The organism is Microbispora corallina, from assembly GCF_016863035.1.
Lineage (GTDB): Bacteria > Actinomycetota > Actinomycetes > Streptosporangiales > Streptosporangiaceae > Microbispora > Microbispora corallina.
The window spans coordinates 682,941-740,611 of the sequence record NZ_BOOC01000003.1 but is presented as its reverse complement, the minus strand read 5'-3'; the positions used below and the strand labels follow the sequence as shown (position 1 = coordinate 740,611).

49 protein-coding genes and 2 pseudogenes (1 of these 51 only partly in view) are annotated in these 57,671 nt (G+C 73.7%); 15 read left to right on the top strand and 36 right to left on the bottom strand.

Going from position 1 to position 57,671, the window contains the following annotated elements; genetic code table 11:
- Positions 1–113 precede the first annotated feature (113 nt).
- From Mco01_RS07370 to Mco01_RS07360, 3 genes are all read left to right on the top strand, one after another.
- Positions 114–3,032: an ATP-binding protein gene (locus tag Mco01_RS07370; protein WP_204056074.1), complete on the top strand. Its 2,919-nt coding sequence runs from the start codon at positions 114–116 to the stop codon at positions 3,030–3,032.
- Between the two features lie 202 nt (positions 3,033–3,234).
- Positions 3,235–4,347 (top strand): alpha/beta fold hydrolase, encoded by a 1,113-nt coding sequence (locus Mco01_RS07365; RefSeq protein ID WP_204056073.1) that lies wholly within the window; start codon positions 3,235–3,237, stop codon positions 4,345–4,347.
- 30 nt (positions 4,348–4,377) lie between these two features.
- The gene (locus Mco01_RS07360; RefSeq protein WP_204056072.1) at positions 4,378–6,723 is read left to right on the top strand and encodes a GMC oxidoreductase; all 2,346 of its coding nucleotides are present in this window, start codon (positions 4,378–4,380) and stop codon (positions 6,721–6,723) included.
- On the opposite strand, the gene Mco01_RS07355 is transcribed toward Mco01_RS07360, so the two are convergent.
- Positions 6,699–7,877, bottom strand: a complete 1,179-nt coding sequence (locus Mco01_RS07355; protein WP_204056071.1) for a DNA polymerase domain-containing protein — start codon at positions 7,875–7,877, stop codon at positions 6,699–6,701. The two genes, Mco01_RS07360 and Mco01_RS07355, sit on opposite strands and share 25 nt — an antisense overlap.
- 221 nt (positions 7,878–8,098) lie before the next feature.
- On the opposite strand from Mco01_RS07355, the gene Mco01_RS07350 reads away from it, so the two are divergent.
- A complete protein-coding gene (locus tag Mco01_RS07350; protein ID WP_204056070.1) occupies positions 8,099–9,601 on the top strand; it encodes a glycoside hydrolase family 28 protein in 1,503 nt (500 codons plus the stop codon).
- Positions 9,602–9,684: 83 nt separating this feature from the next.
- On the opposite strand, the gene Mco01_RS07345 is transcribed toward Mco01_RS07350, so the two are convergent.
- The 14 genes from Mco01_RS07345 to Mco01_RS07280 all read right to left on the bottom strand — a co-directional run bounded on the left by Mco01_RS07345 (position 9,685) and on the right by Mco01_RS07280 (position 25,332).
- A complete protein-coding gene (locus tag Mco01_RS07345; protein ID WP_204056069.1) occupies positions 9,685–10,989 on the bottom strand; it encodes an MFS transporter in 1,305 nt (434 codons plus the stop codon).
- 202 nt (positions 10,990–11,191) lie between these two features.
- Positions 11,192–12,280 (bottom strand): TIM barrel protein, encoded by a 1,089-nt coding sequence (locus tag Mco01_RS07340; protein ID WP_239103402.1) that lies wholly within the window; start codon positions 12,278–12,280, stop codon positions 11,192–11,194.
- 162 nt (positions 12,281–12,442) lie between these two features.
- Positions 12,443–13,444 carry a phosphotransferase enzyme family protein gene (locus Mco01_RS07335; RefSeq protein WP_204056068.1) on the bottom strand — a complete coding sequence of 334 codons (1,002 nt, stop codon included), beginning with the start codon at positions 13,442–13,444 and terminating at the stop codon, positions 12,443–12,445.
- A gap of 99 nt (positions 13,445–13,543) precedes the next feature.
- A complete protein-coding gene (locus Mco01_RS07330) occupies positions 13,544–14,353 on the bottom strand; it encodes an HpcH/HpaI aldolase/citrate lyase family protein (protein WP_204056067.1) in 810 nt (269 codons plus the stop codon).
- An 80-nt stretch (positions 14,354–14,433) separates the two neighbouring features.
- A complete protein-coding gene (locus Mco01_RS07325; RefSeq protein ID WP_204056066.1) occupies positions 14,434–15,609 on the bottom strand; it encodes a CaiB/BaiF CoA transferase family protein in 1,176 nt (391 codons plus the stop codon).
- Positions 15,606–16,496 carry a ribokinase gene (locus tag Mco01_RS07320; RefSeq protein WP_204056065.1) on the bottom strand — a complete coding sequence of 297 codons (891 nt, stop codon included), beginning with the start codon at positions 16,494–16,496 and terminating at the stop codon, positions 15,606–15,608. The genes Mco01_RS07325 and Mco01_RS07320 overlap by 4 nt, the downstream gene beginning before the upstream one ends.
- The gene (locus tag Mco01_RS07315) at positions 16,493–17,857 is read right to left on the bottom strand and encodes an ADP-ribosylglycohydrolase family protein (RefSeq protein WP_204056064.1); all 1,365 of its coding nucleotides are present in this window, start codon (positions 17,855–17,857) and stop codon (positions 16,493–16,495) included. Before Mco01_RS07315 ends, Mco01_RS07320 begins: the two co-directional genes overlap by 4 nt.
- Before the next feature lie 103 nt (positions 17,858–17,960).
- The gene (locus Mco01_RS07310; RefSeq protein ID WP_204056063.1) at positions 17,961–19,145 is read right to left on the bottom strand and encodes an ADP-ribosylglycohydrolase family protein; all 1,185 of its coding nucleotides are present in this window, start codon (positions 19,143–19,145) and stop codon (positions 17,961–17,963) included.
- A gap of 70 nt (positions 19,146–19,215) precedes the next feature.
- Entirely contained in the window at positions 19,216–20,223 is a 1,008-nt protein-coding gene (locus Mco01_RS07305) for an ADP-ribosylglycohydrolase family protein (protein ID WP_204056062.1), read from the bottom strand.
- A 3-nt stretch (positions 20,224–20,226) separates the two neighbouring features.
- Entirely contained in the window at positions 20,227–21,198 is a 972-nt protein-coding gene (locus tag Mco01_RS07300; RefSeq protein ID WP_204056061.1) for an ADP-ribosylglycohydrolase family protein, read from the bottom strand.
- Entirely contained in the window at positions 21,195–22,502 is a 1,308-nt protein-coding gene (locus Mco01_RS07295) for an ABC transporter substrate-binding protein (RefSeq protein WP_204056060.1), read from the bottom strand. Before Mco01_RS07295 ends, Mco01_RS07300 begins: the two co-directional genes overlap by 4 nt.
- Before the next feature lie 85 nt (positions 22,503–22,587).
- Positions 22,588–23,406, bottom strand: a complete 819-nt coding sequence (locus Mco01_RS07290) for a carbohydrate ABC transporter permease (protein WP_036329947.1) — start codon at positions 23,404–23,406, stop codon at positions 22,588–22,590.
- A 1-nt stretch (position 23,407) separates the two neighbouring features.
- A complete protein-coding gene (locus Mco01_RS07285; RefSeq protein ID WP_204056059.1) occupies positions 23,408–24,319 on the bottom strand; it encodes a carbohydrate ABC transporter permease in 912 nt (303 codons plus the stop codon).
- Positions 24,316–25,332, bottom strand: a complete 1,017-nt coding sequence (locus Mco01_RS07280; protein ID WP_204056058.1) for a LacI family DNA-binding transcriptional regulator — start codon at positions 25,330–25,332, stop codon at positions 24,316–24,318. The genes Mco01_RS07285 and Mco01_RS07280 overlap by 4 nt, the downstream gene beginning before the upstream one ends.
- Before the next feature lie 336 nt (positions 25,333–25,668).
- On the opposite strand from Mco01_RS07280, the gene Mco01_RS07275 reads away from it, so the two are divergent.
- Positions 25,669–26,415, top strand: a complete 747-nt coding sequence (locus Mco01_RS07275) for a sirohydrochlorin chelatase (protein WP_204056057.1) — start codon at positions 25,669–25,671, stop codon at positions 26,413–26,415.
- Between the two features lie 19 nt (positions 26,416–26,434).
- Here Mco01_RS07275 and Mco01_RS07270 read toward each other — a convergent pair whose 3' ends face one another.
- Together Mco01_RS07270 and Mco01_RS07265 are read right to left on the bottom strand one after the other, a co-directional pair.
- Positions 26,435–26,797, bottom strand: coding sequence for a DUF2203 domain-containing protein (locus Mco01_RS07270; protein WP_239103401.1), 363 nt, complete (start codon positions 26,795–26,797; stop codon positions 26,435–26,437).
- A 188-nt stretch (positions 26,798–26,985) separates the two neighbouring features.
- Positions 26,986–27,870, bottom strand: a complete 885-nt coding sequence (locus Mco01_RS07265) for a helix-turn-helix transcriptional regulator (RefSeq protein WP_204056055.1) — start codon at positions 27,868–27,870, stop codon at positions 26,986–26,988.
- 102 nt (positions 27,871–27,972) lie between these two features.
- Here Mco01_RS07265 and Mco01_RS07260 point away from each other — a divergent pair, with 102 nt between their 5' ends.
- Positions 27,973–29,367, top strand: a complete 1,395-nt coding sequence (locus Mco01_RS07260) for an MFS transporter (protein WP_239103400.1) — start codon at positions 27,973–27,975, stop codon at positions 29,365–29,367.
- Here the strand turns inward: Mco01_RS07260 and Mco01_RS40165 are convergent.
- The 3 genes and pseudogenes from Mco01_RS40165 to Mco01_RS07250 all read right to left on the bottom strand — a co-directional run.
- Positions 29,364–30,200 (bottom strand): annotated as a pseudogene (locus Mco01_RS40165) (tyrosine-type recombinase/integrase); the annotation flags it as partial. The gene Mco01_RS07260 and the pseudogene Mco01_RS40165 sit on opposite strands and share 4 nt — an antisense overlap.
- A 201-nt stretch (positions 30,201–30,401) precedes the next feature.
- A pseudogene (locus Mco01_RS40160) lies at positions 30,402–31,661 on the bottom strand (RNA polymerase sigma factor); the annotation flags it as partial.
- 44 nt (positions 31,662–31,705) lie between these two features.
- Positions 31,706–32,047, bottom strand: coding sequence for a YciI family protein (locus Mco01_RS07250; protein WP_204056053.1), 342 nt, complete (start codon positions 32,045–32,047; stop codon positions 31,706–31,708).
- A gap of 356 nt (positions 32,048–32,403) precedes the next feature.
- Here Mco01_RS07250 and Mco01_RS07245 point away from each other — a divergent pair, with 356 nt between their 5' ends.
- On the top strand, positions 32,404–33,090 hold the full coding sequence (locus tag Mco01_RS07245; RefSeq protein WP_204056052.1) for a DUF998 domain-containing protein: 687 nt from the start codon (positions 32,404–32,406) through the stop codon (positions 33,088–33,090).
- Positions 33,091–33,192: 102 nt separating this feature from the next.
- On the opposite strand, the gene Mco01_RS07240 is transcribed toward Mco01_RS07245, so the two are convergent.
- Positions 33,193–34,125 carry a GNAT family N-acetyltransferase gene (locus Mco01_RS07240; RefSeq protein WP_204056051.1) on the bottom strand — a complete coding sequence of 311 codons (933 nt, stop codon included), beginning with the start codon at positions 34,123–34,125 and terminating at the stop codon, positions 33,193–33,195.
- Positions 34,126–34,179: 54 nt separating this feature from the next.
- Here Mco01_RS07240 and Mco01_RS07235 point away from each other — a divergent pair, with 54 nt between their 5' ends.
- Both Mco01_RS07235 and Mco01_RS07230 read left to right on the top strand, forming a co-directional pair.
- Positions 34,180–34,596, top strand: a complete 417-nt coding sequence (locus Mco01_RS07235) for a hypothetical protein (RefSeq protein WP_204056050.1) — start codon at positions 34,180–34,182, stop codon at positions 34,594–34,596.
- Positions 34,597–34,763: 167 nt separating this feature from the next.
- Positions 34,764–35,738 carry an aldo/keto reductase gene (locus Mco01_RS07230; protein ID WP_204056049.1) on the top strand — a complete coding sequence of 325 codons (975 nt, stop codon included), beginning with the start codon at positions 34,764–34,766 and terminating at the stop codon, positions 35,736–35,738.
- Between the two features lie 127 nt (positions 35,739–35,865).
- Here Mco01_RS07230 and Mco01_RS07225 read toward each other — a convergent pair whose 3' ends face one another.
- Positions 35,866–36,309, bottom strand: a complete 444-nt coding sequence (locus Mco01_RS07225; protein ID WP_204056048.1) for a GNAT family N-acetyltransferase — start codon at positions 36,307–36,309, stop codon at positions 35,866–35,868.
- Positions 36,310–36,396: 87 nt separating this feature from the next.
- Here Mco01_RS07225 and Mco01_RS07220 point away from each other — a divergent pair, with 87 nt between their 5' ends.
- The 4 genes from Mco01_RS07220 to Mco01_RS07205 all read left to right on the top strand — a co-directional run bounded on the left by Mco01_RS07220 (position 36,397) and on the right by Mco01_RS07205 (position 41,886).
- Complete coding sequence (locus Mco01_RS07220) at positions 36,397–37,191, top strand: SAM-dependent methyltransferase (protein ID WP_204056047.1); 795 nt, start codon at positions 36,397–36,399, stop codon at positions 37,189–37,191.
- A 76-nt stretch (positions 37,192–37,267) separates the two neighbouring features.
- A complete protein-coding gene (polX, locus tag Mco01_RS07215; RefSeq protein ID WP_204056046.1) occupies positions 37,268–38,956 on the top strand; it encodes a DNA polymerase/3'-5' exonuclease PolX in 1,689 nt (562 codons plus the stop codon).
- A gap of 89 nt (positions 38,957–39,045) precedes the next feature.
- Positions 39,046–40,191: a sulfite oxidase gene (locus tag Mco01_RS07210; protein ID WP_204056045.1), complete on the top strand. Its 1,146-nt coding sequence runs from the start codon at positions 39,046–39,048 to the stop codon at positions 40,189–40,191.
- A 156-nt stretch (positions 40,192–40,347) separates the two neighbouring features.
- On the top strand, positions 40,348–41,886 hold the full coding sequence (locus Mco01_RS07205) for a wax ester/triacylglycerol synthase family O-acyltransferase (RefSeq protein ID WP_204056044.1): 1,539 nt from the start codon (positions 40,348–40,350) through the stop codon (positions 41,884–41,886).
- Positions 41,887–42,013: 127 nt separating this feature from the next.
- On the opposite strand, the gene Mco01_RS07200 is transcribed toward Mco01_RS07205, so the two are convergent.
- The 14 genes from Mco01_RS07200 to Mco01_RS07135 all read right to left on the bottom strand — a co-directional run bounded on the left by Mco01_RS07200 (position 42,014) and on the right by Mco01_RS07135 (position 54,653).
- The gene (locus tag Mco01_RS07200) at positions 42,014–42,613 is read right to left on the bottom strand and encodes a TetR/AcrR family transcriptional regulator (protein WP_204056043.1); all 600 of its coding nucleotides are present in this window, start codon (positions 42,611–42,613) and stop codon (positions 42,014–42,016) included.
- Positions 42,614–42,728: 115 nt separating this feature from the next.
- A complete protein-coding gene (locus Mco01_RS07195; RefSeq protein WP_204056042.1) occupies positions 42,729–44,330 on the bottom strand; it encodes a monocarboxylic acid transporter in 1,602 nt (533 codons plus the stop codon).
- The gene (locus Mco01_RS07190) at positions 44,327–44,653 is read right to left on the bottom strand and encodes a DUF485 domain-containing protein (protein WP_204056041.1); all 327 of its coding nucleotides are present in this window, start codon (positions 44,651–44,653) and stop codon (positions 44,327–44,329) included. The genes Mco01_RS07195 and Mco01_RS07190 overlap by 4 nt, the downstream gene beginning before the upstream one ends.
- Before the next feature lie 188 nt (positions 44,654–44,841).
- Positions 44,842–46,317, bottom strand: a complete 1,476-nt coding sequence (locus Mco01_RS07185; protein ID WP_204056040.1) for a sodium/solute symporter — start codon at positions 46,315–46,317, stop codon at positions 44,842–44,844.
- A 13-nt stretch (positions 46,318–46,330) separates the two neighbouring features.
- On the bottom strand, positions 46,331–46,702 hold the full coding sequence (locus Mco01_RS07180; protein ID WP_036329984.1) for a membrane protein: 372 nt from the start codon (positions 46,700–46,702) through the stop codon (positions 46,331–46,333).
- A complete protein-coding gene (locus Mco01_RS07175; RefSeq protein ID WP_204056150.1) occupies positions 46,699–47,454 on the bottom strand; it encodes a LytR/AlgR family response regulator transcription factor in 756 nt (251 codons plus the stop codon). Before Mco01_RS07175 ends, Mco01_RS07180 begins: the two co-directional genes overlap by 4 nt.
- A gap of 104 nt (positions 47,455–47,558) precedes the next feature.
- Positions 47,559–48,740, bottom strand: a complete 1,182-nt coding sequence (locus Mco01_RS07170; RefSeq protein ID WP_036329986.1) for a sensor histidine kinase — start codon at positions 48,738–48,740, stop codon at positions 47,559–47,561.
- 111 nt (positions 48,741–48,851) lie between these two features.
- Positions 48,852–49,757, bottom strand: coding sequence for a haloalkane dehalogenase (locus Mco01_RS07165; RefSeq protein ID WP_204056039.1), 906 nt, complete (start codon positions 49,755–49,757; stop codon positions 48,852–48,854).
- Positions 49,758–49,809: 52 nt separating this feature from the next.
- Positions 49,810–50,247: an HIT family protein gene (locus tag Mco01_RS07160; protein ID WP_204056038.1), complete on the bottom strand. Its 438-nt coding sequence runs from the start codon at positions 50,245–50,247 to the stop codon at positions 49,810–49,812.
- A 1-nt stretch (position 50,248) separates the two neighbouring features.
- Positions 50,249–51,409, bottom strand: coding sequence for an acyl-CoA dehydrogenase family protein (locus Mco01_RS07155; protein ID WP_204056037.1), 1,161 nt, complete (start codon positions 51,407–51,409; stop codon positions 50,249–50,251).
- A 79-nt stretch (positions 51,410–51,488) separates the two neighbouring features.
- Positions 51,489–51,986: a MaoC family dehydratase gene (locus Mco01_RS07150; protein WP_204056036.1), complete on the bottom strand. Its 498-nt coding sequence runs from the start codon at positions 51,984–51,986 to the stop codon at positions 51,489–51,491.
- A gap of 83 nt (positions 51,987–52,069) precedes the next feature.
- Positions 52,070–53,113: a YihY/virulence factor BrkB family protein gene (locus Mco01_RS07145; RefSeq protein WP_204056035.1), complete on the bottom strand. Its 1,044-nt coding sequence runs from the start codon at positions 53,111–53,113 to the stop codon at positions 52,070–52,072.
- Positions 53,113–54,258 carry a DUF3618 domain-containing protein gene (locus Mco01_RS07140; RefSeq protein ID WP_204056034.1) on the bottom strand — a complete coding sequence of 382 codons (1,146 nt, stop codon included), beginning with the start codon at positions 54,256–54,258 and terminating at the stop codon, positions 53,113–53,115. Before Mco01_RS07140 ends, Mco01_RS07145 begins: the two co-directional genes overlap by 1 nt.
- Entirely contained in the window at positions 54,255–54,653 is a 399-nt protein-coding gene (locus Mco01_RS07135; RefSeq protein WP_036329990.1) for a phage holin family protein, read from the bottom strand. The genes Mco01_RS07140 and Mco01_RS07135 overlap by 4 nt, the downstream gene beginning before the upstream one ends.
- 364 nt (positions 54,654–55,017) lie before the next feature.
- On the opposite strand from Mco01_RS07135, the gene Mco01_RS07130 reads away from it, so the two are divergent.
- Together Mco01_RS07130 and Mco01_RS07125 are read left to right on the top strand one after the other, a co-directional pair.
- Complete coding sequence (locus Mco01_RS07130; protein ID WP_204056033.1) at positions 55,018–57,510, top strand: glycoside hydrolase family 48 protein; 2,493 nt, start codon at positions 55,018–55,020, stop codon at positions 57,508–57,510.
- 122 nt (positions 57,511–57,632) lie between these two features.
- Positions 57,633–57,671, top strand: the 5' portion of a protein-coding gene (locus Mco01_RS07125) for a glycoside hydrolase family 9 protein (RefSeq protein WP_307825559.1). 2,349 nt of this gene lie beyond the right edge of the window; the window shows 39 of its 2,388 coding nt (coding positions 1–39); the start codon lies at positions 57,633–57,635; its stop codon lies beyond the right edge, outside the window.

Below are 57,671 nucleotides of genomic sequence, written 5' to 3'. Positions count from 1 at the left end.
TGCCGAAGTGTGTCCCCTCTGTGGCCGGACGATCTGTAAAGTGCATTTACTGGTGAATGTCGGCGCGGCTCAACAGAAGGCAGGGCGGTCCGCGCATCACTGTGGGGTGGGGGATGGACGGACGTACGGCCCAACCGGTCGTATCGGGCGTACCCACGCCACTGGTCGGGCGCGACGACGCCGTGACGGCGCTGAGCGGGGCGCTCGACGCGGCCGCCCGCGACGGGTTCCGCTTCCTCGCGCTGGCGGGTGAGCCGGGCGCGGGCAAGACGCGGCTGCTCGGCGAGCTGGTGACGATGGCGGCCCAGCGGGGATGCACCCCGTTGTGGGGACGCGCGGCCGAGTTCGAGCAGATGATGCCGTTCAGCGCGCTGGTGGACGCGCTCGACGACCACCTCGACGCGCAGGGCCCCGACGTCGCGGAGGCGCTGGGCCCGGCTCAGACCGTGCTGCTGGCCAGCGTGTTCCCCGCGCTCGCGACCGGGCTGGCGGCGGGACTCGCGGCCGGGGACGACGCCGGCCTCGCCCTGGCCCTGGACGACGACCGCAGCGGCCTGGCCCGCTACCGCCTCTACCGCGCGCTGCGCCACCTGGTGGACGCCGTGGCCGGGACGTCGGGGCTCGTGCTGGTCCTCGACGACGTCCACTGGGCCGACGACAGCACCCTGGAGTTCCTCGACCACATCGTGCGCCACCCGCCGGCCGGGCCGGTGCTGATGGCGGTCGCCTACCGTCCCGCGCAGGCCGCCCCCCGCCTGGCCACGCTCGCCAGGGCCGCCGGGCCGCGGGGGCAGGAGACCGCGGTCGGCCCGCTCAGCCTCACCGAGGTCGAGCAGTTCCTCGGCCCCGGCGTCAGCCGCGGCCGGGGCCGGGCCCTGTACGAGGCCAGCGGCGGAAACCCGTTCTACCTGGAGGCCCTGGCCCGGATGGCCGACACCGAGGTGGCCTCGCTGCCGCCGACCGTGCGGGCCGCGATCCAGGTCGAGCTCGCCCGGCTGTCGGCCGACGCGCTGCGGGTGGCGCAGGCCGCCGCCGTGACGGCCGACGAGTTCGAGCCGTCGATCGCCGCCGTGGCGGCGCAGGTGCCCCCGGCCGCGGCCCTGGCCGCGCTCGACGAGCTCGTGGAGCGGGACATCGTGCGGTCGGCCGGCGCCCGGTTCCGCTTCCGGCACCCGCTGGTGCGGCAGGCCGCCTACGAGTCGGCCGCGGCGGGGTGGCGGCTCGGCGCGCACGCCCGCATCGCGGCCCACCTGGCCGAGCTGGGCGCCCCGGCGACCGTCCAGGCCCACCACGTGCAGCACTCCGGCTCCTTCGGCGACCAGAGGGCCGTGAGCGTGCTCGTGACCGCCGCCCGCGCGGTCACCACCCACGCCCCCGCCACGTCCGCCCACTGGCTGCAGGCGGCGCTCGGCCTGATGCCGGACGACGGCGCCACCCGCGAGGACCGTATGGCGCTGATGATGGAGCTGAGCTGGGCGCAGGGGGTGAGCGGGCGCCTCGCCGAGGGCCGGGACACCGCCCGCGAACTGCTGCGCATGCTCCCCGACGACGACTGGTCCCGGCGGGGCCGGGCGGCACGGCTGTGCGCCCTCATGGAGCGCCAGCTCGACCGGCCGCACGAGGCGAGGGCGCTGCTGCTCGACGAGCTGAGCCGCATGCCGAACCCCCGGGCCGCCGCCGCCGTCCCGCTCCGCATGCGGCTGGTGGCCGAGAGCATGATGCGGGTCGACTTCCTCGCCGCCCAGGCCGTGCTCGACCTCATGCCGGACGACGCCGACGGCTGGGAGCCCGGCCTCGCGGTCGCGGTGGCCGCCCTGCGGCCGATGCCGGCGTTCGCCGCGGGGCGCACCGGGGACGCGCTGCGCTACGCCGACCTGGCCGACCGGCTGCTGGCCGCCGCCCCGGACGAGCACCTGTCGGAGTGGCTCGACGCCATCGCGTGGCTGTGCTGGGCGGAGTCCAGCCTCGGCCGGTACGGCGACGCCCTGCGGCACTTCGACCGGGCGGCGGCCGTCGCCCGCGCGACCGGCCAGAGCTACATCCTGACGAACCTGCTCGCCGGGCGGGCCAAGACCCTGGTGGCGATGGGCCGCCTCCCCGAGGCCACGGCCACGGCGGAGGAGTCGGTCGAGGGCGCCCGGCTGCTCGATTCGGGCCAGCAGCTCGTGTTCGCGCTCACCCAGGTGTGCCTGGCCGCGTCGTGGACCGGGGACGACGAGGCGGCCGTCCTGGCGGGCGACGAGGCCGTCCAGCGCGGGGTCGGCGGCGGGGAGGTCTGGGAGGCCACCGCCCGATACGCCCGCGGCCAGGCCCTCGTCAACGCCGGACGGTACGCGGAGGGCGCGGAGGCCGTCCTCGACGCGTGCGCCGGGTTCGACCAGCCGCAGCTCGACCGCGGGACGCTGCTGCAGGCGTGCGAGGCGCTGGCCCAGGCCGCGGCCTGCCTCGGGAACGACGAGGGGGCGGCGGCGTGGGCCGCCAGGGCCGCCCAGATCGACGATCCGAGCCTGCCGGCATTCTCCGGGTTCGCCCCGCTCGCGCGGGCGCACGCTTTACGCAGGGACGCGCCGGCCGCCTCCGCGCGGGCGGCCGAGCAGGCGGCCGCGCTGCTCGCCTCCAGCGAGCGGCGGCTCGACAGCGGGCGCGCCCTGCTCGCCGCGGGCCAGGCCCACCTGGAGGCGTCCGACCGGACCAGGGCGCGGGAGAGCCTCAAGGCCGCGGCCGAGGCGTTTGAGGCGTGCGGCGCCCGGGCGCTCAAGACGCAGACCGACCGCGAGCTGCGCCGCCTCGGCGTCCGCGTCGGGAGCGGCCCGGCGGCCGGGGCCGACAGGGGAAGGGACGGCACGCTCGGGCTGTCGCCCCGGGAGCTGGAGGTCGCGCTGCTCGTCGCCGACGGCCTCACCAACCAGCAGATCGCCGCGCGCCTGTTCCTCAGCGTCCGGACGGTCGAGACCCACCTGTCGCGGATCTTCGCCAAGCTCGAGGTCACCTCGCGGGTCGGCGTCGCCACCGCCCTGAACCGGCGGAACTGATCGGTCGCGACGGGCCCCCGGACCCCGGAGACCGGCCCGTCCGGGATGAGTACGGGTTTTCCACGATGCCGCCGTACGGGGGACGCTGAGAAGGTTGCCTCGGGCCAGGGAAGCGCCTCGGGGGAGGCGCGACCCGGGGTGTCCCACGGAACCGTGCCGGCCCGGTGGGGATCGGGCGGCACGACCAGAGGAGGGCGATCAGATGGAGCACCGGATACCGCGGTTCACGCTCGACGGCGTGCGGGACGCCGAGGTGACGGTCCATCCGTTCTCCACGGAGGACGAACTGGGACTCCAGCTGACCCGGTTCCGCCGGCACGGCGAGCCTGGGCCGGAGGCGCAGGACGACGTCGTCCTGCTCGTGCACGGCCTGACCTCGTCGAGTGACATGTTCATCATGCCGGAGCACACCAACCTGGTCGGGTTCCTGCACGACAACGGGTACGGCGACGTGTGGGCGCTGGACTTCAGGATGAGCAACCGCTTCCCGTACAACGTGGAGACGCGCAGGCACACCCTGGACGACATCGCGCACTACGACTTCCCGGCAGCGCTGCGTGAACTCCGCCGCCACGTGGGGGCGCGGCGGATACACGTGGTGGCCCACTGCCTGGGGTCGGTGTCGTTCCACATGAGCCTGTTCTCCGGCGCCGTCGACGGGATCGCCAGTCTCGTCGCCAACAGCGTCGGCCTGACCCCGCGGGTGCACCCGTGGGCGCGGGTCAAGCTCACCTTCGGGCCCGCCCTCCTCGAGTACGGCACGGGGCTGCCGTACCTCGACCCGCGGTTCGCGGACGCGCCGCCGCTGACCCGCAGGAAGCTGCTGGCGCAGGCGGTCTCCCTGCTCCATCCGGAGTGCCGGGAGCCCGCCTGCCACATGCAGAGCTTCATGTGGGGCAGCGGCAGACCGGCGATGTACCGGCACCGCAACCTGCGTCCCGAGACGCACGTCCACGAGCGGCTCGCCGACCTGAACGGCGCCTGCGACCTGCACTACTACCGGCACGTGCGAAAGATGGTGGCGGCCGGCCACGCGGTGAAGTTCGACCCGGCCGACCGGCGGCACGCCGCCCTGCCCGACGACTACCTGGTGAACATCGCCGACGTCGACACCCCGATCCTCTACCTGACCGGCGACCACAACGACGTCTTCACCGACTCCAACATCGTGTGCCACCGGCTGCTGTCGAAGGCCGCGCCCGGCCGGCACGAGTTGCGGATCCTGCCGGGCTACGGGCACATCGACACGCTCATCGGCAGGAACGCCCACCAGGACGTCTTCCCGCACATCCTCGACTTCGTCAAGCGGCACTGAGCCGGCCCGAATAGCGCACAGAGAGCACCCATGGAACACGTCGACGCTGTTGTGGTCGGATCGGGCTTCGGCGGGGCGGTCGCCGCCTACCGGCTCGCCGACGCGGGGCTGTCGGTGGTGGTCCTGGAGCGGGGCAGGCCATACCCGCCCGGTGACTTCCCCCGCGGCCCCGCCCAGCTCGCCCGGGCCTTCTGGGACCCGTCCGAGAGCCTGTACGGGATGTACGACGTCTGGAGCTTCCGCGACTGCGACTCGGTCGTGTCGAGCGGGCTCGGCGGCGGATCCCTCATCTACGCCAACGTGCTGCTGCGCAAGGACGAGGACTGGTTCGTCCACGAGGAGCCACTGCCGAAGGGCGGCTACGAGTCCTGGCCGGTGAGCCGCGCGGAGCTGGACGCGCACTACGACGCGGCCGAGCAGATGATCGGCGTCTCGCCGTACCCGCTGGGCCACCCCGCCTTCGGCGACACGCTCAAGACGCTCGCCATGCGCGACGCGGCGGCCGAGCTGGGGCTCGACTGGCGGCTGCCGCCGCTCGCCGTGAGCTTCGCCCCCTCTCGCGGCGCGGAACCGGGGCTGGGCCTGCCGATCGCCGAGCCCGAGTACGGCAACGTGCACGGCCGCGTCCGCCGCACCTGCCGGCAGTGCGGCGAGTGCGACCTCGGCTGCAACGACGGCGCGAAGAACAGCCTGGACCACACCTACCTGTCCGCCGCCCGGCGGCGCGGGGCCGACCTGCGCACCCTCCACCAGGTGCGGGCCATCCGGCCGCGGGTGGGCGGCGGCTACGACGTCGAGTACGTCGAGCACATGCCGCCGGTCTCGCCGGACGACGACGACCGCCGCCGCCCGCGGTGGACCGGCCCGCACACGATCAGCTGCGACCGGCTCGTCCTGGCCGCCGGCACGTACGGCACCACGCACCTGCTACTGAAGAACCGGGCGGCCTTCCCCGGCCTGAGCCGCGCGCTCGGGACCCGCTTCTCGGGCAACGGCGACCTGCTGGCGTTCCTGCTGCGCGCCACCGACCGCAGCCGCACCCGGCCCATCCAGGCCAGCCGCGGCCCGGTGATCACCAGCGCGATCCGCCTGGAGGACGGCCCGGACGGCCGGGGCGCCTACATCGAGGAGGGCGGCTACCCGGCGTTCGTCGACTACCTGGTGGAGGCCGCGGACCTGGGCGGGGAGGTCGGCCGGGCGGGCCGCTTCCTGCTGGAGCGTCTGCGCGGGCTCGTCACCCACGACACGAACCTGTCGGCCGAGATCGCCGGGCTGCTCGGCCGCGGCGAGTTGTCGGGCACGTCCCTGCCGCTGCTCGGGATGGGCCGCGACGTCCCCGACGGCGAGCTGCGGCTGCGCGACGGCCGGCTCGACGTCGTCTGGACGGCCGAGACCAGCGACGCGTACTACGAGCGGCTCCGGGCCACGATGCGGCGGATCGGCCACGTCCTCGGGGCCGAGTACGCCGACAGCCCGTCGTGGTGGCGCAAGCGGGTGATGACCGTCCACCCGCTGGGCGGCGCGCCGATGGGCCGCCATCCCGGGGAGGGCGTCTGCGACCCGTACGGCGAGGTCTTCGGGTTCCCCGGCCTGTACATCGCGGACGGCGCCGCCATGCCGGGGCCGGTCGGCGCCAACCCGGCGCTGACGATCGCCGCGCTGTCCGACCGCATGTGCACGCGGATGCTGGAGACGCCCACCCCGACCGCGGCCCGCGTGACGGCCGCGCCCGAGCCGGTCGCGGGACCCGACGACACCCCGCCCGTCTTCGGCGAGCGCACCTCGCTGTGGTTCGTCGAGGAGATGCGGGGCTTCCTCGGCGTCGGCCGCACCGACCCCCGGTCGCGCATGGGCACGCCCGAGGGCGGCCATGTGACGTTCCGCCTCACCATCACGGTCGACGACATCGCGGCCTTCCTCGGCGACCCCGGGCACCGGGCGCGGGCGGAGGGCTGGATCGACACGGCCGTCTGCGGGGGCCGGCGCCCGATCGCCCGGGGCTGGTTCAACCTCTTCGTGCCGGGAGAGGCGCCCGACCGCAGGCGGATGAACTACCGCCTGCACTTCTGGGACGCCGACAACCGGCCGCGCACGCTGTCGGGCTACAAGGACGTGCACCACGGCCCGCCGACGCGGCTGTGGCTCGACACCTCCACCCTGTACGCGCGGCTGCTCGAGGGCCACGTCGACGAGGGGGGCGACGACGACGCCAAGGTGGTGGCCGCCGGCACCCTGCACATCCTCCCGTCCGACCTGGCGCGGATGCTGACCACCTTCCGCACGGCCGGACCGGACGGCACGGGGGCGCTCACCCGGTTCTGCGGCTTCTTCCTCGGCGAGCTCTGGGACATCTACCGGCCGCGCCAGGGGTCGTAGTCGACCTCCAGCGGCTCCTGCTCCGGGCGCTCCGCCTCGGGCACGTGCTGGAGGTTGACCCGGATGCGGAACCAGACCGAGCTGCGGCCGCGCATGCCGTCCACCAGGACGTCGGCGGGCCGCAGCAGCCGCGCCACGTCGGGGTGACGGGCCTTCCAGCGCTCGAACCCGGCCATCGCCTCGTCCCTCGTCTGCGCCCGGGCGATCTCGATCAGCGGCATGGTCGGCTTGCGCCGCCCCTCACCCTTCGGCTGGGCCGGGCGCGGGCCCTGGGCCTCCGCCAGCTCCAGCAGCGGGTCGAGCACGCCCGCCGCCCCGTCCATCCCGGCCCACGGGTCGCCCAGCTCGGCGTACCGGTCGGGCACGCTCGCCATCGTGAAGTCCTCGGGCCGGCACGCGGCCACCTCGTCCCAGCGCAGCGGGGTGGAGACGAGGCCGGTCGGCCGCACCGAGTAGGCCGAGGCGACGGTGCGGTCGCGGGCGTTCTGGTTGTAGTCGACGAACACGCCCCACCGCTCCTCCTTCCACCACCGGCTCGTGGCGATCTCCGGCGCCCGGCGCTCGACCTCCCGCGCCACGGCCTCGGCCGCCAGCCGGACCTCGCGGAACGCCCACCGGGGCTCGATCCGCGCGTACACGTGGAAGCCGCGCGAGCCGGACGTCTTGGGCCAGGCGGTCAGGCCGTGCTCCTCCAGCACGTCGCGCGCGACGAAGGCGGTGCGGACGATCTGCTCCCACGTGACCCCCGGCACCGGGTCGAGGTCGATCCGCAGCTCGTCGGGGTGGTCGAGGTCCCCGGCGCGGACGGGGTGCGGGTTCAGGTCGACGCAGCCGAGGTTGACCGTCCACAGCAGGGTGGCCAGGTCGCGGATCACGACCTCGTCCGCCGTACGGCCGGAGGGGTAGCTCAGCTCCACGACCTCGATCCAGGCGGGGCGCTTGGCCGGGGCCCGCTTCTGGAAGAACGCCTCCTGGTCGACGCCGTGCACGAACCGCTTCAGGATGACCGGCCGGTCGGCCACGCCGCGCAGCGCCCCCTCCCCCACCACGCGGTAGAAGGACACCAGGTCGAGCTTCGTGTGCCCGGTCCGCGGGAAGACCACGCGCTCGGGACTGGTGATCTTCACTTCCCTGCCGTCGACCTCCAGCGTCATGCCGCCACCCTACGCCGCCCCTCATACATCGGAGCTATCCCGGAAATCCGTCCCACGTGAAGGTTCACGTCTCCCTGACTTGCTTGACTCATCGGATGTCTGATGCCTAGTCTGAGCCCACCGCGACCAGCGGTATGCGCGCGTGGACGCATGGAGGCTCCTCTAGGCACCTGAGACGGCCGGTCGATGGCGAGACCCGGCCTGATCGGAACGGAGATGCTGTGTTACGACGCGCGTCAACGGTATGGGTGTGGCTCGCCGCGCTCATCGTCGTGGCCGCCACGACGGTCGTCGTGAGCCCGCCGGCCACGGCCGCCGCCACCTTCAACGTGAAGGACTACGGCGCCAAGGGCGACGGCTCGAACAACGACAGCGGCGCCATCAACAAGGCCGTCACCGCTGCGAACGCCGCCGGAGGCGGGATCGTCCGCTTCCCCTCCGGGACGTACAGGTCGAGCAACACGATCCACCTGAAGAGCAACGTCACCCTGCAGCTCGACTCGGGCGCCACGCTGAAGGGCTCCGGCTCCGACGACTACGACGCCCCCGAGTCCAACCCCAACGACGACTACCAGGACTACGGCCACAGCCACTTCCACAACGCGATGATCTACGGTGACCGTCTCACCAACATCGGGATCACCGGGTCGGGGACGATCGACGGCGGCGGCCACCTGATCACCGGCAACCCCGACTCCGGCCAGGCCGACAAGATCCTTTCTCTCACCCGGTGCAACGGGCTGACGCTCAACGGGGTCACGTTCCGCCGGGGCGGCCACTTCGCGATCCTCACGAACGGCTGCACCGGCATCACCTCCGACCACCTGCACATCGACACCGCGAGCGACCGCGACGGCTGGAACGTCATCAGCGCGACCAACGTCACGATCACGAACGCGGACATCGCCGCCAACGACGACGCGCTCGTGTTCAAGAGCGACTACGCGCTGGGCGCCAAGATGCCGAACGGGCACGTCACCGTGACCGACTCCCACCTGTCCGCCGAGTGCTGCAACGCGCTGATGTTCGGCTCGGAGACCTGCGGCGACTTCAGCGACTACCAGTTCGCCCGCATCACCATCACCGGCGCCGACAAGTCCGGCCTCGGCATGGTGTCCATGGACGGCTCGGTCATCAGCGACGTCCACTACCGGGACATCACGATGACGGGCGTGCGCTCGCCCATCATGCAGAAGATCGGCACAAGGAAACGCTGCGGGAACAACCCCGGAGTCGGCCGCATCAGCGACGTCACCTACGACAACGTCACGGGCACCGGGGTCAGCCCGTCGTTCAGCCCGACGCTCTGGGGCGAGTCGGGAGCCAACCGGATCAGCGGCGTGACCTTCACCAACGTGCACCTCACCGTGCCCGGCGGCAACGGCACGATGTCGACCTCCGTCCCGTCCAACGACCCCAAGGACTACAACCCGAAGAGCATCGGCACCCGGCCGGCGTACGGCTGGTACATCCACAACGCCGACAACGTGAAGTTCGTGAACAGCTCGGTCGAGTTCGCCTCGAACGACGGCCGGCCCGCCGTCATCGCGAACGCCGCGAGCGGGCTCACGTTCGACCACTTCACGGCCGAGCGCGGCTCCAGCAGCCCGCACGACCTCGGATTCCAGTCCGTCACCGGCTACTGCGTGACGAACAGCGCGAACAGCTCCGGCGGTTCCCTGCGGATCAGCTCGTCCGGCGGCTCCACCCAAAGCTGCGGCTGAGCCCCGCCCTCCCGGCCCGGCCCTCCCGGGGCGGGCCGGGAGGCCCGCGGACGACGACCGGCGCCACCCGGTCGGCCGGCCGGTCAGCCGCCGGCGAGGCGGGGGGCGACGGCGGCGCGGGCCCGGCGCCAGGGGCCGCCGTACGCCGCGATCGACAGCAGGAACACCACCTGGCCGCCCAGGGCGACGACCAGCCAGCTCCCCCAGCCGCCACCGGCCACGACCTGGGGGGCGGCGACGAGCAGGCCCACGATCATCACCCGGACGACCATGCCCCACAGGCCGAGGGCCGCGCCCTGCAGGCTCGGCCGCACGTCCTCCGCGTCCTCCGAGTAGCCGGCCATCCAGGGGACGTACGCGACGCCCATGGCGAGGAAGATCAGGCCGTAGACCGCGGTGACGTGGGCGACGCCCGGGTTCTCCGCGCCGGTGAGCGACACGAAGTAGCCAAGCAGCGCGATCGTCGCGACGGTCCCGGCCAGCATGAACGGCTTGCGCAGCCGGAGCCGGTCGGACACCCGCCCGACGACGACCACGGTGACGGCGTTGAGCACGATCCCGAGCGCGACCACTCCGTTGGCCGCCGCCACGTCCATCCGGAACGCGTCCACCAGCACGGTCTGCCCGAAGATCGCGAAGGTCCAGTAGAGCACCTGCCAGCCGGTGTTGCCGACCACGTGGGCCCACAGGCGGGGATGGCGCAGCAGTTCGCGGACCCGTCCCGGGTCGAACGCCTCCTCGCCGCCGACGGCCTCCTCCTCGGTGAGCACCCGTGCCCGCAGCGCCGCGGACGGCTCGGCGATCTGCCAGACGACGAGCGCGCACAACAGCAGCGAGACGACGCCCATGATGATCGCCTGCGACTGCCACGCGTCGTCGAACACCGGCAGCGTCGCGCCCGCGATGGCCGAGGCGAGGAACGAGGCGCCGACGGGACCCCACGTCCAGAACGCGAAGGCCTGGGCGCGGCCGAGCCGGGGCGAGAAGTCCCGGACGAGGCTCGCCGTGATCGTGATGCCTGCGCCCTCGATGAACAGCATCAGGCACCGCACCGCGAACAGCCCGGAGACGCTGCTCACGGTCGCCAGCAGGAAGTTGCACGCGGCCGTCACGGTGAGCGTGGGGACGAGGATGGCGACCCGGCCCCACCGGTCGCTGAGGATCCCGCCGAACCCGGCCGACACGCCGCCGACCAGGACGGAGGCGGCGGCGATCAGGCCGTACGTCTCCAGGGACATGCCGAGGTCCTCGCGCAGCAGCGGCAGGATCGTGGCGATCGTGGTCTCGAAGTTGGCGATCAGGCTGGCCAGCACGGCGACGGCCAGCAGCCACAGCCGGCGGCGCCCGGTGGGGTAGACGGTCAGCTCGCGCACGTAGAACGGTCTCATCGCAGCCTCGCTTACGCCTCGGCGCCCGGGGGCGGGCGGAGGTCAGAAACAGACAATCGTTCTAGAACGCGCTTCCAGGTATCACATCCGCCCTGGCGGCGTTCGTCAACGAGACGGCGGATCACAATGTGATCTCGGCCACGGTGAGCCCGGTGGGAGCGGCCGGCCCCGGAGACGCGGCGGGCGCGGCGCCGGGCGGCCGTCACAGCCCCGCGGACCGCAGAGCGGCGTCGAGGACGGCCAGGTTGTCCCGCTGGTTCTCGACCGCCCGGGCGAGGACCGCCGCGTACGGGCCCGCGGGAGCGTCCGGCCGGCTCCACGTCGACCCCGCGGGAGCGTCCGGCCGGCTCCACGTGGACCCCGCGGCTCCGGCGTCCGTCCCGGGACGTCCCGCCGCGCCGCCGGCGCCGGGGGGATCGGGCTCGGGGGCGACGACGTCCTGCTCGACGACGATCCAGCCCTCGTAGCCCACCCGCCGCAGCTCGGCGGCGATGGCGGAGACGTTCAGGTCCCCCGACCCCAGCGGGCGGAAGCCGCCCCGGCGGACGAGCTCGGCGAGGTCGCCTCCGGCGGCCCGGACGCGGGCGAGCGTGTCGCGGGCGGCGTCCTTGACGTGCACCTGCCGGATCCGCGGCGCCCAGTCGCGCAGCGCGCGCACCGGGTCGCCACCCGCCAGCCACAGGTGCCCGGTGTCGAGGCAGAGGGAGACGTCGGTGAGGTCGAGCAGTCGCTCGATCTCCTCGGGCGTCTCGACGTCGGTGCCCAGGTGGTGGTGGAAGGCGGGTTCCAGCCCCCGGTCGCGGCAGCGGGCCGCCGCCTCGCGCACTCGCGCCGCGAACGCCGGCCACTCCTCGTCCGGGATCCGGAGCCGGCGGTCGGCCGGCATGCCCGGCCGGGCGTACCTCTCGGGGTTGTCGGGGCACGCGAGCGTGGGACGCGGGGCGAACCGCGGGTCGTCCACCGGCACGGCCGCGAACACGTCGAGCGCGGCCTCCAGCGCGACGACGTCCTCGGCGAACCCGCCGGGGTCGCCGTACCGCAGGTCGACCCAGCCGCCCGCGAGGCCGAGCCCGTGCCGGGCGAGCCGGCGGGCGAGGCCGGGCCCGGTGCCGAGGTAGCCGAGGGGCCCGGAGTCCGTGCCGTCGTACCCGGCCTCCCGCATGGCGGCGAGCATCTCGTCCGGCCCGATCGCCGCGCGCCCCGCGAGGTAGACGCCGAAGCTGACCGGGGCGCTCGCGATCCGCACCGCGCGCACAGGCCGCCCGTTCGCTCCGGCCGGGTCGAGGGACACCTTCCCACCTCTCTCGCCATGCCGTGCCGCCGGTCCTCGACGCCGATCAGCCCTGGACGGGCTCCGCGGAGGCGGCGGACGGGAACACGGGGCCGGCCCCGATTAGATCACAGGACGCCGGGGGGCCTCCCGCGATTCCGGCAGACCCGGCCCCCAGGGGGATCAGAGTGATCCGCCGAGGTAGCGCTCGGCCAGCTCGCAGCTGCCCCGGGTGTAACCGGCGCCGAGCTCCCCGGCGACCTCCGCGGCCGGGTGGGAGCCGATCCAGGCGACCAGGAGCAGGCGCCGGAACATGATGAACGTCCAGATCTCGGCCTCGTCCTCGGGCGGCAGGTCGAGCACGGTCCGGTAGCCGCGGGTCCACGAGCGGGCCATCTCGGGAACGAGGGGGTGGTGCTCGATGAAGGACACGGCGGCGCCCAGGTCGTACAGGTACCAGCCGAGACCGCAGTCGTCGAAGTCGATGACGCTGGTGCCGGACGGCCCGTCGACGAGCAGGTTGGCCAGGCGGAGGTCGGCGTGGATGAGGCCGTACCGGCCGGGCCCCTTGCCGAACCGCTCCAGCCGGCGGCGCAGCTCCGCCTCCAGCCGGCCCAGCACCTCACTCGCCTCCCGGTCCACGCCGACGCCGTCCTGCCACCTCCCCCAGCGGGGGGACGGGCCGAACGCCGCGTCGAGGTCCCAGTGGAACCGGGTGAAGGCCGCGGGCCTCGTCCACTCCCGGGCGTGCCGGTGCATGCGGGCGGTCATCTCCCCGAGCCGTTCGAAGTCCTCGACGAGGCCGTCCTCGGCCGGCTCGGCGCCCGGCAGGAACTCGAACATCACGCAGTGCCGCGGCTCGGCACCCGGGTCCTCGACGCGGACGACCCACGCGCCGTCGCGGGCCGGCACCACCGCGGGGGTGCGGATCCCGGCGTCGGCGCGCAGCGCCTCCAGCCAGTGGAGCTCCGAGGCGATGGCCTCCGGGGAGTGGTACCCGAGCCGGTGGACCCGCAGGATCGTCCGCGCGCCGCCGTCGTCGACCGTGAACGTGGCGTTCTCCGACACGTTGATGAGCGTCACCTCGGCGTGCGGGGATACGTCGTACCGCCGCAGGGCGCGGCGGGCGACCTCCTCGACGCGGGCGAGGACGGCCTGTCCCGCGGACAGGTCGTGGACCTGCATGCGTCCTCCTCAGGGTCCAGTGGGTTCACCGGGTCCGGCTCCCTGTGAGTGTGCCGCACGGCCCACCGGCCGGTGCCGGCCGGTGCCTGCGCGCGGGTGTCAGCCCTCGGCGGCGTCGAGGACCCGGCGGGCCTGGCGGACGACGGCCTCGTCGACGAACCGGCCGTCGGCGAGCGCCACCGCGCCCTGGTCGGCGGCGGCCACGACCCCCAGCGCCGCAACGATCTCGTGCTGGCTCGGGCGGTAGGCCGCCGCGATGACCGGCACCTGGAGCGGGTGGATGGCGGCCCGCCCGCGGAAGCCCAGCGCCCGGCCCTCGGCGCACGACGCGGCCAGGCCGTCGAGGTCGCGGACGTTGGTGTAGACCGACTGCGCCGGCGCGGGCAGCCCGGCCGCGCGGGCCGCCACGACGATCCGGGAGCGGGCCCAGGCGAGGCCGGCGTCGTCGCCGATCCCGAGGTCGGCGCGAAGGTCGGCCTCGCCCAGCCCGACGCCGACGACCGCCTCGCAGGCCGTGGCGATCTCGTAGGCCCGCTCCAGTCCGAGCGCCGACTCGACGAGCGGCCTCAGCGGCACGCCCGGGACGGCCTCGGCCACCTGCCGCACCTCCCCGGCCGACTCGACCTTCGGGATGCGGATGCCGGCGGTGCCGGACAGCAGCGAGGCGAGCGCGTGCAGGTCCGCCTGGCCGTACGGGGTGCGGACGTCGTTGAGGCGGATCTCCACCCGGGGCTGCGGCGTGGCGAGCAGCGCGACGGTCTCGGCCCGGGCGGCCCCCTTGTTCTCGGGCGCGACCGCGTCCTCCAGGTCGACGATCACCACGTCCGCCTCGCCGGCCAGGGCCTTGGCCACCCGGTCGGGACGGTCGGCGGGGGCGTACAACCAGGTCAGCGGCTGGTTCGACGGCACAGTGTGACTCCTCCGAGGGGACGCGGACGCCTCCTCCTTTCCGGCCCGGGCGCGGTCAATCGGGTCGTCGCTGTGAGATGTCACACGACGCCCTTGTCCCGGAGGGCCGCGAGCTCCTCGCCTGACACGCCGAGGGCGCCCAGGACCTCGGCCGTGTCGGCGCCGTGCGGGCGGCCGGTCCAGCGGATGCCGCCGGGGGTCTCCGACAGTCGGAACATGACGTTCTGCATGCGCAGGGGCCCGAGCTCAGGGTCGTCCACGGTGGTGATCGCGTCGAGCGCCCGCAGCTGCGGGTCGGCCATGACGTCGGCGACGTCGTAGACGGGCGCCACGGCGGCCTCGGCCTCCTCGAACGCCCGCAGCACCTCGGCGCGGTCGCGGACCGCCACCCAGCGCGCGACGGCCGCGTCGAGCTCGTCGGCGTGCGCCACGCGGCCGGCCCCCGTGGCGAACCACGGCTCGTCCACCAGCTCGGGACGGCCCACCAGGCGCATCACCCGTTCGGCGATGCTCTGGGCCGAGGTCGAGACGGCCACCCAGCGGCCGTCCGCGCACCGGTAGGTGTTGCGCGGCGCGTTGCTGACCGACCGGTTGCCGGTGCGCGGCGGGACGGTCCCGAGCCGGTCGTAGATGGTCGGCTGGGCGCCGAGCACGCCGAGGATCGGCTCGATGATGGACATGTCGATCACCTGGCCGCGTCCCGACCGCAGCGCGGCCATCACGGCGAAGGCGGTGGCGAGCGCGCAGATCCCGTCGGCCAGCCCGAACGGCGGCAGCGTCGGAGGGCCGTCCGGCTCGCCCGTCATGGCGGCGAACCCGCTCATCGCCTCGGCGAGCGTGCCGAAGCCCGGCCGCCGCGCGTACGGGCCGAACTGCCCGAACCCGGTCACCCGGGCGAGCACCAGATCGGGGTTGGCCTCCCGGAGGCGGTCGTAGGAGAGGTTCCACCGCTCCAGCGTCCCCGGCCGGAAGTTCTCGATCATCACGTCGGCGTCGCGGACGAGCCGGAGCAGCAGGTCGCGACCCTCGGCCGCGGACAGGTCGAGCGTGACGGTCCGCTTGTTGCGCCCGAGCATCTTCCACCACAGGCCGCCCGGGCCGTGTCCCCGCGACGGGTCGGGCCTCGCCGGGTGCTCGATCTTGATCACGTCGGCGCCGTAGTCGCCCAGCAGCATGGCGGCCATGGGCCCGGCGAACAGTGTGGCCACGTCGAGGACCCGCACCCCCGCCAGGGGGCCGGTCGCGGGGCTCGTCATCGTCCCTCCATCGAGGCCAGTGCCTCGTCGATCTCGTGCCGGTGCGGCATCGACGTGCTCGCGCCCGCCCGCCCCACCGACAGGGCCGCGGCGGCCGAGGCGAACCGCAGCGCCCGCTCCGGGCCGAGCCCCTCGGTCCGGGCCACGGCGAGCGCCCCCGCGAACGTGTCGCCGGCCGCCGTCGTGTCCACGGCCCGCACCGGCAGCGCCGGGACGCGCAGCCGGGTGCCGTCCCGGGAGCCGTACAGGGCGCCGCGCTCGCCGAGCGTGACGACGGCCTCCGGCACGCGGCCGAGCAGGGCCTCCAGGGCCTCGTCCGGCCCGGCCGCGCCGGTGAGGGCGGCCGCCTCGTGCTCGTTGGGGACGATGAGGTCCACGCGCTCAAGCAGCTCGTCCGGCAGGGGGACGGCCGGGGCGGGCGTGAGGATCACCTCGGGCCCGGGCACCCGGGCGGCCGCCACGACGGCCTCCATGGGCAGCTCCAGTTGCAGGAGCAGGGCGGCCGACCGGCCGATGACCGCGGCGTCCCCGTCGTCGGGGCCGGCGACGGTCCCGTTCGCCCCGGGCACCACGATGATCGCGTTCCCGCCCCCGTCCTCCACGACGATGTGCGCGATGCCCGACGGGCCGGGCACCGTGCGGAGGCGGCCGACGTCCACCCCGGCGTCCGCGAGCGCCGCGCGCAGGCCCGGCCCGAACGCGTCGTCGCCCACCGCCCCCACGAACGCCACCTCGGCGCCGGCCCGGGCGGCCGCGACCGCCTGGTTGGCGCCCTTGCCGCCCGGGATCGTGCGGAACGCCCAGCCGGTGACCGTCTCGCCCAGGCGGGGGGCCGCCGGGACGTAGGCGACCAGGTCCATGTTGGCGCTGCCGAAGACCGAGATCACGCGCCGTCCTCCTTCCCGTCCGCCGCGCCCTCCGGCCAGAGCCGGGCGGTACGGCGGGCCAGCTCGTCGAAGCCGACGCCGTCGAAGCCGGTGAGGCTGCTCGCCAGCCGGTTCCTCGTGGTCCACCGGGGCGGCACGCCGCCGTTGAGCGCCCCGGCGACGGAGCCGGCGGTGGCGGCGGCCGAGTCGGTGTCCCAGCCTCCGGCCACGGCCGCCCCGACGGTGCGGGTGAAGTCCCCTTCGCCGTGGACCAGGGCCGCCGCCACGAGGGCCGCGTTGTTGACGGTGTGCACCCAGTGGAGGCCGCCGTGCCGCTCGTACAGCCGGTCCACGACGCGTTCGAAGTCGCGCTCGGCCGCGGCGTCGGCCACGGCCGACCGCACGGCCCGCGCGAGCCGCGACGCGGGCGGCACAACGGCGAGCCCGGCCTCGACCACCTCCTCCACCGAGGCGGCGACGAGCGCCCGCGCGCACATGGCGGCGGCGAACATGGCGCCGTAGATCCCGTTGGCCGTGTGGCTCAGCCGGGCGTCCCGCCAGGCGAGCGCGGCGGCCCCGCCCGGGTCGCCCGGACGCGCCCAGCCGTACACGTCGGCCCGGATCATCGCGCCGATCCACTCACGGAAGGGGTTGCGGTGCGTCGCCGTGCGCGGCGGCTCGACGCCCGCCAGGAGGTTGCGGTACGCCGCCCGCTCGGCCGTGAACACCCGTCCCGCGGGCAGCTCGCCGAGCCACAGGACCGCCACGTCGTCGGTGCTGAAGCCGGCGCCGTGCCGTTCGAGGAGGGCCAGCGCGAGCAGGGCGTAGTTGAGGTCGTCGTCCTCGGGGACGCCGTCGATGTTCTCGGCGAGGCTGGTGGCGGCGCTGCGCCGGTTCCACGGCCACCGCTCGGCGATCTCCGGTGGCAGGCCCCTCGCGGTGAACCAGCCCCGGATCGGCCAGTTGCCGGTCGCCTCTGCGATGGCCCGGATCCCCTCGCGCGGGATCTTCTCGACGGGCTTGCCGAGCAGGCACCCTGCGGCCCTGCCGAGCCACGCGCCGAGCACCCGCCCGGGATCGGGCCGCGCGGGAACGGCCGGGGGCGCGGGCCAGGACGGGCAGGCGGCCACGATGTCCGGCAGGTCCGACGGCTCGGGCAGGGGCGACGGGATCGCGGCCAGCTCGTCGAGCAGGTCCTCGGCCAGCGCCCGAAGGCCCTCGGGCGCCGGGCGGGACGAGGCGCCGGCCCGCGGCGGGGCGTCGTGGCCGCCGGCCGCGCGCCAGCGGGCGGCGACCGCGTCCACGTCCCGCCCGTCCTCGCGCGCCTGCCGCAGCTCGTGCCCGACCAGGTCCTCCGGCTGCACCCATGTCAGCCGGATCACCGCGCGCCTCCCTCGGCGCCACACGCCCGGCGCGGCCCGCGCCCCAGCCGGTCCTCCGGCCGCGCGCCTCCCGCCGGGCCGCGCCGTGCGCGCGCGGTCCGGGTCACGGCCGGCCTCCCTCGGCGCCGGGCTCAGGGGCGGCGCCGGTCAGCGCGGCGAAGGCGGCCTCGTGGGCGCGGCGGCGCTCCAGGTCGGCCTGGTGGATCCGCCGGGCCACGTCCGCGATGGCGACGCCCGGGGCGACCAGGTCGGTGCGGCTGGCGGCGGAGACGGTCTCCACCCACTCGGCCGGCACGGCGTCGCGGCCCCCGAGCGCCCCGGCGATCGCGCCGCCCATCGAGGCGATGGAGTCGGCGTCGCGGCCGTAGTTCACCCCGCCGAGCACGGTCTCCCGGTAGTCGCCCTTGGCCATGAGCAGGAACGCCAGCGCGAGCGGCAGCTCCTCGATGCTGTGCAGCCGGCTCGGGCGGCGCGCGCCCAGGCCCTGGTCGCGGTAGGTGTCCGCCACCGTGTCGTACGGCCGCATGGCGTCCCGCAGCGCCCCGAACGACCCGTCCCAGTGGCCGAGGCCGCGGGCGGCGGAACAGACGGCGTCGATGGCGGCCCGGGTGCCGTCCCTGGCCAGCCGCAGGCAGGTCGCGACCACCGAGTCTGCCGTGGCACCCGGGCGCATCGCCTCGGCCACCGCGGCCGCCAGCACGCCCGCGGCCTCGCGGCCGTAGCTCGACTGGTGCGCCCCGGCGAGGTCGACGGCCTCGGCGTACGCGCCGTCCGGGTCGCCCGCGTTGACGACGCCGACGGGCGCCATGTACATCGCGGCGCCGCAGTTGACGATGTTGCCGACGCCGGCCTCGCGGGGGTCGGCGTGGCCGTAGTGCAGCCGCAGCGCCAGCCATTTCTCGGCCAGGAAGACCCGGTGCAGCGGCAGCGCCTCGGCCTCCAGCTCCGGGATCCAGCGCTTGCCGCCCATCATCTCCGGCACGAGGTGGTCGGCCGCCGCGTACGCGTCGAGGTGGCCGCCCACCCGCTCGTACACGCGGATCAGCGCGTGCGTCATCAGCGTGTCGTCGGTGATGTGGCCGTCGCCCTTGTGGTACGGCGCGATCGGCCGGGCGTTGCGCCAGTCCTCGTAGTAGGGCGGGACGACGCCCTCGACGTGCCCCCCGTACCGCTCCTGGATCTGCTCGGGCGTCCACCCCTCGGTGGCGCCGCCCAGCGCGTCGCCCACGGCGGCGCCCGCCACGCATCCCACGGCCCTGTCGGCCAGCGGGTCATCGAGCGGCGTCATGCCCGTCCTCCCCGAAATCGTCCCGTCTCCTGTCTTCCCGATCGGTCGCCCCGGCCGCCCCTGTGGACGATCACGCGAGCGACCCCGCCACGTCAAGCAGGTCGGTCCCGGCCAGCTCCGGCAGGCAGCAGCCGGTCAGGACGCGGGCCGAGGCCCGCCAGCCCTCCGGCAGCGCCTCGTGACCGGCGGCGCAGCCCAGCAGCGCGCCCGTGAGCGCGGGCGCGGAGTCGGCGGCCGAGGCCAGGCAGGCCGCCGCCGACACCCCCGCGCCGAACGCCGCCCCGCCCGGCCCCCACTCCCGTACGGCCGCGTCGGCCAGCGCGAGCGCGACGGGAACCGTCTCCGCGGCGGCCGTGCCGTAGCTGTACACGTGGTCGAGCACGGCCGCGTCGAGGGCGGGCACGGCGGCGAAGGGGTCGCCGGCCTTCCCGGCGGCCGCGAGCGCCGCCCGCGCCGCGTACCCGATGGCGGTGTCCTCCGGAAGCGCCGCGACGGCCGCGTCCACGGCCTCGCCCATCGGCACCCCCGAGGCCAGCGCGCTCACGGCGGCCGCCACGGCGACCGCGCCGAGCACGCCGTCCCCCGCGTTGGTCACCCTGGCGTCGTCGCCGGGGTCCTCCCCCGCGGCCCCGAAGGCGACGGCCCGCACGGCCGCCGCGTCGTCGAAGTGGTGCGGATTGTCGTGGCCGCTCGCGGGCGGCCGCTTGCCCGCGGCCAGGTTGTCCAGTGCCGCCCAGACCGAGATCCGGGCGCGGACGTCGGCCCGCCCCGCCAGCCGCCCGAAGGCCTCGGCCCGGTCCTGCCGGATCGTGAGCGCCGTCCAGGCCAGCCATTCGGCGTCGTCCGACGGCCCGAGTGCGAGCGGCTCGACCGGCTGGTTGAGCGCGAACGGCACCGGCAGCGAGGTCACCTGGTGCTCCTCCGCGAACGCGTCGAGCTCCCGGTGCAACCGTCTGCTCCAGGCGGCCAGCCGCACCGACCGGTGCCGGCCCGACGGCCAGCCCGCGGCGTCGCCGATCGCGAGTCCCGCGAACGCGCCCCTGACGCGGTCCGGACGGCCGCCCTCCCCCCATGGCATGTCCTATGTCCCTTCCACGAGTTCGTCGGCCACGTCGCGGACGTGCCGCCCCGCGACCGCCGGCAGGCAGCGGCCCTCGACCGGCCCGATGCGCCGCACCCACCGCTCCGGCACGGCCGCCTCCCCGCGCCCCGCCCCGGCGAGGGCGCCCGCGATGGCGGCCGTGGTGTCGGCGTCCCTGCCGAGGTTGGCCGCCGTCACCACCGACGCCTCGACCTGTCCCCCGCCCCGCACGTACGCGGCGAGGGCGAGCGCCACCGCCTCCGGCGCGAGGTCCGTCCACGGGTAGTGGGCGCCCACGACGGCGTCGTGCAGCGCACGCGCGAACCCCTGGCCGTTCTCCTGTCCGTGCGCGGCGGCGACGGCGAGGGCGGCCCGGAGGTTGCGGCCGGTCCAGGAGTCCTCCGGGACGGCCTCCAGGGCCGCCTGGGCGACCTCGGACGGCGCCGCCCCGGTCATCGCCACCGCCACCGCGGCGGCGACCGCACGGCCGCCGAGGATGCCCTCGCCCGTGTGGCTGACCCGGCCGTCGGCCTCCGCCAGCCGGGCCGCCTCCGCCGGGTCGCCCGCGGCGAAGATCCCGTACGGCGCGGCCCGCATGGCCAGGCCGTCCGACCAGCCGTGCCGGTGCCAGCGCCCGGTGAGCGGCGGCCGCAGGCCCCGGCGCAGCGCCCGCACGGTGCCGAGCTCGGAGAACCCGGCCCCCCGCATGGACCCGTCGACCCGGTCCACGATCTCCGTGCGCCAGGCCCGCTCGATGTCCTCCGACGTGAGCGCGTGCCCGTGGCGGACCAGCAGCCCGGCCACGAAGATCGTGTACTCGGTGTCGTCGGTGCCCCCGCCCTCGATCTCGCTGAGCACGCCCCACCGCGCGGCGATGGCCTCCGGCGTGAGGTTCTCCGCGGGAGCGCCCAGGGCGTCCCCTGCCGCGAGGCCGAGGAGGCAGCCCCGGGCGCGGTCCCGGATGGAGATCACTGGCTGTACCGCTCCAGCACCTTGTTCCCCTCGTCGACCAGCCGCCTGGCCGCCTCGTCGAGGCTGATCTTGTTGGCGAAGTACTCCTGCAGGGCGGGCGTGGCCACCTTGCTCTTCCACTCGTCGAACCCGTTCACCTTCAGGTACGGCGCCACGACCAGGTCCTTGGCGGACGCGGTCGCCACGTCCCAGCCGTTCTCCCCGGTGGTGAGGCCGGGGTCGGTGGCGGCCGAGGTGCTGGTGGGCAGCAGCCAGTCGCCCTTGGCCAGCTTGGCCTGGTTGGGCCCGTTCAGGAAGAACGCGATGAACTTCACGGCCTCGTCGGGGTGCTTGCCGTCCGCGGGGACCGACAGCGTCTGGGACGTCGCGCCCTGCTGGGCCGTCACGCCCTTCAGCGGCGGCAGCGTCACCCAGTCGAACCCTTCCGGGGCCTGCTCGGCGACCTGCTGGCGCAGGTAGACGCCGGCCGGGACGAGGGCGTACTTGCCGGCGAAGAAGCCGGGCAGCGGGTCGGCCGTGCCCATGCCGAGCGCGGACGGGTCGGCCGACCTGTCCGTGTAGAGCTGGTCGTGGATCCGCTGCAGGACCTCGCGCTCCTGCGGGCCGACCTTGACCGTGGTCTTGCCGCCGGTCGTGGTGAAGAAGGTGCCCCCGAAGTTCAGGGCCAGGTTGAGGACCTTGTTGACCGGCGACTTCATCGGCCAGGCCACGCCGTACGCGCCGTCCTTGGTCAGCTTCTTCGCGACGGAGGCGAACTCGTCCCAGGTCCACGGGCTGTCCGGGGTGGGGATTCGGACGCCCGCCTTGTCCAGCAGCTTCCTGTTGGCCAGCAGGACCTGCGACTCCTGCAGGAACGGCACGCCGTACACGCCCTGGCCGCCCTTGCCGTCGCCGAACGACACCGTGTCCCAGGCGGCCGGGGGGATGTCGTTCTTGAGGGCCGCCGGCAGCCGGCCGGACAGGTCGAGCAGGTAGCCGCGGGAGCTGAAGCCCGCGAGGGCCGGGGAGTCGTCGTGGATGACGTCCGGCGGGTCGCCCGCCTCGAACGAGGTGACGAGCTGGTCGTTCACGTTGTCCCAGCTGCCCTGGACGTACTGGACCTGGATGGAGGGGTTGGCCTTGTTCCACTCCTCGACGAGCTGCTTGTTGGCCGCCACCGACTCCTTCTGCCAGGCCAGGCTGAGGAAGCGCAGCGTCACCGGCTTGGCGGCGGTCCCGCCGCCGTCGTCGCCGCTCCCGCCGCTCGAACACCCGGCCGCCAGCGCGACGGCCGCGACCGCCAGGGCGGCACTCCAACGCCTCATGTGACTCTCCTATCGGGCTGGTACCCCTTTGACGGCGACACCGATGTGGACTCCGGCGACGACTCCCGCGGCGGCCCCGGCACGGCTATCCCTTCACCGCCCCGGCCATCAGGCCGGACCGCAGGCGCCGCTGGATCACCGCGAAGAACAGCAGGCTCGGCACGGTCGCGAGCAGCGACGCGGCGGCGAGCGGGCCGAGCCGGGCGACCCCTTCCGGGCCGGTGAACCTCACCAGCGTCAGCGGCAGGGTCGCCACCTCGGGGTCCTTGAGGACCACGAGGGCGAACAGGAACTCGTTCCACGACGAGATGAAGGAGAACAGCAGGGTGGCGACCACGCCGGGCGCGAGCAGCGGCGCGACCACGGAGGCCAGCGAGCGCAGCCGCCCCGCGCCGTCGACGGCGGCGGCCTCCTCCACCTCGCGCGGCACGGCCCGCACGTACCCCCGCAGCATCCACAGCGCGAACGGCATGACGAACGTGACGTGCACGAGCGTGAGCCCGGCGAGCGTGTTCACCAGCTCCAGCCGCCGCAGCACCATGAACAGCGGGATGACGACGAGGATCACCGGGAAGACCTGGCTCACCAGCACCCAGCCGATCGCCACCCTGTTGAGCACTCCCGGGCGGCGGGCCAGCGCGTACGCCGCGGGCAGCGCCAGCGCGACCGTCACCACGGCCGCGGCGACCGCGACGACGAGGCTGCGCAGGCCGCCGCCGACCAGGTCCTGCTCTGTGAAGGCGTCGGCGAAGTTGGCCAGCGTCGGGTGGCGCGGGATCAGCGCCGGGTGCAGGGCGGCCATCTCCCGCGGCGTCTTGAGCGCCGTCGACAGCAGCCAGACCAGCGGGAACGCCAGGAAGACGACGTACCCGGCGAGCGCGAGATACTTCAGCCCCGTCCTCATGTCAGGCCGCCTCCCTCGCCTGGCGCCACAGGTACAGCCCGAGCACGGCCAGGACGACGAGCGTGACGGCCACGCCGAGGGTCGCCGCGTAGCCGAAGAAGCCGTACCGGAACGCCTCCTCGTACGCGAACAGCATCGGCAGCCGCGTCCGCCCGCCCGGGCCGCCCTGGGTGAGCACGTAGACCAGGCTGAACTGGTTGATGTTCCACACGAAGTCGAGCGACGTGATCGCCACGATGACCGGGCGCAGCTGCGGGAGCGTGACGTTCCAGAACCGCCGCCAGGTGCCGGCGCCGTCGACGCTGACCGCCTCGTGCAGCTCCTTCGGCACGCCCTGGAGCCCGGCCAGCAGCACCACGGTGGTCTGCGGCATGCCGGTCCAGACCCCGACCACGATGACGGCCGGGAGGGCGAGGGAGAAGTCGTTGAGCCAGTCGACGTCGGTTCCGAGCAGGGCGTTCAGCAGTCCCGCGTCCGGATGGTAGACCAGCCGCCACATCAGGCCGGTGACCACGGGCGGCATCGCCCACGGCACGAGCGCCAGCACCCGGGCCAGGCCGCGGAAACGCAGGTTCTGGTCGAGCAGGAGCGCGAGGCCCAGCGAGGCGAGGAACTGCAGCACGGTGACCGACACGCCCCACACCAGCCCGACGCGGAACGACCCCCAGAAGTCGGAGTCGCCCAGGAGGTCGGCGACGTTGGCCAGGCCCGTGAACGACGTGACGCTGTTGCGGCCGGACCGCGCGTCGGTGAAGGCCAGCAGGATGCCGTAGACCAGCGGGCCGACGCTGAGCACCAGGACCGGCACGAGCGCCGGGAGCAGCAGCGCCAGCGTGCCGCCGCCCCCGGAGAACCCCCGGGAGGGCCGGCGTCCGGCGGGCCGCGCGGCGGCGAGGCTCCTCGTCGCGCTCATTCGGGGTCCACCCCCGTCGTCGAGGCCCGTACGGTGAGGCTCGGCTCCACGACCACCACCCGCGGCTCCCGCGGGCCGTTCTCCAGCCGGTCGAGCAGCAGCCGCGCGGCCGCCCGGCCACGTTCGGCCGACCCGAGGGAGACGCTGGTCAGCGTCGGCCAGGCGACCGAGGCGAGGTCGGTGTCGTCCATGCCCACCACGGCGACGTCGCCGGGCACCTCCCGCCCGGCGCGGCGCAGCACGTCGAGCGCGCCCAGCGCGATCAGGTCGTTGGCGCACATCAGCGCGTCCACGTCGGGGGCGCGGCCCAGCAGGGCGCGGGCCGCCCGCGCGCCGTCCTGCCGGTAGAAGTCCCCCACCTCGACCAGGTCCCCGTCGTACGGCAGGCCGAGCGCGTCCAGGGCCTCCCGGTACGCCGCGGCCCTGGCGCCGCCGGGCACCGTGTCGAGGGGGCCGTTGAGGAAGCCGATGCGGCGCCTGCCGAGCGCGTGGAGGTGGTCGAGGGCCAGCCGGACGCCGGTGCGCGAGTCGGTCCGCACGTTGTCGACCGGCGTGCCCTCGGGCACCGAGCCGATGACGACCACGGGCGCCCGGGCCGCCGCGATCGCGGCGACGTGGTCCTCGGTGACGCCGCGCAGCGGGCTCATGATGAGGCCGTCCACGTACCGCTCCCTGAGCCCGCGCAGGACGTCGAGCTCGTCGGCCACGTCGGCGTCGGTCGAGTGGAGCAGCAGGCGGTATCCGGCGGCCTTCAGGACCGGCTGGATCTCGCGGACCATCGCGAGGTAGACCGGGTTGCCGATGTCGGCCATCGCGAACGCGACCTGGTCGGTCCGGCGGTTGCGCAGCGACCGGGCCACCGAGTTGGGGACGTAGCCCAGGTCCTCGGCCGCCCGCAGCACCCGCCGCACCGTCTCCTCGCGGGTCGGCAGGCCGTTGAGCACCCGGGACACCGACGCGATCGACACGCCCGCACGCTCCGCGATCGTGTTGATCGTTGGGCCTTCCGCCACGCTCACCTCGCCGTTCTCGTCTGTAATCGTTTACAGTCCGTCCGCCGATGGGCCCCTGTAAACGTTTACGGGTGGAATGAGCACCATCAAATCGGTACGGGCAGATCACGTCAAGTAACGAACATGTAAACCGGAGAGATCACCCATCCGCAACAAGCCGCGCGTTGGTTCCGCTATTCGACCGAATTCGCCCTAGAATCCGCCGGTGTGAACGAAGGTCACGAGGACCCGCCGAAACTCCCCACACGGGAGCGATCCTCTCGGCCCGGGACCGGTCGCCACCGTCGGCCGCTGCCGGCCGATCTGCCTCCCGACGCGCCCGCCCTGGTCCTGGCGGTGCCGGGCAGGGCGGGGGACTCGGCGGACGCGGGCGCGGACGTGGCCGCCGAGGTCGCCTCGATCATCCGCCTCGACAACCCGCAGATCGACCTTCGTCTCGTGTCCCTCGGCGACGGCGGCGCCGACCTGGCCAAGGAGTTCTCCGCCATCGCGGCCGAGCGCGCCGCCGACGGCCCGGCCGCCGTGGTCGTGCCCCTCGTCACCGGCCCCCATCCCCGCGTCCTGCGGGCCGTGCGCGACGCCGTGACCCAGAGCGAGACCGGCGTGCGCGTCACCGAGCCGCTCGGCCCGCATCCCCTGCTGGCCGAGGCGCTGCACGTCCGGCTGGCCGAGGCGGGGCTCGCCCGGGCCGACCGCATGCGCCTGTTCAACGTCACCTCGCCGGTGGACGGCATCATCGTGGCCACGGCAGGCGGGGACGAGGCCGCCCGCGGGGCCGACGCGACCGCCGTCCTGCTGGCCGCCCGCCTGACCCTCCCGGTCGTCCCGGCCGCGCTCGACGGCGTGCCGAGCGTGCGCGACGCGGCCGAGCGGCTGCGCAAGATCGGCGCCAACCGGCTCGCCATGGTGCCATACGTCATCGGGCCGGAGGCCGACCGCGAGCGCATCACGACGGCGGCCGAGGCGATCGGGGCCGGGTGCGCCGCCCCTCTCGGCGCGCACGAGGCCGTGGCGCGCATGGTCTGCGTCCGGTACGGCTCCGCCTTCGGCGGCTTCGACGGCTTCGACGACCTGTCCGAGTAGTCCCGTCAGAGCGGCGGGGTCAGGGAAGCGGGCGGCGGCCGGGGAAGCCGAGGTCGGCGCGGTGGTACCAGCCCAGCGCGGTCTCCCCCTCCAGCCAGCACAGCCGCACCGCGACGCCCTCCATGAGTGCGGGGAAGTCTACGAGCAGCGGCGCGACGCCCTTGATCTCGATGCCCTGGTCGTCGAACCACGACAGGGTCTCGTCCATCCGCGCCTCCAGCCCCTTGGCCTCGGCCAGGCCGCCCAGCGGGGACTCCCCCTCGTGCCGCAGGTCGTGGGTGAGCTCGGCCAGGTCGGCCCGGACGGCCACGAAGTCGTCCGCGTGCCGCAGCACCGCGGGCATCAGGGACCGGGCCTCGTCGACGGTGAAGATCCTCGCCACCTCCCGGACGTTACCGCACCCGGGGCCGGGAGGCTCAGACGCGGCGGCGGAGCAGGCGGAACTCATCGCCCTCCCGGCCGGCGCGCACGTGCCACCCCTGCTCGCCGGTCCGCCGGGCGCCGGCCGGGAGTCGCTCCAGTCCGGCGTCCTGGCCGCGATCGGCCGGGGCCGTCGTCGGCCTGCGGGCGCTACCCCTGCCGTTCGGCGTCGTGCGTCGGGCAGTGGGAGGCGCGCGGGTGGGTCCGCAGCCATTCCAGCCGCTCCCGGCTCTCGTCGTCCGTCGGGGTGTACACCACGATCCGGGTCTCCGGCGGCGCCGACAGCGCCATGCTCGTGGACGCCATCCGGATCAGCCCCACGGCCGAATGCTGAAAGAGCTTCATCCGGACGCCGGGCCTGGCCACGTCGTGCATCGCCCACATGCGGGCGAACTCGGGGCTCGCCGCGGACAGGCGGCTGACGAAGCCGGTCCACGCGGGCTCGCCCACGTGCTTGGCGAAGGCCGCCCGGAGCGTGGCGACCATCTGCGGGAGCTCCTCGTGCTTGTTGAGGAGGGGACAGCAGCAGTCCTCCAGCGCGAAGACCCGCCACAGGACGTTCCGCTCGCACCCGGCCGCCGAGACGATGCTCCTGAAGATCGTGCCGTACGCCCCGTTCCAGGCGAGCACGTCGTAGCGGCTGTTGTAGACGCAGGCGGGCAACGGGTCGAGCTGCGCGAGGATCACGTTCACCTCGGCGTCGAGGCGCCGCTCGTCGCCGAGGTCGACCACCTCCGGCAGGTCGGCCAGGCGGTAGAGGTGCTCCCGCTCGGTCGCGTCCAGCCGCAGGGTCCGCGCGACGGCGTCGAGCACCTGCACGGACGCGTTGATGGGCCGGCCCTGCTCCAGCCAGGTGTACCAGGTCACCCCGACCCCGGCGAGCTGCGCCACCTCCTCCCGCCGCAGCCCGGGGGTGCGGCGGCGCAGACCGGGCGGCAGCCCGACGTCCTCCGGCCTGATCCGCTCGCGCCTGCTGCGCAGGAACGCCCCCAGCTCGTCGCGCCTGGTGTGCCTCGTGCGTGTCCCCGTCGTCACCCCCTTATGGTGGCGGGTGCCGGGAGGGCTTGCCAGGTGGTGTCACTACCAGTATCAGCAGGCTCTCGTTACCGGTACCCGCGGCCGCCGATGGTTGACTCCATGACCGCTGTCGCCACGCGCGCCACCGCCGCGCGCAGCTCAACGGCGTGGCTGCTCGCCCTCGTCCTGGCCGGGCAGTTCATGGCCATCCTCGACGTCTCCATCGTGAACGTCGCCGCGCCCACCATGCGGGCCGACCTCGGGGCCTCCGGCTCCGGCCTCCAACTCGTCATCTCCGGCTACACCATCGCGTACGCGATGCTGCTCATCACCGGCGCCCGGCTCGGGGGGCTGCTCGGGTACCGCCGGCTGTTCCTCATCGGGCTCGTGGTCTTCACCGCCGCCTCGCTGATGTGCGGGCTCGCCCCCTCGACGGCGCTGCTGATCGCCTTCCGGCTCCTACAGGGCGCGGGAGCCGCCCTGATGGTGCCGCAGGTGCTCAGCCTGATCCAGATCACGTTCGAGGGGGCGTCGCGGGCCCGGGCCCTCGGCGTCTACGCGACCGTGATCTCGGTCGCGGCCGTCGTCGGGCAGGTGCTCGGCGGGCTGCTCGTCACGGCCGACCTGTTCGGGACGTCCTGGCGGCCGGTGTTCCTCGTCAACGTGCCCATCGGGCTGGTCCTGCTGGTCGCGGGGGCCCGGCTGCTGCCGTCCGCCCACGTGCCGCGCGAGCACGGCCTCGACCTGCCCGGGCTGGTGACGCTCTCGCTGGCCGTGTCCCTGCTCGTGGTGCCGCTCGTCCTCGGCCACGAGGAGGACTGGCCGCTGTGGGGCTGGATCTCGATGGGCGCCTCCGCCGTCGCATTCGCCGCGTTCCTGCTGGTCGAACGGCGCGCCCGGCACCCCCTCGTGCCCGGCCGTCTGATCCGCACCCCCGGCATGGTCGCCGCCGCGTCCGGGATCTTCCTCGTCATGGCCGCGTACGGCGGCTACCTGTTCAGCATGGCGCTCCACCTCCAGGGCGGCCTGGGGGACAGCCCACTGCGCGCCGGCTGCCTGTTCATCCCGGCGGCCGGGGCGTTCGGCCTGACCAGCCTCAACTGGAAGCGCCTGCCCGCCCGGCTGCACCGCCCGATGATCGTCGCCGCCGCCGTCCTGACCGCCGCCGGCCAGCTGGCGCTGGCGGCCGCGCTCGCGGGCGGCGGCCACGGCGAGCCGCTGCTGGAGATCTCCTTCGCGGTCATCGGCACCGGCATGGCCGGGACGTTCAGCCCGCTGATGGCGGTGGCGCTGGCCCAGGTCGCCCCATCGGACGCCGCCGACGCCAGCGGCCTGACGGCCATGATGCTCCAGCTCGGCCAGGTCGTGGGCGTGGCCGCCTTCGGGACGCTGTTCCTCAGCCTCACCCCCTCGGCGCACGCGATCACGGTGACCGTCCTCGGTCTCGCCGCGACCTCCCTCGCCGCCGGCCTGTGCGCCCTCCCCCTCCTGCGCCGCCGCGTGCCGGCCCCCTAACGGGACCGGACGTACGGCGCGAGCGTCCGGACGCTCTCGTGGCCGGACAGGTCCCTGAGCATGCCGGCCGACCAGCCGTCCTCGCCCAGGTGGGCCAGCCGGGAGTGGCGGAGCAGGCGGAGCGTGTAGCCGTTCCCCTCGGGATCGAGTTCCCGGGTGGCCCGCTTGAAGAGGTACTCCGCTCGCTCGTACGACAGGCGCCCCCGGCCGGTGTGGGAGCACAGATCGCCGGCCGCGGGCGTCCGGGCGGGGCCGGGCCTGCGGTCGGCGAGGAACAGCGGGCCCTGGCGGCGCCCGGCCACGAGACCGGGCAGCAGCCGGGCCGCCCCGGACTGCCAGCGGACCCGGCGCTCCCCCACGCCGCCGCCGTTCCCGTCGTTCCCGGCCCTGTGGGCGCTGTCGGCGGTTCGGGCGGATACCCGGCCGTACCGGCCGGAGAGGTCGAGGTCCTCGACGTTGAGCGCGAGCACGCTCTCGGCCGTGGCCGCGCTCTCGTAGAGCAGGGTCCACAGCGTGCGCTCGCGCAGCGGAACCTCCCCCCGCTCCAGCAGTGCCTCCACCTGCCGGCGGCCCATCGGGCGGGTACGCCCCCGGGGCTCGGGCCGCCGGTCGAGACGGGCGGCCAGGTCGTCCGCGGCCCAGCCGCGCTCCGGCCCGGCCGCCCAGGCGGCGAAGGAGCGGACGGCCGCCCGGTGCCGGTTCCAGGTGGCGGCCGCCGCCGTCCCCCAGGCCGCCACGAAGGCCGCGCCGATCTCGTCGGCGGTGACCTCGGTGAGGATAACGTCGTCGCCCAGATGCCGCCGCAGCCGCGTCATGGTCTGGCCGTAGGAGCGGACGGTCTCCTCGTTGAGGACGGGCCGGTCCAGGAACGCGCGGACGGCCGCGGCGAGCGTGACCCCTGTGCGCGCAGGCACGGCCGCCACCGCCGGCGGGCCGGTCCGTACCGTTGCGGCGGCATCCGCCGCGGCACGGGGGGCGGCATCGGCCGCGGCACCGGCGGGGCCGGCGGGACTCGCGGAGGCGGCGCTTGCGGAGGCGCGGGCGAGCAGGATCGCCCGCTCGGGGACGTTGCGGGTGAGCGCTGCGGCCCGCTCGAACTCGGCCCGCGCCTCGTCGTGGCGGCCGAGCCGGGACAGCAGGTCGCCGCGGACGACGGGCAGGAGGTGGTAGCCCTTCATCGCCGGCTCGGCCGTCAGCGCGTCGGCGAGCGCCAGCCCCTCCCGGGGGCCGCGCGCCATCGCGACCGCGACCGCCTGGTTGAGCCGCACCACAGGCGTGGGCAGCACCCGGACCAGCGCCTCGTAGAGCGCGGCGATCCGCCCCCAGTCGGTCTCCTCCGCCGTCCGGGCGCCCGCGTGGCAGGCCGCGATTGCCGCCTGCAGCACGTACGGCCCGAGGGGGCCGCCGGCCTCCCGGGCACGCAGGAGGGAGGCGAAGCCACGCCGGATGAGCAGCTGGTCCCAGCGGCCCCGGTTCTGCTCGTGGAGCTGGACGGGCTCCCCCGACGGGCCGGTCCTGGCAGCCGACCGCGATTGCTGGAGCTCCATCAACGCGACGAGGCCGTGCACCTCCGCCTCGCCGGGTGCCAGCCCGGCCAGGACGCGCCCGAGGCGCAGGGCCTCCAGGCCCAGCGACGGGCGGGTCCAATCGTCCCCGGACGTCGCGGCGTACCCCTCGTTGAAGATCAGATAGACGACCTCGAGCACCGACGACAGGCGCGAGGCCCGGTCGGGTCCCTCCGGCACCTCGAAGGGGATCCGCTCGGCCGCGAGCGTCCGCTTCGCCCGCACGATCCGCTGCGCGACCGTGGGCTCGGAGACGAGGAACGCCCGCGCGATCTCGTCGGTCCGCAGCCCGCCGACGAGGCGCAGCGTGAGCGCCACCCGCGACTCGGTGGACAGCACGGGGTGGCACGAGATGAACATCAGGCGCAGGACGTCGTCGCCCACTTCGCCGTCCACCGCTCCGAGGGCCGCGTCGAGGTCCTCGTCGCCGTCCAGTGGGTGCCGCCGGGTCGCGAGCTCGTGGGCGAGCTGTTCGTGTCGCCGGTCGAGCCGCTCGTCGCGCCGGAGGCGGTCGACGGCGCGGCGCTTGGCCACGGCCATGAGCCAGGCGCCCGGGTTCTCCGGGACGCCCGACTCCGGCCACCGCTCCAGCGCGGCCAGCAACGCGTCCTGCGCCAGCTCCTCCGCGAGGCCGACGTCGCCCGTCATCCGGACCAGGCCGGCGACGATCCTCGCCGCCTCCAGCTTCCACACCGCGTCCACCGCGCGGTGGGCGTCCCACGACGTCACCCGACCGATGAGAGCACCGCCGGCCTCACCCGCGCAACCGTGGGTCAGCCCTGACGGGGGTCGAGGTCCGGGCCGAAGACCTGCTGGACGTGGCCCACCCCGTCGCCGACGATCTTCCAGAACCGCCGGGCGAGCTCGACGGCCTCCTCCCGCGACCGCGCCTCGATGAGCGCGAAGCTGACGATGGCCTCCTTGGCCTCCGTGAACGGGCCGTCGGTGACGGTGATCTCACCGCCCGACGAGGTGATGCGCACCCCTCCGGGCTCGAGGCCGCCGGTCGCCAGCAGCACGCCCGCCCTGGCCATCTCCTCGATGAAGGCCCCCATCTCCGCCAGCATCTTCTCGTCCGGCTCGGCGTCGCCCTGGGTCGTCATGAGGAACCGCATGGTCGTTCTCCTTCGCGTGGTGTCGTGTGCTTCAGGCTTCCAGACCGGCCCATCGCCGGCCGTCCGGCCCTCGCCCACACGTCGAACGGGCCGGGCCCGGATCGACCTCCGCCTGCCGCCCGTCGGCCGACCACCCTTCGACCTGGCCGTTCGCCGACGATGTGACAGGGAATGCGCGACGCGGCGATGTGACAGGGAATGCGCGAACTCCCAGGTCGTCCCGCCGGACGGGCTCCCGGGGTCGAGAACGGGGGCGGCCGTTCGACGCGTCAGCGAGGCCGGGCGAGAACCGGCCGGCGGCCCTCCCCTCCGGAGGAGCCGCGGACACCATCGAGACCGTCTGAAGGGAACCGGCCATGACCGCCGTCCAGCCCACCACCACCCACGCCACCCCGACCCCCGCCGCGGCGCCCGCCCGTGTCTCCACCCGTACGCTGCTCGCCGGCGGCGTGGCGGCGACGCCGTTCTTCGCGGTCGTCGCGCTGGCGCAGGCGTTCACCCGGGACGGGTTCGACCTGACCCGCCACCCGCTGAGCATGCTGAGCACCGGCGACCTTGGATGGCTGCAGATCGGGAACTTCCTGATCACCGCCGTCCTGACGGCGGCGGGCGCGGCCGGGCTGCGCCGGGCCATGCGGGGCACACCCGGGGGGACCTGGGCGCCGCTGCTGATACTCGTGAACGCCGCCGGCATGGCCGCCGCGGGCGTCTTCAGCATGGACCCGGGCGACGGCTTCCCCGCGGGCACCCCGGCCGGTCCTGGGACCCTGAGCTGGCACGGCCTGCTGCACATGGTCAGCGGATCCGTGGCGTTCACGGCGCTGATCGCCGCCTGCTTCGTGCTGGGCCGCCACTTCGCCCGTGCGGGGCGGCCGCTCCACGCCGCCGCGTCGCGCGTCAGCGGCCTGATCTTCGCGCTCGGCGACGGCTGGGCGATGTCCGGCGGGCGCGCGGGTTCGCTGACCCTGTGCGTGGGCGTCCTCACCGCGATGGCCTGGATGTCGTGGGTGGCCGCCGCGAAGCGGGCCACGCCCGGCCGGTGACCGGTGCCGCCGTCCGGGCCTCCGCAGGGGTCCGGGGGCGGCCGGTTGGCGGGGCCTTCCGGCCACTCCCGGCCTGGCCGTCCCGGCTTTCCGGCCCCGGCGTCAGACCGTCGTGCGCCACACGTCGATCACGAGCACGGGCCGCATGCCGGCCGACAGGTACAGCCCGAGCGCGGGGGTGGTGTTGTTGGAGTCCACGTGCAGGATCGTCCCCACCCGGCCGCGCGCCTCGTCGGCCGCGAAGGCCCGCGAGAGCATCAGCCGCCCGAGCCCCCGTCCCCGGAAGGCGGGCCGTACGGCGAGGGTGCGGACGTACCCGCAGTTCTCGTCCTCGACGAAGTGGTTCGTGCCGAGCAGCATCGCCGCCGGCTCACCGTGGACCCGGGCCACCATGAGCTGGTGCCAGTCGTTGGCGCTGGACGCCTCCATCTGGTCGGCCCACGCGTCGAACGTCTGGGGCTGGAACCCGAAGTGCTCCGCGAACGCCTCCTGGTGGACGGCGTGGGCGGCCGTCATCACCTGGCCGGCGTCCGGGGAGCCCTGCTCCACCGTCACGCCGGGCAGGAACAGGGGACGCGCCCCGTCGTGGTCGATCCGCATGCGGTGGAAGCTCGTCGCCGGGGCGAAGCCGCGCTCCCCTGCGGCCGCGCGCATGACGGCGTCCTCGGCGTACAGGGAGATCTCGACGCGGGCGGCCGGGTGGCCGGCCTCCCGGGCCAGGCGGCCGGCCCGGTCCAGGACGGCGTCCCAGAGCCACTTGGCGGCCCAGGGGTGGGCCGTCTGCACGTCGATCTCCACGTCGGCGCTGCCGCCCTTGCGGCGGGCGTGGCCCCAGCCGGCGACGTGGGAGCCGTTCACGACCACCCACGAGTCGCGGGCGAGGTCGAGTTCGGCAAGCGTGTCCGCGATGTCGGCCAGGGTCCAGTCAGGCTTGCCGGTCACCTCGATGTCGTGCGCGGCCACCAGGGCGTGGATCGCCGGCGCGTCGCCCAACTCGGGCCGCCGGACCTCGAAGGCGGTGTCGTTGTCGTTCACAGGTCTGTTGTAGGGGGCTCGACTTGGCGGCCACTTGATGGTGAATTGGCAGCCATGGAAGTGGGAGAGATCCTCGACAGGCTCACCGGCGGTCAGCGCGTGTACGGCGAGCCGTACGAGAGGGACGGCGTGACCGTGATCCCCGCGTACTCCGTGCGGGCGGGCGGCGGGTTCGGCCGCGGCCCGGAGAAGGGCGCCGGCAGAGACACCGGCACAGACGGCGGGACAGACGGCGGGACAGACGCCGGCGGGACCTCCGGGATCGTGGCCGCGATCACGGACCGGCTCCCGGACGGCGACTCCGCCGGCGGGGGCGGCGGCGTCATCGCCCGGCCCGTCGGGGCCTACATCGTCAAGGACGGCGAGGCACGGTGGGAGCCCGCCATCGACGTCAACCGGGCCATCCTCGGCGGTCAGATCCTCGCGGCGCTCGCCCTGATCGTCTGGGCGGTCACCCGTCGCAGGAGCTGAGCGCGCGCCTCATGCTGCGGGCCCTCCCGCCGGCCCTCCCCCGGGCGCTTCCCGGGGCCCTCCGCCGGGCGGGCCGTCCCCAGACAGCCGGGACCCTGCCGGACCATGCCCGCAGGACCCCCTGAGGGCCCCGAACGCCCCCTATACGGGCGGACTAGGGTGATCTCATGGAGTATGGACGGCTAGGCACCACCGGTCTGAAGGTCAGCAGGATCTGCCTCGGCATGATGAGCTACGGCGAGCCCGACAAGTGGGGCGGCTGGGTCCTCGACGAGGAGCGGGCGGAGCCCATCGTGCGGAAGGCCGCCGACGGCGGCGTGACGTTCTTCGACACGGCGGACGTCTACTCGGCGGGCGCCAGCGAGGAGATCACCGGCAGCCTGCTGCGCAAGATCTTCCCCCGGCGCGACGACTACGTGCTGGCCACCAAGGTCTACTTCCCGGTCGGTTCCGGCAAGAACGACTGGGGCCTGTCCCGCAAGCACATCATGTCGGCGATCGACGCGTCGCTCACCCGGCTCGGCACCGACTACGTGGACCTGTACCAGATCCACCGCTGGGACGACGAGACGCCGATCGAGGAGACGATGGAGGCGCTGCACGACGTCGTCCGCTCGGGCAAGGCCCGGTACATCGGCGCCTCCAGCATGTGGGCCTGGCAGTTCGCCAAGGCCCAGCACACGGCCGAGCTGCACGGCTGGACGAGGTTCGTGTCCATGCAGGACCACTACAACCTGCTGCACCGGGAGGAGGAGCGGGAGATGATCCCGCTCTGCCTGGACCAGGGCGTCGGGCTGATCCCGTGGAGCCCGCTCGCCCGGGGCCTGCTCGCCCGGGCCGGAGCGCCCTCCGACACCGTGCGGCAGGTCGGCGACGGCGCCCGGCAGCAGCACCTGTACGGCGGGTACGGCGACGAGGCGGTCCTGGGGCGGGTGGCCGAGACGGCGGCCGAGCGGGGCGTGCCGGCCGCGGCGGTGGCGCTGGCCTGGCTGCTGCACCGGCCGGGCGTGGTCGCCCCGATCATCGGCGCCACCAAGGAGCACCACGTGGACGACGCGCTGACGGCGGTCGGCCTCGAGCTGTCCGAGAAGGAGATCGCCTACCTGGAGGAGCCGTACCAGACCCGACCCCAGCAGTTCTGACGCCCCGGACCGCCCGCGCCGCCGCGAGACGACGCGCGCGGGCGGCGCGGGGCGGGCCGAGGCCCGGGATCGAGGAATGACGCGCGCGGGCCTGAAAGCGCGGCGCCGGGGTCGGCCGGAGCCCAGGTCAGGAGGACAGCCGCAGCGTGACGTACGGGACCGTGTCGCCCGGCAGCACATACCGCTCGATCTCGGTGAAGCCGTTCGCCAGCGCGAACCGCAGCCCGTCGGTGTTCGACGCCAGGACGACCGTCTCGATCACGCCGGCGCCGAGGTCGCGCGCCTGCGCCAGCCCCCGGGCGTACAGCCGTCCCCCGATCCCCTGCCGTCGATGGGCGGGCAGCACGCGGGCGATCACCGTGGCCGCGGGCTCGTCGTCGGTGGGCGGGCGCACGGTGGTGCACCCCACGAGGACGTCCCCGAGGTAGGCGACGTCCAGCACGTACCGCCCGGCGCGCTCGCGCACCTCGTCGAGCGACAGGACGCCGGTGGGGATGATCTCGTTGTGGACGTGCCGCCAGTCGCGCAGCGCGGCGTCGCCGGACACGCGTTCGATGCGAAGATCGGACATCGCACCAGGAGAGCGCCCCCGTCCCCGGCGCGTCAAACGGATATGCGCCCCTCGCGCGCGGCGGCGGTCCGTCACTATGATCACGGCGTGGAACGACTGGAGCGGGTCCCCGACGGTGTGGACGCCTCCGTGCCGAGCTCGGCACGGGTGTACGACTACCTCCTGGGCGGCAAGGACAACTACGCGGTCGACCGGGCGGTGGCCGAACGGCTCCTGGCCCTCGCCCCCGACACCCGTTCGGTCGCCAAGGCGAACCGGGCGTTCCTCACCCGGGCGGTGCGGTTCATGGCGGCCGAGGGGATCCGGCAGTTCGTCGACCTGGGCACCGGCATTCCGACCTCCCCCAGCGTGCACGAGCTCGCCCGGGAGACGCACCCGGCGGCCCGGGTGGTGTATGTGGACAACGACCCCCTGGTGAAGGTCCACAACGACGCCCTGCTGGGCGGCGACCAGGGGATCGCCACCATCGAGGGCGACATCCGCCGGCCCGACGCGATCCTCGCCGACCCGGCGCTCCAGGCGCTGATCGACTTCTCCGAGCCGGTCGGGGTGCTGTTCGTCACCGTCCTCCACTTCGTGAGCGACGAGGAGGGCGCCTACGACGTGGTCGCCCGCTGGCGCGACCGCATGGCTCCCGGCAGCCACGTGGCCGTCTCCAACATGACGGCCGGCAGCGACCCGGAGGCCGTCGAGAGCCTGGCGGCGGCGACGGCGCACACCCCCGCCCATTCGACGTTCCGCACCCACGAGCAGCTGCTGCGGTTCTTCGACGGGTTCGAGCTGGTGGAGCCGGGCCTGGTGCCCGTGCAGCGGTGGCGCCCGACCATCGAGGCGGTGCCGACCCGGATGGTGGTCGAGGGCGGCGTCGGCCGCAGGCCCTGACGGCCCCGCCGGACCCCGCCCGTCCGGCGCACCCGCGGCCCCTCCCCGGCGGGCCGCACCGCGTACGCTGACCACCATGGGACGGGCGAATGACGAGGCGGCCGCGGCGCTGCAGGAGTACGCCGAGCTGTTCGCGCTGAACGGCGGCGACGCGTTCCGCGTGCGGAGCTACCAGAAGGCGGCCAAGTCCATCGCGGGGTTCCCCGGCGACCTCAGGGAGACCGACGTCCGGTCGATCCCGGGCGTCGGCGAGGCCATCGCCAAGAAGGTCGAGGAGTTCCTGGAGCGCGGGAGCTTCCGCCAGCTCGACGACCTGCGGGCCCGGGTGCCCGACGGGGTACGGCGGCTGACCCGGATCCCGTCGCTCGGGCCGAAGAAGGCGCTGTTCCTGTACCAGGAGCTCGGCATCGACTCGCCGGCCGCGCTGGCCGCCGCCATCGAGGGCGGCCGCCTGGCCGGGCTCAGGGGCTTCGGCGCCAAGACGGAGGAGAACCTGCTCAAGGGCATCGAGCAGCTCGAGCGCTCGGGCGACCGCGTCCACCTCGGGGTGGCCATGGACCTGGCCGAGCGGGTCATCGCCTCGCTGCCCGCGCAGCGGATCGCGTACGCCGGGTCGCTGCGCCGGATGCGCGAGACCATCGGCGACGTCGACATCCTGGCGGTCGGCCCGACCGACCTGATGGAGCTGTTCGCCCGCCAGCCGTACGTCACCGAGGTGATCGCGAAGGGTGAGCGCAAGACGTCGGTGCGGACCGACCGCGGCCTCCAGGTCGACCTGAGGATCGTGCCGGCCGAGTCGTGGGGCGCCGCGATGGTCTACTTCACCGGCAGCAAGGAGCACAACGTCCACATCCGCGAGATGGCCGTGAAGAAGGGGTGGAAGCTCTCCGAGTACGGCCTGTTCGACGGCGACGACCGGCTCATCGCCTCGGAGACGGAGGAGGACGTCTACGCGGCGCTCGGCATGCAGTGGGTGCCCCCCACGCTGCGCGAGGACGGCGGCGAGGTCCAGGCCGCGCTGCGCGGCGAGCTCCCCCGGCTGGTCGAGGTGCACGACCTGCGCGGCGACCTGCACACGCACACCGACCTGACCGACGGGATCGCCTCGCTGGAGGACATGGTCGCGGCCGGCGCGATGCGCGGCTACTCCTACTACGCGGTGACCGACCACGCGCCCGACCTCGCCATGCAGCGGATGACGCTCGACAAGGCCCTCGCCCAGCGGGCCCGCGTCGCCGAGCTGCAGCGGGACTACCCGGACATGCGGCTGCTGCACGGCAGCGAGCTCAACATCGCGCCCGACGGCTCGGTGGACTGGCCGGCCGAGGTCCTGGCGGGCTTCGACGTGTGCGTCGCCTCGGTCCACTCGCACTTCACGCAGTCGCGCGAGGAGATGACCCGCCGGTTCGTCACGGCCTGCGAGAACCCCCACGTCCACGTGATCGGGCACCCGACGACGAGGAAGATCGGCAAACGGCCTCCGGTCGACGCCGACTGGGACGCGGTGTTCCGCGCCGCCGCCCGCACCGGGACGGTGATGGAGATCGACTCCTACCCGGACCGCGCCGACCTGCCCTCGGACCTCGTGCGGCTGGCCCGCCACCACGGCGTGAAGTTCTCCATCGACAGCGACTCGCACGCCATCCCCCATCTGGCCCATCAGCGGTACGGCGTGGGCATCGCCCAGCGGGCCTGGCTCACCCCGGACGACGTGGTGAACACCTGGCCGGTCGAGCGCCTGCTCGCCTACCTGCACAAGGACTGACAGGAGTCCCTCCAGGCAGAACGTCCTCCTGCCCTTTCCAGATTTAGTTGTTAACTGGTAGGGAATACATAAATGAGGAGGTGGCCACCATGGAACTCCGTCGACCCGGCCCGCGCGACCTGTGTACCGCGGGAGACGTCCCCCCGCCGCCCGGATGGGCACGGTCTCCCTTCGTCAAGGCGCTCCCCCCGGAGCTGTTCACCGTTCACGGATCCTGCGCCGAGATGCGCTGGGAGGCCATGCGCGGCCAGGGGCGCCTCGTCCCGAACGACCGCTTCTTCGTCCGCAACCACACCCGGACCCCCCTCGTCGACGCGGCCACCTGGCGGCTGCGCCTCCACGGGAGCGGGCTGCGCTCCTCGCCGTCCCTCTCCTACCGCGACCTGCTCGCGCTTCCCGCGACGACGATCGAGTGCGCCGTCGAGTGCGCGGGCAACGGCCGTTCGTTCTTCGCCACCCAGCAGGACCAGCCCGTCCCCGGCACGCCGTGGCGGCTCGGCGCGATCGGCGTCGCCCGCTGGCGGGGCGTGCCGCTGTCGGTCCTGCTCCATCGGGCCGGGCTGACCGACTCCGCCGTGGACGTGCTGGCCACCGGCCTCGACCCCGAGTACGCCGAGCGCGGCGTGAACCTCGGCCGGGTCCGCCGCCCGCTCCCGCTCGCCAAGGCCCTCGACGACGTCCTGGTCGCGTACGAGATGAACGGCGAGCCGCTGCCGCCCGACCACGGCTTCCCGGCGCGGCTCGTGGTGCCCGGCTGGACCGGGATCGCCTCGATCAAGTGGGTGGGGGACATCGAGGTGTCGGCCACCCCTCTGACGTCGCCGTGGAGCACGGGCACCTACCGGCTGTTCGGGCCCGGACACCCCGGGGAGGGCAGCGCCCCGCTCACGACGCAGGTCGTCAAGAGCGCCTTCGAGCTGGCCTGGAACGCCGTGCTGCCCGCCGGCCGCACCCACGTCCTGACCGGCAGGTCGTGGTCGGGCACCGGCCGGATCGTCCACGTCGAGGTGAGCGACGACCGCGGCGCCACCTGGCGGCCGGTCCGCCTGACCGACGCCGGCCCGTCCTGGACCCGCTGGCGGTACGCCTGGTCCCCGCCCGGTCCCGGGCCGTACGCGCTGACCGCCCGGGCGACCGACGAGACGGGCGCCGGCCAGCCTTTGCGGACGGCGTACAACACCTTGGGTTATCTCTTCGACGGCCTTGTGGAGCATCCCGTTACCGTCGTCGGCTGAGCGGGAATGTCACCCCGCACAGCTGGGCGGACGGCTCGTTGGCAACGGGGGGCCGGGGCGCGCGCTGAAGGTATCTCCCGGAGATGGCGGGGAAACGTCCCGGCAACCGCGTGCCGTGATGATGGCCTCTCGGGAGGAGAGCAGGAAGGACCGGCCATGCGCCAGCTGACGGCACTCGACGCGCAGTTCCTGAGCGTGGAGTCGGCCACCACGGCCGCCCACGTCGCCGGGGTCGCCATCCTCGACCCGTCCACCGCCCCGTCCGGCGCCGTCACCCGGCGCTGCCTCGTCGACCTGCTGCGCGAGCGCGCCCACCTGGCCCCGCCGCTGCGGATGCGGCTGGCCGACGTGCCCTTGGGGCTCGACCGGCCGTACTGGGTGGAGGATCCCGCGTTCGACCCCGACGCCCACGTGTACGAGGACACGCTGCCGGAGCCGGGGGACGACCGGCAGCTGGCCGAGCACGTGGCGCGGCTGCACGCCCGGCGGCTCGACCGGCGGCGGCCGCTGTGGGAGACCCACCTCGTGCACGGGCTGGCCGGCGGCCGGGTCGCGGTCTACACGAAGGTGCACCACTGCGCCATCGACGGGGTGTCCGGCTCGGAGATCCTCGTCTCCATGCTCGACCCCTCCCCCGAGCCGCGGCCGGTCGAGGTGCCGCCGCACGACGCCCCCGAGCCGGCGCCGGGACTGCTCGCCATGCTGGCCGGCGCGATCACCCGGTCCATCGTCCAGCCGGTCGAGACGCTCTGCTCGCTCGCGCGGGCGGCGGCCGACCTCGACGCGATGCCGGTCCTGTCGGCCCTGCCCGACGCCCGCCGCGTGGCCCAGGCGGCCCGCGCCATCGCGGGGGACGCCCGGCCGCTGCCGCAGATGCCGCCGCTCGCCGCGCCGCGCACGCCGTTCAACGGGCCGATCTCCGGCGACCGCGTCATGTCGTTCGGGACGATCCCGCTGGCCGAGGTCAGGGGCGTGGCCCGGGCGTTCGGGATGAGCCCGAACGACGTCGTCATGACACTGTGCTCGTCGGCGCTGCGCCGCTGGCTGGAGGCCCACGACGCGCTGCCCGACCGGCCGCTCGTGGCGGCGGTCCCGGTCGCGCTGCGGGCCGGAGCGGCCGGCGCGATGGGCAACCGCATCTCCGCCATGATCACGCCGATGGCGACCGACGTCGCCTGCCCCCGTGAGCGGCTCGCCGCGGTGCGCGGCGCCATGGCGGCCGCCAAGCGGCGGTACGCCGTCTCCCGCAGGACCTGGCTCGACGACGTGTGCTCGATCGTCCCCGCGCCGGTGGCGGCGCTGGCCACGCCCGCCGTGTTCCGCCTCGCGGGCGTCACGGGCGCCGGGGTCAACCTCATCGTGTCGAACGTACCCGGCCCGCGGCGGCAGCTCTACATGTGCGGGGCGCGCATGGAGGCCTACCACCCCATGTCGGTCGTCACCGACGCCACCGGCGGCGTCAGCATCACGTGCGCGTCGTACGACGAGCGGCTCGACTTCGGGATCGTCGCCTGCCCCACCCGCATGCCCGACGTGTGGAGCCTCATCGGCCACCTGCGGGACGCCATGGACGAACTGCTGGAGCTGGCGCGCGAGGAGGAGCCGGCCGGCGACGTGCCCGGCGCTCCTGAAGCTCCCGGGGCGCCCGGCGGACAGGACGGGACCGGCGAGCGGCTGGAGAAGGTCCCCGCCTGACGACGAAGCCGCCTCGCCCTGTCGTGCCGGGCCGCGCTCCTGCCGCTCGTCGTCCTCGCCTCGTCTCGGGCCGCTCGGCGTCCGGGCACCGCACAGGCGCCCGGCGCCGCCAGGGCACTAGCCGGCACTATCCCAGGGCATGGGCGATCAGCTCCGCGACCGCGTCGGGATCGATGTGGTGGCCCGTCAGGAGGCACAGGCTCTCCTGGTAGAGCAGGACGGCGGCGAACGTCGCGGCCGCGGCCTCCAGCCGGGCGGCGTCGCCGCGGCCGCCCGGCAGCGCGAGCTCCAGCGCGAACCGGGCCCGCCGGATGATCTCGGCGTTGAGCCGGCCGAGCCGTTCGCGCACCGACCTGTGGGTGTCGGCCTCCCGGAACAGGATGCGCCGCATGGCCGGGGAGGCGTGCAGCGGCATCCGGCGGGCCAGCCGCGACAGCGTGCCGGCGGCGTCGCCGGGCAGCGCCTCCACCTCCTCCTCCGTCACCAGGGTCCGCTCGTCGACGAGCGAGATGAGCACGTCGATCTTGCGGGGGAAGTAGTGGAAGACCAGGCCCTTGGGCACCCCGGCCAGCTCGGCGATCCGGGCCGTCGGGGTCGCCTCGTAGCCGCCGCCCGCGAACAGTTCCTCGGCGGCGTCGAGGATGCGGGTACGGGCGTCGCCGTCCGTCTCCCGGTCCCTCTTTCGAGAACGCGACCATGCCTTGGCGGTTTGGAGAGGGCTGTCCACAGGCCAGACGATAACCAGATCGGTGCTCCAGCACCATGACGCGACGGACAGGGCACCCTGTACGCGCGCGAGGGCCCGGCCGCGCGGCCGGGCCCTCGGCGTACCGCATCGGGGATCAGAGGGAGGTGGCCTTCTCCGCTCCCACGCCGGTCAGCGAGCGGACCTCGATCTCGGCGTACTTGGACGCGTTGTACTCCTTGCTGAGAACCGTGCCGAGGTACCCGCACAGGAAGCCGATCGGGATCGAGAAGATGCCCGGGTTCGACAGCGGGAGCAGGTGGAAGTCGACGTCGGGGAACACGGAGGTCTCCGCGCCGGAGACCACCGGCGAGAAGATCACCAGGACCACGGCCGACACGAGGCCGCCGTAGATGGCCGCCACCGCGCCCGCAGTGTTGAACCGCCGCCAGAACAGGCTGTACAGGATCGCCGGCAGGTTGCCCGACGCGGCGACCGCGAAGGCCAGCGAGACGAGGAACGCCACGTTGAGCGACTGGGCGAAGACGCTCAGCGCGATGGCGACCGCCCCGATGACGAACGCCGCGATGCGGGCGACCACCAGCTCCTGGCCCTCGGTGACCTGGCCGCGCTTGAACACGTGGGCGTACAGGTCGTGCGCGAAGCTCGACGACGAGGCCAGCGTCAGGCCGGCGACGACGGCGAGGATCGTGGCGAACGCGACGGCCGCGATGACGGCGAGCAGGATGGTGCCGCCGACGTCGCCGAAGATCTGCCGGCCGATCTCGTCGGCGAGCAGCGGGGCCGCCGTGTTGCCCGACTTGTCGATCTTGCCGTGGCCGACCAGGGCCGCCGCGCCGAAGCCGAGGACGAGCGTGAGCAGGTAGAACACGCCGATGATGCCGATGCCCCACAGGACCGACTTGCGGGCCTCGCGGGCCGTCGGCACCGTGTAGAAGCGGATCAGGATGTGCGGCAGGCCGGCCGTGCCCAGCACCAGGGCCAGGCCCAGGCTGATCAGGTCGATCTTGCCCCAGGTGCCCTGGGCCTCCGTGCCGTACTTGAGGCCGGGGATGAGGAACTTGGCGCCCTTGCCGCTCTGCGTCGCCGCGTCGCCGAGCAGGCCCGACAGGTTGAAGCCGTACTTGCCGAGCACGAGCAGGGTGATCAGGGCCGCGCCGGTCATCAGCATGACGGCCTTGACGATCTGCACCCAGGTGGTGCCCTTCATGCCGCCGAACACCACGTACACGATCATCAGCAGGCCGACGCCGATGATCGTCCAAATCTTGCCGGCCTGGGAGGTGACGCCGAGCAGCAGGCCCACGAGGGCGCCGGCGCCGACCATCTGGGCCAGCAGGTAGAAGATGCTCACGACGATCGTGGAGACGCCGGCCGCCGTGCGCACCGGGCGCGGGGACATCCGGAACGCCAGCACGTCGGCCATCGTGTACTTGCCCGAGTTGCGCATGAGCTCGGCGACCAGCAGCAGCGCCACCAGCCACGCCACGAGGAAGCCAATGGAGTAGAGGAACCCGTCGTACCCGGACAGCGCGATGATGCCCGCGATGCCGAGGAACGACGCGGCCGACATGTAGTCGCCGCCGATCGCGAGGCCGTTCTGCACACCGCTGAACGACCGGCCGCCGGCGTAGAAGTCGGTGGCGCTCCTGGTGTGCCGGCTCGCCCAGAACGTGATGGCGAGCGTGCCGGCGACGAAGAGCAGGAAGAGGATCGTGGACAGGGTCTCGTGGCTCACTGGGCGCGCTCCTCGACGTCGTGGCGGAGCTCGTCGGCGAGGGGGTCGAGCTTGGCGGACGCGTGCCGCGAGTACGCCCAGGCGATGAGGAACGTCGACACGAACTGCAGGATGCCGAACACCAGCGCCACGTTGATGTTTCCGAACAGCTTGGTGCCCATGAAGCCGCGGGCGAAGCCGGACAGCACCACGTAGAGCAGGTACCAGGCCAGGAACGCGACGGTCATCGGGAAGGCCCAGGAACGGTACCGGCGGCGCAGCTCCTGGAACTGTTCCCCGGACTGTATCTGCTCATAGACCGATGAATCGTGCTGGACGGTCACATGGCCTCCTTCGACATGTGATGGGGGATCACCTCAACGTAGGAGGGCGCGCCGCCGCTTACGAGACCTCCGCCGCGCCCCGTCGCCCAGCCGCACCGGTCGCTCGTTCACATGGCCGCGCCGTGCGCCGAATGGTCCGTTGCGCGCGCCGAACGGTAGATCCAGCCGGATCCCCGGCGCGCTGGACGTCACATGAAGCGGGGCCGCCAGTCGCCGCGGTCGACGTTCAGCGTGTCGGGGGTGTGCAGGCGGACCATCGTGCGCGCCACCCCGCGCGGCACCCGGCCCGGCGTCACGAGCGAGACCACGACCATGACCGTGAACGACACCGGCACGGTCCAGGCCGCCGGCTCGGCCAGCAGGGCCTCCGGCCAGCCCGTCCGCGGCCCGCCCACGATCGTGGCGAGGACCGCCGCGCAGGCCAGCCCACCGCCCACGAGCAGCCCGCAGATCGCGCCGGTCGTGGTGAGCCTGCGCCACCAGATGCCGAGCACGAGCAGCGGGCAGAACGACGAGGCCGCCACGGCGAACGCCAGCCCCACCACGGTCGCCACCGGCAGCGACCGCGCCGCGCCCGCGAGCGCCAGCGGCACGAGCGTGGCGAGGACGGTCGCGATCCGGAACGAGCGCACACCGCCGCCGAGGAGGTCCTGGGCGATCACCCCGGCCACCGAGACCGTGAGCCCCGACGACGTCGACAGGAACGCCGCGAACGCCCCCGCCGTGACCAGGGCCGTCAGCAGGTCGCCCACCGCGCCGCCGACCAGGCGCCCGGGCAGCGCGATGACGACCGTGTCGGTCGCCGGCAGCCCGTACACGCGGCCGAGGAACCCGTAGACGGCGGGCATCAGGTAGAACGCGCCGAGCAGCGACAGCACCACCAGCGTCGTGCGCCGGGCCGTCCGGCCGTCCGGGTTCGTGTAGAAGCGCACCAGCACGTGCGGCAGCCCCATCGTGCCGAGGAACGTCGCCAGGATCAGCGAGTACGTCTCGTACACCGGGTGCTCCCTGCCGTGCAGCGGCAGCGCCCACGGATCGCCGGGCGGCAGCGTGCGCGGCCCGTCCGACCACCACACGATCAGCATGAACACCAGCGGCACCGCGAGCGCGGTCAGCTTCAGCCAGTACTGGAACGCCTGCACGAACGTGATCGACCGCATGCCGCCCGACAGCACGTTGGCCGCCACGACGACGGCCACGAGCAGGCTGCCCGCCCACGGCGGCGCGCCGGTGACCGTGCGGAACACCAGCCCCGCGCTCTGGAACTGCGGCATCAGGTAGAGCCACCCGATCAGCACGACGAGCACGCTCGACGTCCGGCGGACCGCCATCGACTCCAGCCGGGCCTCCGCGAAGTCGGGCAGCGTGTACGCCCCCGACCGCCGCAGCGGCGCCGACACCAGCACGAGCAGCACCAGGTAGCCGCCCGTCCAGCCCACCGGCAGCCACAGCATGTCCGCGCCGTACGTCAGGATGAGCCCGGCGACGCCGAGGAACGAGGCGGCCGAGAGGTACTCACCGCCGATCGCCGAGGCGTTCCACAGCGGCGACACCGTGCGGGAGGCCACGTAGAAGTCCGACGTCGTCCGCGACATGCGCAGCCCGAACGCGCCGATCAGCACGGCCGCCAGCATCGACGCGACGATGGCGACGATCCCGCTCATCGGTTCCGGCCGCTCACCGGCGCTCCACCAGGTCGGCGAAGTCCCGTTCGTTGCGCTCGGCCTGCCGCACGTAGAACCAGGCGCCCGCGACGAACGCCGGATAGATGAGCCCGGCCAGCACCAGCCACGGCAGCGGCACGCCGAGCAGCCGCGCGTCGCGCAGGTCGGGGACCAGCAGGAACAGCAGCGGCAGCCCGCCCACCACGCAGGCGAGCACGGTGCACACGAACAGCGCCAGCCGGAACTGGGTGCGGATCAGCGACCGCATGTACACCTCGCCGAGCTCGGTCTGCTCGTCGATCTCCCTGGTCAGCGGGTGCCGGGGCCGGCGGGCGGCGGCCGTGCGGGGGCTCGTCACCACCACCCGGCGCGGCCTGCCCGTCACGTGCCCGTCCCCTCGCCCCTGCGGGCCCGGCGCACCAGGAGGTCGCGCAGCTCGCGCGTGTGGCGGCGGCTCACCGGGATCTCGGTCTCCCCCACCCGTACGACGCACTTGCCCGAGTCGATGTGCAGCTCGTCGATGTGCTTGACCGCCACCAGGTGGCTGCGGTGCACGCGCAGGAAGCCGGCGGTCGCCCACCGCTCCTCCAGCGTGGCGAGCGGGATGCGGACCAGGTGGCTGCCGGTCGCCGTGTGCAGCCGGGCGTAGTCGCCCTGGGCCTCGACGTACCGGACCTCGGTGCTCGCGACGAACCGCGTCACGCCGCCCAGCTCCACCGGGATCGTGTCCGCCTGCGGCGGGGCGCCCGGCTCGGTGCGGCTGCCGCACACGCGGCGGATCGCCTCGGCCAGCCGCTCGGGCCGCACCGGCTTGAGGAGGTAGTCCTCGGCCTTCAGCTCGAAGGCGTCGACGGCGTGGTCCTCGTACGCGGTGACGAAGACGATCTTGGGCGGCCGGGTGAACTGGGTCAGCAGCCTGCCGAGCACCACCCCGTCCAGACCCCGCATACGGATGTCGAGGAAGACCGCGTCGACCGGCCTGCCCTCCGCCATCGACCGGTCGAGCAGCCGTAGCGCGGCGGCCCCGTCGCGGGCCGTCAGCACGTCGGCGATGCGCGGGTCCGCGCGGAGCAGGTAGGCCAGGTCCTCCAGCGCGGGCTGTTCGTCGTCCACCGCCAGGACCCGCAGGCCGCTCACGACCACCCCTCTCACGGAACAATCCCCTAGAGAGTGATGACCCGGACATCCGAAAGTCAACGCCTGCCGCCATCACGACAGGGTCACAGCCGGCCGCCTCCCGTTCAGCTGGCCGACACGCCCGGATGGTACTTGGGCACCCGGACCGTCACCTTCGTGCCCGCGCCCTGGCCGGTCTCGACCACCAGGCCGTACTCGTCGCCGTACACCTGGCGCAGCCGCTCGTCCACGTTGGCCAGGCCGATGCCGCCCGCGCCCGACCGGTCCTCCCCCGCCAGCACCCGGCGCAGCCGGTCGGGGTCCATGCCGATGCCGTCGTCCTCCACCGTGATGCCGCACTCCGCCCCGGCGTCCTCGGCCACGATCGTGATCCGGCCGACCCCCGGCTTGCCCTCCAGGCCGTGCCGCACGGCGTTCTCGACGAGCGGCTGCAGGCACAGGAACGGTACGGCGACCGGCAGCACCTCGGGGGCGATGCGCAGCGTCACCTGCAATTGGTCGCCGAACCGCGCCCGCTCCAGCGTCAGGTAGCGGTCGATCGAGCGCAGCTCCTCGGCCAGCGTCGTGAAGTCGCCGTGCCGCCGGAACGAGTAGCGGGTGAAGTCGGCGAACTCCAGCAGCAGCTCCCGGGCGCGCTCCGGGTCGGTCCGGACGAACGACGCGATCGTGGTCAGGGAGTTGTAGATGAAGTGCGGGGAGATCTGCGCGCGCAGCGCCCGCACCTCGGCCTCCATCAGCATCGTCCGGGACCGGTCGAGCTCGGCCAGCTCCAGCTGCGAGTCGACCCACCGCGCCACCTCCTGCGCGGCCCGCACCAGCCCGGCCGACGCGTGGTCCCCGTACGCCGCGAGCGAGCCGACCACCCGGTCGTCGGTGGTCAGCGGGACGACGACCGCGTGCCGCACCGGGCACTCCGGCCGGTAGCAGTCGAGCGCGAGCACCTGCGTGCGGCCGTCCTTCAGTGTCCCGGCCGCGTGCTCGAACGCGTCCCGGGCGTGGTGCTCCCCCGCGCCGTCGTAGACGAGCAGCTCCTCGCCGTTCGTGATGGCGATCGCCGGCGAGCCCAGCAGCTCCCGGATGTGCCGGGACGCCTTGAGCGCGCCCGCCTTGGTCAGCCCGGCCCGCAGCGGCGGCGCGGCCAGCGACGCCGTGTGCAGGGTCTCGAACGTGGCCCGCTCGGCCGGGCTGCTGCCCAGGTCGCGCCGGCCCCGCAGCACCCGCCACAGCACGACCGCGGGCACGCTCACGAGCGCGGCGACGACGAGCGCGGCGACGAGCGGTTCCACGCCGCCGGAGCCTACTGCGTCCGGCCGCGCCCCGCTTCGCCCGGCCAGGGTCGTGCGCCGGGTGCGCCTCCGGTGCGCAGGGGCGGCCGGGGGTCGTGCGCCGGGTGCGGCTCAGGCGGCCGGGGTCGCCCGCATGAAGGCGGCCACGGCCTCGCCGAGCTCGCGGCCGGCGTCCTCCTGCAGGAAGTGGCCGGCGCCCTTGACGACCGGGTGGTCGAGGCCGGCCGCGCCCGCCATCGACCGCTTCAGGATGGGCGCCATGCCTCCCGTGATCGGGTCGCCGTCCGAGAACGCGACGAGGAACGGCAGGCCGAGCGTGGTCAGCGCGTCCCAGGCCGCGCGGTTGGCGGGGGCGGCCGGATCGTCCGGCGACGTCGGCACCAGGCCCGGCATGGCGCGCGGCCCGGCCTTGTACTCCTCCGACGGGAACGGCGCGTCGTACGCCCGCCGCACCTCCTCCGGCAGCCGCGTGGCGCAGCCGGCCTGGACGAACCGGGCGACGTCGAGCACCGGGGCGTTCTGGACGGCCTCCCGGAAGCGGTGCCAGACCTCCGGCATGGGCACGTCGCCCGTCGGCAGCCCGGTGTTCGCGGCGACGACCCGGGCGAAGCGGTCCGGGTGCTCGGCCACGAGCCGCAGCCCGATCAGGCCGCCCCAGTCCTGCCCCACCAGCGTCACGCCGCGCAGGCCGAGGGCGTCGAAGGCGAGCGACCTCACCCACTCGACATGCCGGGCGTACGTGTGGTCCTCCCGCGCGGCGGGCTTGTCCGAACGGCCGAACCCGACGAGGTCGGGCGCGATCGCCCGGAACCCGGCGTCCGCCAGGACGGCCATGACGCGCCGGTACAGGAACGACCAGCTCGGCTCGCCGTGGAGCAGCAGGACGGGCTGCCCGCCGGCGGGCCCCGCCTCCACGTAGGCCATCCGCAGGCCGTCGGTCACCTCGGCGTACCGCGGCTCGTACGGGAAGTCGGGCAGGCCGGTGAATCGCTCGTCGGGGGTCCGGAGCACGTCCATAGAACGACATTCTGCCCCCGGATCCGGCCGCCGGGCCCCTTTACAAAGTAGATCAGAAGGTGGTGTCGAGCGCGGAGCGCACCCGGGCGGCGTAGTCCTCGATCTCGGCCTCGTCGGCGTACTTCACCCGCGGCCAGAAGAAGCCGCGCAGGCCGTCCTTGCGGTTGCGCGGCACCACGTGGACGTGCAGATGGGGCACGCTCTGGCTGATCCGGTTGTTCAGTGCGACGAACGTGCCGGCCGCCTCTAGGCCCGCCTCGACGGCCCGCGCGACCGCCTGGACGCGCAGGAAGAACGGCCCGGCCGCCTCGGCCGGCAGGTCGGACAGGGTCTCGACGTGCCCGTTCGGCACGACGAGGACGTGCCCCTTGAACACCGGACGGGTGTCGAGGAAGGCCGCCGCCACCTCGTCCGACAGCACCACGTGCCCCGGCTTGTCCCCGGCCGCGATGTCGCAGAACAGGCAGCCGGGCCTCAGCTCACCGATCATGTCACCAGCCGAGGGCGGACTCGCCGCTGATCAGGGACCTCGCGATGATCAGGCGCTGCACGTCGTTGGTGCCCTCGCCGATCGCCATGAGCGGCGCGTCGCGGTAGAGCCGCTCGACCGTGAACTCCTGCGAGTACCCGTACCCGCCGTGGATCCGCATGGCCTCCATCGTGACACGCAGGGCCACCTCGGACGCGAAGTACTTGGCCATCGCGGCCTCGGCCTTCACCGGCCCCGCCTCCGACCTGACCGCCGCCCAGTACGTCATGAGCCGGGCCGCCTGGATCTCCGTGGCCATGTCGGCCAGCTTGAGCTGGATCGCCTGGAAGTCCGCGATCGGCTGCCCGAACGCGTGCCGCTCCCTGGCGTACCCGAGCGCCGCCTCGTACGCCGCCTGGGCCACGCCGACCGCCCGGGCGGCGATGTTCAGGCGGCCGAGCTCCAGCGCCGACAGCACCTGCTGCATCCCCCGCCCCTCGACGCCGCCGAGCAGCCGGGAGACGGGCACGCGGACGTCGGTCAGGACGACCTCGCACGTCTCGGTGCCCTTGTAACCGAGCTTGGGCAGGTCGCGGCTGATCGTCAGGCCCTCGCTCGACCCGTCGACCAGCAGCACCGACATCCCCCGGTGGGCGGGGGTCTCCACGGAGGTCTTCACCAGCACGGGCAGCGGGTCGGCGTGCCGGGCGTTCGTGATCCACGTCTTGGTCCCGTTGACCACGTAGTGGTCGCCGTCCCGCACGGCCCGGGTGGCGATGCCCTGCAGGTCGGTCCCGGCCCCCGGCTCGGTCAGCGCGATGCCGGTGCGCCGGGCGCCGCTCGCCAGGTCGGGCAGGTGCTGGCGGCGCTGCTCCTCCGTGCCGTACCGGGCGATCATCCACGTCGACAGCGAGTGGGAGCCCAGCACCCCGGCCACGCCCATCCAGCCCCGCGCGATCTCCTCGAAGACCAGCGCGAACGACACGCGGTCGAGGTCGAGCCCGCCGTACTCCTCGGGGACCGTGATCCCGAACAGGCCCAGCTCGGCGAACCGGGCCACGATCTCCGCCGGGTAGCGCCCGCTCCGCTCCCACTCCGCGGCGACCGGGACGATCTCCTTCTCGACGAACTCGCGCAGCGTCCGCTGGAACAGCCGCTGGTCCTCGTTCAGCTCGACGTCCATCACGTCCCCATCCGATCCCTGGAGGGGGCCGTCGCCGCCCGCCTCCGAAGCCGGCAGTCCACGGCCCCCATCGTCGCACCTACGACCGCGGCTCCGGGCGGCCGGGCTGGTCGCCCCTCGCCTCCGCGTAGGCCCGCGTGGGCACCATGACCCTGCGGCGGAAGACGCAGACGACCGTGCCGTCCTGCGTGTAGCCCAGGGTCTCGACGTGCACGATCCCCCGGTCGTCCTTCGACCGGGACGGCCGCTTGTCCAGCACGGTCGTCTCGCCGTAGAGGGTGTCGCCGTGGAAGACCGGGGCGAGGTGCCTGAGCGACTCGACCTCCAGGTTGGCGATCGCCCGGCCCGACACGTCCGGGACCGACATCCCGAGCAGCAGGGAGTAGACGTAGGTGCCGACGACCACGTTGCGGCCGTGGTCCGTGGTGGCGGCGTAGTGGGCGTCGAGGTGCAGCGGGTGGTGGTTCATGGTCAGGAGGCAGAACAGATGGTCGTCGTACTCCGTGACCGTCTTCCCCGGCCAGTGTCTGTAGACCGCGCCGACCTCGAACTCCTCGTAGCTGCGCCCGAACCCCATGGCCAACTCCTTCGTCGCCGGTGGAGGGCCACGATAGAAGCGATCACCCGTGCCCGCCACGGCGCTGGGGACGCGGCGGGCGATCAGGTTCCGCGCGCCGGCGCGCCCTTCCCGGCCTCCTCCACGCCACCGCTCCTCCGGCCCGCGTCCTCGTCCCCGGGCGCGGCCTCCTCCAGGCCCGCGTCGGCCGTGTCGTCCTTGGGCGGGTCACGCGGCTCGACGTACGGCTCGGCCGCGGGCTCGCCCTCGGCGATGCGCCGGCCGCGCTGCAGCTCCGCGTCGAGCTCGGCGCCCGCGAGGACGACCATGTTCGACAGCCAGAGCCAGATGAGGAAGACCACCACCGCCGCGAGCGTGCCGTACGTCTTGTTGTACGAGCCGAACCGGGCCACGTAGAGCGCGAACCCGGCCGAGACGATCAGCCAGAGCACGACCGCGAGCAGGCTTCCCGGGCTGAGCCACCGGATGCCTGGCTGGCGGACGTTCGGCGCCGCGTAGTAGAGCAGTGTGATCATGGCGGTCGCGAGGATCACGAGGACGGGCCACTTCGCGATGTTCCACGCGGCGACGGCGACGGGACCGAGACCCAGCAGGTTTCCCGCGATCTCGGCCAGGCGGCCGGTGAGCGTCACGGCCACGGCCGAGGCGGCCATCAGGATCACCAGGAGCAGCGTGAGCCCGACCCGCAGCGGGGTGACCTTCCAGAACGGGCGGCCTTCCCGGATGTCGAAGATCGCGTTGCTCGCCCGGATGAAGGCCCCGATGTAGCCGGAGGCCGCCCACAGGGCGAGCAGCAGGCCGCCGATCGCGAACACCCCCGCCGTGCCCTGGCTGCGCTGGACGTTGGCGAGGCCGGTCTGGATCAGCTGCTGGACCGGGCCCGGCGTCAGCGACCTGATGTTGCCCAGCATCGGGCCGATCGCGTCCTGGCCCAGCAGGCCGAGGATCGACACGAGCACGATCAGCCCCGGAAAGATCGAGAGGACGGCGTAGTAGGTCAGGGAGGCGGCCCAGTCCTGGACGTTGTCGTCGCGGAACTCCTTCGCCGTGCGCTTGGCGACTCCGATCCAGTCCTGCCGCGTGAGCCGCCTCCACGGGCCCGGCACGTCCTCGCGATCCGTCGTCATCAGCCGGCGAACCTCCGCCTGCGCGTCGCCTTGATCGCCTCCATCTTCCGCATCGCCCTCGTCATGGGCGCCCGCATCCCGCGCTCGATCGCACCGCGACGCGTTCCGAACAGCCCGGTGCGGCCCGTCACGCGGGCGATCACGCCGCCGCGCCGCCCGCCCATGAGCCCGGCCCTGCGCATGCCACGCGTGATCATCCCGGCGCGCGTGCCGCCCATGCCGCGTATCTCACGCACCCGGCGCGCGATCATGTCGCCGCGCGTCCTGCCCTTGAACGGGGTGCGGCCCATCCCTCGAAGGAGCGCCCGGCCGCCCGCCGCGCGCGCGTACGGGGTGCGGCGCCCGGCCCTGGCCCGGGTGAACCGGCGCAGCACCAGCAGCCCGGTCACCGCCGCGCCCGCCGCGGCGAGCACCCCCGGGCGGCGCTTCGCGCCCTGGGCTGCCTTGACCGCGGTGTCCCTGACCTGCGCGGGCGTCGCCTCACGGACCCGATCGGCCATCCCGGCCGCCTTCGCCCTGGCCGCCATCGCGGTCTCGTGGACGCGCTCCTGCGCGCGGGCCCTCACGTCGGCCTTGGCGGCCAGCGCCTCGATCGTGTCGCCCAGGTGGTCGCGGGTGCGCTCGATCTCCTCCCGCACCTCGCTGATCTCGTCCCGGTCCTCGGCCTCGTCCTTCGCCAGGTCCCTGGCCTGGGTGCGCGTCGTTCCCCGGTCCTCGTTCGCGGCTCCGCCCGCTCCCGTGTGATCGTTCATGTGCCTCTCGCCTTCCCTATGGGAACTCCCGGTCCACCCGGACCCTGCGGACTCCCCGGCGTCCCGGCCTCTCCGTCTCCGTTCCAGCGCCTCGGCGGTCCGGGTCCCCGGGCTCGCGGGCGTCTCCCCCCGTCCGTTCGCGCGCTCCCCTGCCCGGCTCGCCGGGCCGGCCGGCACGCCTCTCGTCGTGTCGCTTCTCGTGCCGCCCGGCTCGCCGCCCTCGGCGCTCTCGGCGGCTTCGGCGGTCTCGGGGGTCTCGGCGGTCTCCACGGCGCGGCGCTGCGTCACCGCGTTCAGCGACTCGGTGTCGATGACGGGCTCGGTGACGGGCTGCCGGTGCACCCCGACCTCTCCGGCCGTGGGCTGCGCGGCCCCCGGCTCCGCCTCGGTCATCGGTGGGCACTCCCCTTCACGGCGTCGATGTCGGCCCTGATGCTGCGCATCGCCTCGTCGGGCATGGGCGGCGTCGCCTGGGTCACCTGCTGCTTGCCCACCAGGCCGACCACCCCGGCCAGGACGAGCAGCGCTCCCCCGACGATCGCGGCGCTCGCCCAGCCGGGCAGCACCCGCGCGAGCGCCATGATCACCGCCGCCACGAGGGCGCCGCCTCCGAACAGCGCCAGGACTCCCGCTCCGCCGAGCAGGCCGGCGCCGACGCCGGCACGCTTGCCCTTCTCCGTCATCTCCAGCCGCGCCAGGCGCAGCTCGTCGCGGACGAGGCGGGAGACGTCCTCGGACAGCCGCCGGACGAGTTCGCCGGTGGACAGCGTCTCCATTTGGTTGGTCATGGCCTGCCTCCCTTCCGGGTTGGGAAGCGCCTACCCGCAGCCGGGAGCCCTAACCACGCGCGCGAGGCGGGTAACAGGTGGATGACGACAGCTGAAAGTTTCAACCACCAGGGTGCGGGGGCAGGGCCGATCCATGGCAAACACCCTGCAAGGAGCCATAGCTCACGGTCACGCAGGGTCACGAGGTGAGGCTTACGCAACGGGCGATTGACATCCCCGGGGCCCAATCCACAATCCTGTGGTGGGAGCGCTCCCATCATATCGGTCTCGATCCACCATCGCCCGCATCGGCGGCGAAAGCCGTTACCTGGCATTTCTGTGCCCGATGCATCCATCCCCAACGCAGTTTGGAGACCCCCCACAAATGCGCACGAGAGCTCTAAGTACGGGAGCGCTCCCACGATCGCGGAAACGCATCGCCTGGGTAGCGGCGGCCACCGTGTCCGGGGGCCTGCTCACCGGGCTGGCGCAGACGCCGGCGTCCGCCGCCGTGGCGTGCAACGTCACGTACACAACCAACGACTGGACCTCGGGTCAGGGTCAGGGCGGCTTCACGGCCAACGTCACCGTCAAGAACCTGGGCGACGCGCTCAACGGCTGGACGCTGCGGTTCGCCTTCCCCACCTCAGGCCAGCGGCTGACGCAGGGCTGGTCGGCGACGTGGAGCCAGAGCGGCACGGCCGTCACGGCGCAGAGCATGTCGTGGAACGGCAACCTCGGGAACGGCGCGTCCACGGACATCGGGTTCCAGGGCACGTGGAGCGGGAGCAACCCCAAGCCCACCTCGTTCAGCGTGAACGGCGTGACCTGTGGCGGCACCCCGACGCCGACCCCCACCCCCACGCCGACTCCCACGCCGACCCCCACTCCCACACCGACTCCGACACCGACGCCGACTCCGACGCCCACCCCGACGCCGACGCCGACTCCCACGCCGACCCCCACGCCGAGCCCGACGCCTTCCACGGACAACCAGTACGTGAAGGACTTCCTGGCGCTCTACAACAAGATCCACGACCCGGCGAACGGGTACTTCTCGCCGCAGGGCGTCCCGTACCACTCGGTCGAGACGCTGATGGTGGAGGCCCCCGACCAGGGCCACGAGACGACCTCCGAGGCCTTCAGCTACTACCTGTGGCTCGAGGCGATGTACGGCAAGGTCACCGGCGACTGGTCGAAGTTCAACACGGCCTGGTCGACGATGGAGAAGTACATCATCCCGTCGCACAACGACCAGCCCACGAACGACAAGTACGACGCCAGCAAGCCGGCGACGTACGCGGGTGAGTGGAACGACATCAGCCAGTACCCGTCCAGGCTCGACAGCAGCGTCAGCGTCGGCAGCGACCCGATCGCGGGCGAGCTGAAGAGCGCCTACGGCACCTCCGACATCTACGGCATGCACTGGCTGCTGGACGTCGACAACACCTACGGCTTCGGCCGCTGCGGCGACGGCACCACCAAGCCGGCGTACATCAACACCTACCAGCGCGGGCCCGAGGAGTCGGTCTTCGAGACGATTCCGCAGCCCTCCTGCGACACCTTCAAGTTCGGCGGCCCGAACGGGTACCTCGACCTGTTCACGGGTGACAGCCAGTACGCGAAGCAGTGGAAGTACACCGACGCGCCGGACGCCGACGCCCGCGCCGTCCAGGCCGCCTACTGGGCGCTGACCTGGGCGACCGAGCAGGGCAAGCAGTCGCAGGTCTCCAGCGCGGTCGCGAACGCGGCGAAGATGGGCGACTACCTGCGGTACTCGTTCTTCGACAAGTACTTCAAGCAGTCGGGCTGCACCAGCACCTCCTGCCCGGCGGGCACCGGCAAGAACGCGTCGAACTACCTGCTGTCCTGGTACTACGCCTGGGGCGGCGCGTACGACACGTCGGCCGGCTGGGCCTGGCGCATCGGCTCGAGCCACAACCACTCGGGCTACCAGAACCCGCTCGCGGCCTGGGCGCTGTCGAACGTCAGCGCGCTGAAGCCCAAGGGTTCGACCGCGGTGTCCGACTGGTCGACGAGCCTCACCCGCCAGCTGCAGTTCTACAAGTGGCTGCAGTCGGCTGAGGGCGCCATCGCCGGCGGCGCGACCAACAGCTGGGAGGGCCACTACGCCACCCCGCCGTCGACCCTGCCCAAGTTCTTCGGCATGGCCTACGACTGGGAGCCGGTCTACCACGACCCGCCGTCCAACCAGTGGTTCGGCTTCCAGGCATGGACGATGGAGCGCGTGGCGGAGCTGTACTACGCCACGGGCAACACCGACGCCAAGTCGATCCTCGACAAGTGGGTGAGCTGGGCGCTGTCCGGCACCACCGTCAACTCCGACGGCACCTTCCAGATCCCCTCCACGCTGCACTGGACCGGCCAGCCGGACGCCAGCTTCAGCGGGACGGGGATGCCCTCGGCCAACACCGGGCTGCACGTGACCATCGCCGACTACACCAACGACGTCGGCGTGGCCGGGGCGTACGCCAAGGCTCTGATGTTCTACGCCGCCAAGTCGGGCAACGCCCAGGCCAAGAGCACGGCCAAGGCGCTTCTCGACGGCATCTGGAAGAACAACCAGGACACCAAGGGCGTGTCCGTACCGGAGACCAAGACGGACTACAACCGTCTCGACGACCCGATCTACGTCCCGTCCGGCTGGAGCGGCAAGATGCCGAACGGCGACCCGATCAACAGCAGCTCGACCTTCATCTCCATCCGGTCCTGGTACAAGAACGACCCGGACTGGCCGAAGGTCCAGTCGTACCTGAACGGCGGTTCCGCGCCGGTCTTCCGTTACCACCGCTTCTGGGCGCAGACGGACGTCGCCACCGCCCTCGGGCAGTTCGGCCTGCTCTTCCCGAACGGCTGAGCGGACCCGATGAGCCGGGGTGCGGTGTCGCCTGACCCTTCACCGCACCCCAAGTAAGCCGGGGCGCGGCGGCGCCTGACCCGCCGCCGCGCCCCCGACCCCCCACCATGCGAGGCATATTCATGCGGCGTACGTTCCTGGCTCTGGCGACGCTCCTGCTG

Bases quoted from the DNA above. Each gene is read 5' to 3' on its own strand.
- Mco01_RS07355 (WP_204056071.1), bottom strand. From the start codon at position 7,877: ATGACGCTGGAGGTCGACGGCAGGGAAGTGAAGATCACCAGTCCCGAG.
- Mco01_RS07345 (WP_204056069.1), bottom strand. From the start codon at position 10,989: ATGAGACCGTTCTACGTGCGCGAGCTGACCGTCTACCCCACCGGGCGC.
- Mco01_RS07210 (WP_204056045.1), top strand. From the start codon at position 39,046: ATGGAACTCCGTCGACCCGGCCCGCGCGACCTGTGTACCGCGGGAGAC.
- Mco01_RS07135 (WP_036329990.1), bottom strand. From the start codon at position 54,653: ATGACCAACCAAATGGAGACGCTGTCCACCGGCGAACTCGTCCGGCGG.
- Mco01_RS07230 (WP_204056049.1), top strand. From the start codon at position 34,764: ATGGAGTATGGACGGCTAGGCACCACCGGTCTGAAGGTCAGCAGGATC.
- Mco01_RS07160 (WP_204056038.1), bottom strand. From the start codon at position 50,247: ATGATCGGTGAGCTGAGGCCCGGCTGCCTGTTCTGCGACATCGCGGCC.
- Mco01_RS07290 (WP_036329947.1), bottom strand. From the start codon at position 23,406: ATGAGGACGGGGCTGAAGTATCTCGCGCTCGCCGGGTACGTCGTCTTC.
- Mco01_RS07335 (WP_204056068.1), bottom strand. From the start codon at position 13,444: ATGCAGGTCCACGACCTGTCCGCGGGACAGGCCGTCCTCGCCCGCGTC.
- Mco01_RS07140 (WP_204056034.1), bottom strand. From the start codon at position 54,258: ATGACCGAGGCGGAGCCGGGGGCCGCGCAGCCCACGGCCGGAGAGGTC.
- Mco01_RS07150 (WP_204056036.1), bottom strand. From the start codon at position 51,986: ATGGGGTTCGGGCGCAGCTACGAGGAGTTCGAGGTCGGCGCGGTCTAC.
- Mco01_RS07245 (WP_204056052.1), top strand. From the start codon at position 32,404: ATGACCGCCGTCCAGCCCACCACCACCCACGCCACCCCGACCCCCGCC.
- Mco01_RS07325 (WP_204056066.1), bottom strand. From the start codon at position 15,609: ATGACGAGCCCCGCGACCGGCCCCCTGGCGGGGGTGCGGGTCCTCGAC.
- Mco01_RS07260 (WP_239103400.1), top strand. From the start codon at position 27,973: ATGACCGCTGTCGCCACGCGCGCCACCGCCGCGCGCAGCTCAACGGCG.
- Mco01_RS07310 (WP_204056063.1), bottom strand. From the start codon at position 19,145: ATGACGCCGCTCGATGACCCGCTGGCCGACAGGGCCGTGGGATGCGTG.
- Mco01_RS07250 (WP_204056053.1), bottom strand. From the start codon at position 32,047: ATGCGGTTCCTCATGACGACCCAGGGCGACGCCGAGCCGGACGAGAAG.
- Mco01_RS07365 (WP_204056073.1), top strand. From the start codon at position 3,235: ATGGAGCACCGGATACCGCGGTTCACGCTCGACGGCGTGCGGGACGCC.
- Mco01_RS07370 (WP_204056074.1), top strand. From the start codon at position 114: ATGGACGGACGTACGGCCCAACCGGTCGTATCGGGCGTACCCACGCCA.
- Mco01_RS07205 (WP_204056044.1), top strand. From the start codon at position 40,348: ATGCGCCAGCTGACGGCACTCGACGCGCAGTTCCTGAGCGTGGAGTCG.
- Mco01_RS07130 (WP_204056033.1), top strand. From the start codon at position 55,018: ATGCGCACGAGAGCTCTAAGTACGGGAGCGCTCCCACGATCGCGGAAA.
- Mco01_RS07155 (WP_204056037.1), bottom strand. From the start codon at position 51,409: ATGGACGTCGAGCTGAACGAGGACCAGCGGCTGTTCCAGCGGACGCTG.
- Mco01_RS07360 (WP_204056072.1), top strand. From the start codon at position 4,378: ATGGAACACGTCGACGCTGTTGTGGTCGGATCGGGCTTCGGCGGGGCG.
- Mco01_RS07295 (WP_204056060.1), bottom strand. From the start codon at position 22,502: ATGAGGCGTTGGAGTGCCGCCCTGGCGGTCGCGGCCGTCGCGCTGGCG.
- Mco01_RS07225 (WP_204056048.1), bottom strand. From the start codon at position 36,309: ATGTCCGATCTTCGCATCGAACGCGTGTCCGGCGACGCCGCGCTGCGC.
- Mco01_RS07305 (WP_204056062.1), bottom strand. From the start codon at position 20,223: ATGCCATGGGGGGAGGGCGGCCGTCCGGACCGCGTCAGGGGCGCGTTC.
- Mco01_RS07185 (WP_204056040.1), bottom strand. From the start codon at position 46,317: ATGAGCGGGATCGTCGCCATCGTCGCGTCGATGCTGGCGGCCGTGCTG.
- Mco01_RS07235 (WP_204056050.1), top strand. From the start codon at position 34,180: ATGGAAGTGGGAGAGATCCTCGACAGGCTCACCGGCGGTCAGCGCGTG.
- Mco01_RS07145 (WP_204056035.1), bottom strand. From the start codon at position 53,113: ATGACGACGGATCGCGAGGACGTGCCGGGCCCGTGGAGGCGGCTCACG.
- Mco01_RS07285 (WP_204056059.1), bottom strand. From the start codon at position 24,319: ATGAGCGCGACGAGGAGCCTCGCCGCCGCGCGGCCCGCCGGACGCCGG.
- polX (WP_204056046.1), top strand. From the start codon at position 37,268: ATGGGACGGGCGAATGACGAGGCGGCCGCGGCGCTGCAGGAGTACGCC.
- Mco01_RS07165 (WP_204056039.1), bottom strand. From the start codon at position 49,757: ATGGACGTGCTCCGGACCCCCGACGAGCGATTCACCGGCCTGCCCGAC.